This window comes from Tenacibaculum sp. 190130A14a, from assembly GCF_964048965.1.
In the GTDB taxonomy this organism is placed as follows: Bacteria; Bacteroidota; Bacteroidia; order Flavobacteriales; family Flavobacteriaceae; genus Polaribacter; species Polaribacter polynesiense.
Window position 1 is genome coordinate 2076173 of sequence record NZ_OZ040189.1, and the last position, 57671, is coordinate 2133843.

Annotated in this window: 45 protein-coding genes (2 of these 45 running past the window's edge); 32 read left to right on the forward strand and 13 right to left on the reverse strand. The window is 30.9% G+C overall.

Annotated features, from left to right (window positions below):
• Positions 1 to 319, reverse strand: partial view of a M28 family peptidase gene (locus ABNT22_RS09930; protein WP_348717073.1) — the beginning only. It extends 1163 nt beyond the left edge of the window; only the first 319 of its 1482 coding nucleotides appear in the window; its start codon is at positions 317 to 319; the stop codon falls past the left edge of the window.
• 253 nt (positions 320 to 572) lie between these two features.
• The gene (locus tag ABNT22_RS09935; RefSeq protein ID WP_348717072.1) at positions 573 to 1643 is read right to left on the reverse strand and encodes an arabinogalactan endo-beta-1,4-galactanase; all 1071 of its coding nucleotides are present in this window, start codon (positions 1641 to 1643) and stop codon (positions 573 to 575) included.
• A gap of 119 nt (positions 1644 to 1762) precedes the next feature.
• Between ABNT22_RS09935 and ABNT22_RS09940 the strand changes: the two genes are divergently transcribed.
• From ABNT22_RS09940 to ABNT22_RS10060, 25 genes are all read left to right on the forward strand, one after another.
• Entirely contained in the window at positions 1763 to 2839 is a 1077-nt protein-coding gene (locus ABNT22_RS09940) for a sensor histidine kinase (protein ID WP_348717070.1), read from the forward strand.
• The gene (locus ABNT22_RS09945; protein ID WP_348717068.1) at positions 2836 to 3591 is read left to right on the forward strand and encodes a LytTR family DNA-binding domain-containing protein; all 756 of its coding nucleotides are present in this window, start codon (positions 2836 to 2838) and stop codon (positions 3589 to 3591) included. Before ABNT22_RS09940 ends, ABNT22_RS09945 begins: the two co-directional genes overlap by 4 nt.
• Positions 3592 to 3700: 109 nt before the next feature.
• Positions 3701 to 5293, forward strand: a complete 1593-nt coding sequence (locus ABNT22_RS09950; RefSeq protein WP_348717066.1) for a tetratricopeptide repeat protein — start codon at positions 3701 to 3703, stop codon at positions 5291 to 5293.
• 235 nt (positions 5294 to 5528) lie between these two features.
• The gene (locus ABNT22_RS09955; RefSeq protein WP_348717065.1) at positions 5529 to 5915 is read left to right on the forward strand and encodes a MerC domain-containing protein; all 387 of its coding nucleotides are present in this window, start codon (positions 5529 to 5531) and stop codon (positions 5913 to 5915) included.
• Positions 5916 to 6043: 128 nt separating this feature from the next.
• Complete coding sequence (locus ABNT22_RS09960) at positions 6044 to 8251, forward strand: TonB-dependent receptor (RefSeq protein ID WP_348717063.1); 2208 nt, start codon at positions 6044 to 6046, stop codon at positions 8249 to 8251.
• A gap of 394 nt (positions 8252 to 8645) precedes the next feature.
• The gene (locus ABNT22_RS09965) at positions 8646 to 10373 is read left to right on the forward strand and encodes an alpha-keto acid decarboxylase family protein (protein WP_348717062.1); all 1728 of its coding nucleotides are present in this window, start codon (positions 8646 to 8648) and stop codon (positions 10371 to 10373) included.
• 19 nt (positions 10374 to 10392) lie between these two features.
• Positions 10393 to 12492 carry a hypothetical protein gene (locus ABNT22_RS09970; protein WP_348717060.1) on the forward strand — a complete coding sequence of 700 codons (2100 nt, stop codon included), beginning with the start codon at positions 10393 to 10395 and terminating at the stop codon, positions 12490 to 12492.
• A gap of 26 nt (positions 12493 to 12518) precedes the next feature.
• Positions 12519 to 13772, forward strand: coding sequence for a peroxidase, FMP-type (locus tag ABNT22_RS09975; protein WP_348717058.1), 1254 nt, complete (start codon positions 12519 to 12521; stop codon positions 13770 to 13772).
• 213 nt (positions 13773 to 13985) lie between these two features.
• The gene (locus ABNT22_RS09980) at positions 13986 to 15305 is read left to right on the forward strand and encodes a S41 family peptidase (protein WP_348727087.1); all 1320 of its coding nucleotides are present in this window, start codon (positions 13986 to 13988) and stop codon (positions 15303 to 15305) included.
• 127 nt (positions 15306 to 15432) lie between these two features.
• Positions 15433 to 16503, forward strand: a complete 1071-nt coding sequence (locus ABNT22_RS09985) for a sensor histidine kinase (protein ID WP_348717054.1) — start codon at positions 15433 to 15435, stop codon at positions 16501 to 16503.
• Positions 16500 to 17174: a LytTR family DNA-binding domain-containing protein gene (locus ABNT22_RS09990; RefSeq protein ID WP_348717052.1), complete on the forward strand. Its 675-nt coding sequence runs from the start codon at positions 16500 to 16502 to the stop codon at positions 17172 to 17174. The genes ABNT22_RS09985 and ABNT22_RS09990 overlap by 4 nt, the downstream gene beginning before the upstream one ends.
• Positions 17175 to 17362: 188 nt before the next feature.
• On the forward strand, positions 17363 to 17782 hold the full coding sequence (locus ABNT22_RS09995; RefSeq protein ID WP_348717050.1) for an HYC_CC_PP family protein: 420 nt from the start codon (positions 17363 to 17365) through the stop codon (positions 17780 to 17782).
• Positions 17783 to 17882: 100 nt separating this feature from the next.
• On the forward strand, positions 17883 to 21599 hold the full coding sequence (locus ABNT22_RS10000) for an efflux RND transporter permease subunit (protein ID WP_348717048.1): 3717 nt from the start codon (positions 17883 to 17885) through the stop codon (positions 21597 to 21599).
• Between the two features lie 5 nt (positions 21600 to 21604).
• On the forward strand, positions 21605 to 22840 hold the full coding sequence (locus ABNT22_RS10005; protein WP_348717046.1) for a TolC family protein: 1236 nt from the start codon (positions 21605 to 21607) through the stop codon (positions 22838 to 22840).
• Between the two features lie 4 nt (positions 22841 to 22844).
• Positions 22845 to 23570, forward strand: coding sequence for a heavy-metal-associated domain-containing protein (locus tag ABNT22_RS10010; protein ID WP_348717044.1), 726 nt, complete (start codon positions 22845 to 22847; stop codon positions 23568 to 23570).
• Positions 23571 to 23573: 3 nt separating this feature from the next.
• Positions 23574 to 25277 (forward strand): efflux RND transporter periplasmic adaptor subunit, encoded by a 1704-nt coding sequence (locus tag ABNT22_RS10015; RefSeq protein ID WP_348717042.1) that lies wholly within the window; start codon positions 23574 to 23576, stop codon positions 25275 to 25277.
• A gap of 14 nt (positions 25278 to 25291) precedes the next feature.
• Positions 25292 to 25726: a heavy-metal-associated domain-containing protein gene (locus ABNT22_RS10020; RefSeq protein ID WP_348717040.1), complete on the forward strand. Its 435-nt coding sequence runs from the start codon at positions 25292 to 25294 to the stop codon at positions 25724 to 25726.
• A gap of 103 nt (positions 25727 to 25829) precedes the next feature.
• Positions 25830 to 26429, forward strand: a complete 600-nt coding sequence (locus ABNT22_RS10025) for a DUF6642 family protein (RefSeq protein ID WP_348717038.1) — start codon at positions 25830 to 25832, stop codon at positions 26427 to 26429.
• A 214-nt stretch (positions 26430 to 26643) separates the two neighbouring features.
• Positions 26644 to 27498 carry an AraC family transcriptional regulator gene (locus ABNT22_RS10030; RefSeq protein ID WP_348717037.1) on the forward strand — a complete coding sequence of 285 codons (855 nt, stop codon included), beginning with the start codon at positions 26644 to 26646 and terminating at the stop codon, positions 27496 to 27498.
• 134 nt (positions 27499 to 27632) lie between these two features.
• Positions 27633 to 27935 carry a nuclear transport factor 2 family protein gene (locus ABNT22_RS10035; RefSeq protein ID WP_348717035.1) on the forward strand — a complete coding sequence of 101 codons (303 nt, stop codon included), beginning with the start codon at positions 27633 to 27635 and terminating at the stop codon, positions 27933 to 27935.
• 24 nt (positions 27936 to 27959) lie between these two features.
• Positions 27960 to 28811 carry an enoyl-CoA hydratase/isomerase family protein gene (locus ABNT22_RS10040; RefSeq protein WP_348717033.1) on the forward strand — a complete coding sequence of 284 codons (852 nt, stop codon included), beginning with the start codon at positions 27960 to 27962 and terminating at the stop codon, positions 28809 to 28811.
• Positions 28812 to 28895: 84 nt separating this feature from the next.
• Complete coding sequence (locus ABNT22_RS10045) at positions 28896 to 29846, forward strand: 2OG-Fe(II) oxygenase (protein WP_348717031.1); 951 nt, start codon at positions 28896 to 28898, stop codon at positions 29844 to 29846.
• 232 nt (positions 29847 to 30078) lie between these two features.
• Positions 30079 to 30552 carry a hypothetical protein gene (locus ABNT22_RS10050; protein ID WP_348717029.1) on the forward strand — a complete coding sequence of 158 codons (474 nt, stop codon included), beginning with the start codon at positions 30079 to 30081 and terminating at the stop codon, positions 30550 to 30552.
• Between the two features lie 2 nt (positions 30553 to 30554).
• Positions 30555 to 32138, forward strand: a complete 1584-nt coding sequence (locus ABNT22_RS10055; RefSeq protein WP_348717028.1) for a hypothetical protein — start codon at positions 30555 to 30557, stop codon at positions 32136 to 32138.
• A gap of 152 nt (positions 32139 to 32290) precedes the next feature.
• Entirely contained in the window at positions 32291 to 32803 is a 513-nt protein-coding gene (locus ABNT22_RS10060) for a hypothetical protein (RefSeq protein ID WP_348717026.1), read from the forward strand.
• A 39-nt stretch (positions 32804 to 32842) separates the two neighbouring features.
• Here the strand turns inward: ABNT22_RS10060 and ABNT22_RS10065 are convergent, their stop codons facing one another.
• On the reverse strand, positions 32843 to 33541 hold the full coding sequence (locus tag ABNT22_RS10065; protein ID WP_348717024.1) for a LytTR family DNA-binding domain-containing protein: 699 nt from the start codon (positions 33539 to 33541) through the stop codon (positions 32843 to 32845).
• Positions 33542 to 33551: 10 nt separating this feature from the next.
• On the reverse strand, positions 33552 to 34538 hold the full coding sequence (locus ABNT22_RS10070; protein ID WP_348717022.1) for a sensor histidine kinase: 987 nt from the start codon (positions 34536 to 34538) through the stop codon (positions 33552 to 33554).
• A 203-nt stretch (positions 34539 to 34741) separates the two neighbouring features.
• Between ABNT22_RS10070 and ABNT22_RS10075 the strand changes: the two genes are divergently transcribed.
• From ABNT22_RS10075 to ABNT22_RS10085, 3 genes are all read left to right on the forward strand, one after another.
• On the forward strand, positions 34742 to 36583 hold the full coding sequence (locus ABNT22_RS10075) for a serine hydrolase domain-containing protein (protein ID WP_348717020.1): 1842 nt from the start codon (positions 34742 to 34744) through the stop codon (positions 36581 to 36583).
• Positions 36584 to 36631: 48 nt separating this feature from the next.
• Positions 36632 to 37507: a hypothetical protein gene (locus ABNT22_RS10080; RefSeq protein WP_348717018.1), complete on the forward strand. Its 876-nt coding sequence runs from the start codon at positions 36632 to 36634 to the stop codon at positions 37505 to 37507.
• A gap of 74 nt (positions 37508 to 37581) precedes the next feature.
• Complete coding sequence (locus ABNT22_RS10085; RefSeq protein ID WP_348717016.1) at positions 37582 to 39564, forward strand: serine hydrolase; 1983 nt, start codon at positions 37582 to 37584, stop codon at positions 39562 to 39564.
• Between the two features lie 286 nt (positions 39565 to 39850).
• On the opposite strand, the gene ABNT22_RS10090 is transcribed toward ABNT22_RS10085, so the two are convergent.
• From ABNT22_RS10090 to ABNT22_RS10130, 9 genes are all read right to left on the reverse strand, one after another.
• Entirely contained in the window at positions 39851 to 40255 is a 405-nt protein-coding gene (locus ABNT22_RS10090) for a group III truncated hemoglobin (protein WP_348721666.1), read from the reverse strand.
• A gap of 7 nt (positions 40256 to 40262) precedes the next feature.
• Entirely contained in the window at positions 40263 to 42482 is a 2220-nt protein-coding gene (locus ABNT22_RS10095) for a nitric-oxide reductase large subunit (protein WP_348717012.1), read from the reverse strand.
• A gap of 2 nt (positions 42483 to 42484) precedes the next feature.
• On the reverse strand, positions 42485 to 43207 hold the full coding sequence (gene ric, locus ABNT22_RS10100; protein WP_348717011.1) for an iron-sulfur cluster repair di-iron protein: 723 nt from the start codon (positions 43205 to 43207) through the stop codon (positions 42485 to 42487).
• A complete protein-coding gene (locus tag ABNT22_RS10105) occupies positions 43194 to 43646 on the reverse strand; it encodes a hypothetical protein (protein ID WP_348717009.1) in 453 nt (150 codons plus the stop codon). The genes ric and ABNT22_RS10105 overlap by 14 nt, the downstream gene beginning before the upstream one ends.
• A gap of 104 nt (positions 43647 to 43750) precedes the next feature.
• Entirely contained in the window at positions 43751 to 44191 is a 441-nt protein-coding gene (locus ABNT22_RS10110) for an Rrf2 family transcriptional regulator (protein ID WP_348717007.1), read from the reverse strand.
• A 168-nt stretch (positions 44192 to 44359) separates the two neighbouring features.
• Positions 44360 to 45541 carry a hypothetical protein gene (locus ABNT22_RS10115; RefSeq protein WP_348717004.1) on the reverse strand — a complete coding sequence of 394 codons (1182 nt, stop codon included), beginning with the start codon at positions 45539 to 45541 and terminating at the stop codon, positions 44360 to 44362.
• Positions 45542 to 45561: 20 nt separating this feature from the next.
• Positions 45562 to 46350, reverse strand: coding sequence for an isocitrate lyase/phosphoenolpyruvate mutase family protein (locus tag ABNT22_RS10120; RefSeq protein WP_348717002.1), 789 nt, complete (start codon positions 46348 to 46350; stop codon positions 45562 to 45564).
• An 11-nt stretch (positions 46351 to 46361) separates the two neighbouring features.
• Complete coding sequence (locus tag ABNT22_RS10125) at positions 46362 to 48026, reverse strand: YceI family protein (RefSeq protein ID WP_348717000.1); 1665 nt, start codon at positions 48024 to 48026, stop codon at positions 46362 to 46364.
• A gap of 81 nt (positions 48027 to 48107) precedes the next feature.
• Positions 48108 to 48950 (reverse strand): AraC family transcriptional regulator, encoded by an 843-nt coding sequence (locus ABNT22_RS10130; RefSeq protein WP_348716999.1) that lies wholly within the window; start codon positions 48948 to 48950, stop codon positions 48108 to 48110.
• Positions 48951 to 49474: 524 nt separating this feature from the next.
• On the opposite strand from ABNT22_RS10130, the gene ABNT22_RS10135 reads away from it, so the two are divergent.
• The 4 genes from ABNT22_RS10135 to ABNT22_RS10150 all read left to right on the forward strand — a co-directional run.
• Positions 49475 to 52693 carry an AsmA-like C-terminal region-containing protein gene (locus tag ABNT22_RS10135; protein WP_348716997.1) on the forward strand — a complete coding sequence of 1073 codons (3219 nt, stop codon included), beginning with the start codon at positions 49475 to 49477 and terminating at the stop codon, positions 52691 to 52693.
• 518 nt (positions 52694 to 53211) lie between these two features.
• Entirely contained in the window at positions 53212 to 55929 is a 2718-nt protein-coding gene (locus ABNT22_RS10140; protein ID WP_348716995.1) for a TrlF family AAA-like ATPase, read from the forward strand.
• A gap of 518 nt (positions 55930 to 56447) precedes the next feature.
• The gene (locus tag ABNT22_RS10145) at positions 56448 to 57542 is read left to right on the forward strand and encodes a site-specific integrase (RefSeq protein WP_348716993.1); all 1095 of its coding nucleotides are present in this window, start codon (positions 56448 to 56450) and stop codon (positions 57540 to 57542) included.
• Positions 57535 to 57671: the 5' end (the start) of a tyrosine-type recombinase/integrase gene (locus ABNT22_RS10150; protein WP_348727090.1), read on the forward strand. The gene runs 1285 nt beyond the window's last position; the window shows 137 of its 1422 coding nt (coding positions 1–137); it begins with the start codon at positions 57535 to 57537; its stop codon lies beyond the right edge, outside the window. The genes ABNT22_RS10145 and ABNT22_RS10150 overlap by 8 nt, the downstream gene beginning before the upstream one ends.

The following is a 57671-nucleotide window of genomic DNA, read 5'->3' on the forward strand; positions in this document are numbered from 1 at the left end:
ATCTAATTTCTCGAGAAACTTTTAAGTTTACTTCGTCATCAATAGAGCCAGGAACTTCTTCCATAACCAAGGTTGTAATAGAAGGATGTTCATTAAGTTTTTGGGTTAAATCAGTGTAGGTTCCACTGTAAATAACTCCTTTCATATATAAGGAGTCTTTTTGATTATTTTTAAAATAGAAAAGAGCGGATTGCTCTCCTTCCATTTTTAAAGCCCATTTTTGAGTAAACGAAAACAGATACAGTAGTTGCGGGAAAATTGTAAGTCCAACAACAGTAATTAATAGGATACTACCTAAACCAATGAATAATTTTTTCATTTGAAATAATTTTAAATATTAAACTTGAAATTATCTGGTATAGGTGTAAAAAAACTCCGTACACCTAAAACCAAATGGTATTAAGGTATACGGAGTTCTTCCGTAAGAGTTTCATCTATTTTCCCAATCTTCTTCCTTAATGACAGAAAATAAATGTTGCAGTTTTAAGACTACACAACTTAATTGTTTTACAAATATATAATTTTTTAGTTAAATACTTTGTTACTAGTTAATTTGTATGAAAAAGTATTTTTTAAAATTCATTCAAAACAGGGAGAGTCTTATTATTAAAATCAAATAAAGCCTGATTTTCCCATGGAGAAGCATCTATTCCTTCAGTACCTTTCCAAGCTACTAATTCACCTCCCCAATAACAAAACCCTATTCCGTTTTGTACCTTGTTACAAATTGTTTTCATCTTTTTTACAAAAAGTCTTTGTCCTTCTTTGGAGGCAGGATATTCTGGCAAAATTAAATGTTCTTGTAATCCAACTATATTATTTGTCCAATCATTCCAATCTAGTGTGAAAGGGTAAGCTGTTTCCGCAATTAAGATTTGTTTATTATGAGTTGTTGCCAAACTATTCATTTTCGTTTCCAATTCTGCAATAGATTTACCATGCCAAATAGGGTAGTAGGATAGTCCAATAATATCATAATCAAATGTTTTAACTTGATTAAAAAACCAATCGGCACCGTCAATACCCGCAAAGTGTAAGATTATTTTTGAGGTTTGAGAGTGTTCTCTAACCGCCTTAATCCCAGATTGAATTAGTTCACTAAACTGAATGTAATTATTAGTAATATGTCCTTCGGGGTGTAGAATTCCATTGTTAATTTCATTTCCAATTTGAACAAATTCTGGATTGATCTGCTCCATAACATTTTTTGTATAGGAATAAATCTTTTCATTTAAACCAGAAAAACTCAACCCCATCCATTCAGATGGTATTTTTTGCTGACCAGGATCTGCCCAAGTATCAGAATAATGTAGCGTTAACCATATGTTAAAGCCAAGTTCTTTTAGCCTTTTAGAAAATTCTTTAACCTCATTAAAACCTGAATGTTCAGTATTAGGATTTACCCAAAGCCTTAACCTAATTGTATTGATATTACTATTTTTAAGAATATTTAAGAAGCTATTTAATTCTCCATTAGTATTATAGAATTTTGTTCCTGCGCTAGAAATTTCAGGAAATCTTGAAATATCTACCGCTGAAATAAATGTTTCAGATGGAGTACCCATTTCAATATCTATTGTGTCATCATTTTTACAAGCAGAAAAGAGTAAAATGATTAATAGTATACGAAACAGTTTATTCATTCATATGGGGGTTTTAGAATACGTTGGTTTAAAAGTACTAAAATTTACTTTTTTACTGTTTTATAAATTGCAGAGAATAATTATTAAAATGATTAATTTTAAGGACAAAATGCTATTCAATGCTATTGAACAAAAAAAAACGTATACAATATTTAGGGTTTAATGATATATGGTTCACTCTAATTGGGATATTTATTGTGAGCCTTATAGGTAATTATTTGTTTAACAATCCTTTTGAAAGAGAAAGTTTAGAACTTGTTATGATAGGCTGGTTTGCTGCTTTATTTTCAACAGTTTGCGATTGGATAATTATTAGGACTATTTTAATTTTTTTGCGTAAGAAATATCCCGATTTTAAAGATGATGCTAAACGAATTACTTTCCTTTTTTTTGCTATCACAAGTGTAATCTTCATAGTGGATTATACGGTAGGGCCGTTGTTGGCAAAATTTTTCACATTTTTAGGCTATTATTCAACACATAGAGTCATTTTTAAAGTTCTTTTACCGATAATTTTAATTGTAATTATGGTGATGGCTATTTATGAAGCTATTTATTATTATGTACGCTTAAAAAAATCAATTAGAGAAGAGGAGCAAGCAAAACAAGTAATGATTCAAGCTCAATTGGATACATTAAAAAATCAAGCACAACCACATTTTTTATTCAATAGTTTAAATACGCTAAGAGATATTATTGACCAAGATACTAAACAAGAAGCCAAGGGATTTGTAGATAATTTATCTAATGTTTATCGTTTTATTTTAGAATCTGAAAACACACATTTAATTTCTATAGAAAAGGAACTAAAATTTGCCAAGGCATATGTTTATATACAATCTGAAAGATTTGGAAAAAATCTTAGGATTCATTGGAACATTCCTGAAGAGAAAAAGAAGTACATGGTTGTTCCTATGAGTTTACAACTTTTAATTGAAAATGCTATCAAACATAATGTTGTTTCTAAAACTAAGCCTTTAATAATAGATATTGGAACTACCGTAAACTATTTGGTTGTAAAGAATAAAATTCAACCAAAATCAACTAAAATTCCATCAACAAAAATTGGATTGAAGAATATTGAAAAACGTTATAAACTGATCTCAAATATAGCTCCGATTATTAAGAATAATGGTCATGAATTCACTGTGTTTTTGCCTTTATTGAAGCACCAAAATCAAAACAAAAAACTATGAAAATATTAATTATTGAAGACGAACCTCGTGCAGTAAATCAATTACAACAATTATTGAATAACGGTAAATACGATTATGAATTATTAGAGGTTATAGATGCTGTCGAAGATGCAGTTTTATGGTTTGAAAACAATGTAAAACCCGACTTGATCTTTATGGACATTCAATTGGCAGATGGTTTAAGTTTTGAAATTTTTCAACAAGTAGAGATTATAACTCCCATAATTTTTACAACAGCTTTTGATCAATATGCAATTCAAGCATTTAAAGTAAATAGTATAGATTATTTATTAAAACCAATTCAACAAGAAGAACTAGATAAGGCGGTAAATAAGTATATAAAATCAAACAAACAAGCTATTTTAGAGCCTTTCATTTTAAAAGAGCTTCTTAGTAATATGCAAACTCCTCAAAAACGTTCAGGAATCTTAGTAAAAGAGGGGAGCGGGTTTGTTCAAGTAAGAATCTCTGAACTACTTTATATCTATTCTCAAGAAAGCATTACGTTTGGAGTAACCCATCAAAATAAACGATACATTATTGATGAAACAATAGATCAAGTATTTCAGTCGTTAGATAACTCCAAATTTTATCGAATAAATAGAGGACAAATTGTTTCCAAAATTTCCATTCAACGTCTAGAGCCTTATTTTAATCATAGGATAATTTTATCAGTGTTAAATGCTAGAGATCATGAGTTTATAGTAAGTAGACAAAAAACAAGTGATTTTAAAGTTTGGATGAATACTTAATTGCTAAATTACAATTCAACAATCAAATACGACAGTTCAAAAAAAACTTGTAGTATAGAGGGATGAAAATCAAAACATTTGTAATGTCTAACTTAAAAAAATATTCATTATGAAATTTAGATTGTTTATTTCTCTGTTGCTTTTATTGGTTTCATTCAGTTTTGCACAAGAAACGCTAAGCAAAAAGCAATGGCAACAAGATGTACGTTTTTTGCAAAAGACGGTACACAAAGAATATCCTTTTCTGTTTAAAAAGGTGAGTGCAGAAGAATTTGATAAAGTTGCAGAAGAATTATATAATGCAATTCCAAATCTACAAGAACACCAGATAATTGTTGGGATTTCTCGATTGGTGGCTTTGTTTAAATATGGTCATACTTATGTTCCGTTTCATCAAAAACCATTCGAGTTTTCACAATTTCCTTTTCGTATATATGAATTTAATAATGGTATCTTTATACAAGGTACACACAAGAACTATCCGAAAGCCGTTGGCGCAAAAGTAATTGCGGTTGAAGGAAAGCCTATTTTAGAAGTTTTAAAAGCAATTGAGCCTACTGTTGAAGCAGAAAACTCCCAATATTTTAAAGCTTATGGAATAAATAATTTACAATATCCCGAAATATTACATTCGCAGGGAATTACAAGTACTTTACAATCGTCAATAACGCTTACGTTAGAAAAAGAAGGATATCAATTTCAACAAAAGTTTAATGTTTTACCAAATAAGAAACACGTTCCAACCACTTATGGATTTGTCCAGAATGAAAATGATTGGTTAAGTGCTAGGATACAAAGTAAAACACCGTTATATCTAAAGAATTTAGACAAGATATACTTTTATGAATATTTACCTGAGTATAAAACTGTATATATAAGACATAGTAAAGTTAGAAATGATTCATCTGAATCAATTGAAATATTTTATAAACGAGTTTTTAAATTCATTGAAAATAATGATGTAGAAAAATTAATATTAGATGTTCGATTAAACGGAGGAGGTAATAATTATTTAGTTAAGCCAATTATTACTGGAATTATAGAAACAAAAAAAATCAATCAAGAGGGTAAACTATTTGTAATAACAGGAAGACGTACTTTTTCAGCTTGTCAAAACTTGGTAAACCGTTTAGATAATTATACCAATGCTATATTTGTAGGAGAGCCAACAAGTGAAAACATTAATTTTTATGGAGATGCTACACCAGTACCCTTACCAAATAGTAAACTAAAAATACGTTTGTCTTTTGCTTGGTGGCAGGATAAAGCACCTTGGGCTAACGATCAATGGTTAGCACCGCATTTATCTGTAGACATGAGTTTTGATGAATATAAACTCAATAAAGATCCTTTGTTAAAGGCGATTTTTAATTATAATCCAGATGGATTTATATTACGACCTATGGATTATATAAGAGGATTGTTTATGAAAGGAGATATGGAAATGTTACAAAAGGAGATTGCTAGAATGATGCAAGATTCAAGGTATAAGTTTTTTAATTTTGAACACAAATTTCTGAATGCAGGAAAGTTATTAATAAATCAAGGACAATATCAAGCAGCTATTAGTATTTTAACACCAGTAAGTCAAATGTTTCCTAATTCGAAAAAAGTATGGAACTACTTAGGGGATTGTTATAGTAAACTTGGTGATACAATTAAAGCAAAACAGTTTTACGAAAGATCAAATATTATTAAATAATACCAATAAACCCCAATATTACGTACCTCATATAGAATTAAATACTCTATATGAGGTATGTTCTTTTACAATTGAGAATTTCTTCAAGTAAATACTAAATGAGATCTTAGATGAATTCATCAACCGAATCATTTTGTTAAATCTTGTTGTACAATTCAAGACATAGGGTATATTTGCACCATATTAACGCAACTAAGTTGCATTAAAATTAAAAATAATATTTATACAGTCACAAATGAAAATAAAAAACAATACTATAGACATTATAGCATTTACAAGTTCTATCATTTGCGCAATACATTGTGCGGTAATACCAATTGTGTTATCATTCTCTTCATTAGGTAGCTTACATTTTTTAGAGAATCCATATATAGAATGGACTTTTATAGCACTAGGAATACTCTTTGTTTTTATGTCGTTATGGCCAAGCTATAAAACGAATCACCATCAAGTAAAACCTTTATTATTTGCTCTGGCAGGATTTTTTTTAATAGGAATTGGAAGGTTCGAATTTACAGAACTATGGGAAGTTATTAACACTGTTATTGGTGCTTCCTTAGTATCAGTAGCACATTATTTTAATTGGAAAATGGCTAAATCTATAGAGAAGCACAAACATTAATTATTTGTTAAAACCAAGAGAGTTTTAACGATATATTAAATATAAAAAAGGGAAAGTCATTATACCTTAGCTCCCAAATTTCACATTCAATAATTTACATTAACCAAATTCATAAAACAATAGCTAAAATGAAAAATCTATTAATGATTTGTTCTATTCTTTTATCACAACAATTCATTGCGCAAACGCTAAAAGGAAAAGTAGTTTCTACTGATAATATTCCTATTATAGAGGCACATTTATTAAATACAAACGATAAGCATCATACACATAGTAATCAAAGAGGAGCATTTGTACTTCATCATGTTTCTTTAGGAGATACTTTAGTAGTGAGTCATATTAATTATAAAAAAATTAAAGTTGTCGTAGAGAGTTTTGATCCTATGACCATAACATTAGAAGAAAATTTAGTATCACTAGAAGAAATTACTATTGGTAAAAAATTAAACGCTTTAAATGTAATTACTGCTATTGATATTCAAACTAATCCTGTGAACTCTTCACAAGAAATTTTACAAAAAGTTCCAGGATTATTTATAGGGCAACATGCTGGTGGTGGAAAGGCGGAACAAATTTTTCTAAGAGGTTTTGATATTGATCATGGTACAGATATATCTATTACGGCTGATGGCTTACCGGTAAACATGGTATCACATGCTCACGGACAAGGATATGCAGATTTACATTTTGTAATTCCTGAAACAGTAGAGAAAATTGACTTTGGAAAAGGAGCTTATTATGCAGATAAAGGAAATTTCAATACTGCTGGATATGTTAATTTTAAAACTAAAAATAGATTAAAAAACAACCTTTTAAAACTAGAGATAGGTCAATTTGACACCAAACGTTTACTAGGAATGTTTAGTTTAATCAACAACAATAAACAAAGTGCTTATATTGCTTCAGAATATATTTTAACCGATGGCTATTTTGATAGTCCGCAAAATTTTAATCGCCTTAATATCTTTGGAAAATATACAGTTAATGTCTCAGATTCTGATAAAATAGGAGTAATGCTATCTCATTTTACAAGTAAATGGGATGCATCAGGTCAAATACCACAACGTGCAGTAGATAGTGGATTAATTAACCGTTTTGGGGCAATTGATGATACAGAAGGAGGTAATACAAGTCGTTCTAACTTTTTACTAACTTATGATAAGATACTTTCTGAAAATGCTTCTATTAAAAACAAAGTATTTTATAGTAAGTATAGCTTTGAACTCTTTTCTAATTTTACCTTCTTTTTAGATGATCCTATAAATGGTGATCAAATCAAACAAAAGGAAACTCGTAATATTTTCGGTTTTAATAGTGAATACAAGCAAGATTTTTCTTCCATAGATGGAAGTTTTACAGCTGGAATAAGCTTACGTAATGATCAAAGTTTCAGCAATGAGTTATCTCATACACTAAATCGCAGACAAACATTGAATAGAATACAATTTGGAGATATTAATGAAACTAACTTTGGTACCTATGCCAGTGCTAATTTTAACTATGGTAAGTTCACTATAAATCCAGCGTTACGTTTAGATTATTTCAATTTCGAATATAACAACACATTGCAAACGAACTACGAAACACAATCACAAACAGCAAGTATTGTTAGTCCAAAGTTGAACATTTTTTATAATTACAATGAAGACCTACAATTGTATGTAAAAACAGGAAAGGGGTTTCACTCTAACGATACTAGAGTAGTAGTAGCACAAAATGGAAATGATATTTTACCAGCCTCTTATGGTTTCGATGCGGGTTTCATTTGGAAACCTTCTCCTAAATTATTAATAAATACGGCTTATTGGTATTTATTTTTAGAGCAGGAGTTTGTGTATGTGGGAGATGCAGGAATTGTTGAGCCTAGCGGAAAAACGAATCGTCAAGGAATTGATTTTAGTCTAAGATATGAACCAATACATCAATTGTATTTTAATTTAGATGCTAACTATGCACATGCACGAGCTAAAGATGAACCAATTGGTCAAAACTATATTCCTTTAGCACCAGACTTTACCTTAACAAGTGGGTTAGCTTATAAAGGTGAATCAGGTTTTTATGGAGGAATACAATTAAGACATATTGGTGATAGGCCTGCGAATGAAGACAATTCAATTGTTGCAGAAGGGTATACCGTGGCAGACCTTAATGTAGGGTATACATTAAAAAATGTTTCTTTCGGATTACAAGTTCAAAATCTTTTTGATGTAGACTGGAATGAAACTCAATTTGCTACAGAATCTCGTTTACAAGGGGAGGCAACTAGCACAGAAGAAATTCATTTTACACCCGGTACACCATTTTTCTTAAAGGGTAGCGTAACCGTTAATTTTTAAATTATATGTATAGTGCGCTATCAAGCACTTTTATTACTTAAAACACTAGCAAAGAGAAGTATACATTTTCTCTGTGCTTTTTTTATCTTTAAAAAAGCCGTAACTTCACTAAGATTTAGAGGGATATCTTACTAAATCTTTTTTCTTATAATACCCTAAATATCCGAGCACTACATGTATTGTAGTGCTCTTTTAGTAGCTTTAAAGGAATTTGGATTTCCTTTCAATACATCCAATCTCACTTTCATACTCAAATTCTCTACATTCAATCCTTTTTAGTTAAAACAACACTATTATTTTTTGAATTTTATAAAACCAATCGATGAAGTAACAGCTTTGAAATTGTTAAGTATCGAATGGGTATCACTATACTAACCAATTAAATATATTAACAATGAAAGAGGATACGTTCACAGTAGCGGATTACCTATTAACTCGTTTACAGCAATTAGACGTTACCGAGTTATTTCAAATCCCCGGAGATTACGTTAAAAACTTTACCCAGGCTTTAGAAAAGTTCGATGGTATTGAAACTATTGGAACTTCCAATGAGTTAGATGCTTCTTATGCTGCAGACGCCTATGGTCGAACGAGAGGATTAGCGGCCGTTTCTTTACAATATGGTGTAAGTACATTTAGTGCCTTAAATGCCGTGGCTGGTGCTTATGTAGAGTCAAGTCCCATAGTAGTTATTAGTGCTACTCCAGGATCTAATGATCGTCAAATTGGCGATATGTATGATGTTTTATATCATCATTCAACAGGTAATCTTAAAGCCGATCAAGAAATATACAATCATGTTACTGTTGCTTCAGAAACTTTGAGTACATCAGTTGGAGCAGCAAAAAAAATAGACAAACTTTTAGTCGCTGCTATCACACACAAAAAACCCGTATACATCGCTGCTTATAGTGAAGTTTGGGGTGAACCTTGTAAACGACCTTCAAAGAAGAAATTACAACCAAAAATTAAAAAAAGTAAACCTGATGCACTTTTAAATGCAGTAGATCAAGCATGGACACAAATAACTGCCGCCAAACAGCCAATGATATTTGCAGGTGTTGAGGTTTTAAGACATGGATTATCAGATTTACTTCAAAAAATTATAGATGCAAGCGGATTTGTATATACAACCACATCACTAGGTAAAACAGTATTAGATGAACAAGGAGACAAATTTATAGGAACCTATTCTGATGCAGCTTCTATAGAAAACGTAACAAATTATGTAAAAGAATCTGATTGCTTTTTATGCCTAGGTACATTAATTACAGATGATTACTTATGGTTTGTAGAAAATAAGTTTTCAGATATGGTATTGGCTACTACTACAACCATTAGAGCTGGATACTATAATTACGAACAGGTTACTATGGAAGATTTTATGGAAGCTTTGCTAGAACGTTTTGAAAAGGATAAAGCATATCCATTAAACAATAAAGCTCCAAAGCAACCAAAATATCCAGAACCTTGGACTTCTTCGTCGGATCCTAAATACAATGGAAAACCAGAGGTTATTACCTATAACCGTTTCTTTCAACATGCAGTGAAGCATATAGAAAAGAACAATCTATGGGACGATATTAATTTAACTTTTGGAGTGAGTTCAGCCATGTATGTAGCCACCAATATTTACGGAATGAAACAAAATAGCTTTATAAGCTCTGCTGCTTGGCAATGTATAGGTTATGAAACTGGTGCTGCTTTAGGAGCTCAATTAGGAAGTAAAAAACAATCATGGACAATAGCTGGAGATGGCGGATTTATGATGATTTGCCAATCACTTTCAACCTTGGCAAAATACGATGTAAATAGTGTCATTTTCGTGATGAGCAATCAGGTTTACGCTATCGAACAAGTGTTTGTTGATGTAGATGCCTTTTGTCCGAATGGAAAATTTGATGAATTTGATTACTTACCAAAATGGGACTATATGGCCTTAGCAAAGGCGTATGGTGCTAATGGGTATCAAGCTAGTACCATCAAAGAGCTCAATCATGTATTAGACACTATTACTACTACAAAAACCAACAAACCTACTTTAGTTGAGATCGTTATTCCTGAAAAAGATTTGGCAGGACAAATGAAAAACTTAACGCCACAAAAAATGAACTGTAACTAACCAATTAAATACAAAAACAATGAAAAACAAAACCTATTCTATTTTCGGAGCAGGAGCCGCTGGTTTATATACCGCATGGAGATTACTTCAAGGAAAGCCAGCAAATTCAAAAGACACCTCTAAAAACTTACAAAAGGGAGATGTCTTAGAATTATACGATTGGGGAAAATATGAATTCTCAAATAAAGAAAAAGGAACTAGAGCCGCTGGAGCAAGAGTTTGTACTTGGCACTATAAAGATGATCCGGATGCTTCTTATTTAGAATTAGGAGGAATGCGCTATTCTGCTTGGGATTATAAGAAAACGAAAAACAATCCTAATCCAAATGATGCTAATAACCCAGGACATCGATTGGTAACCAAAACCATTAGCGAAATAGGTTTAGAGAAATATTCAGTTCCTTTTAATGAAGCTAGTGATCCGCTTTTATCATTGAGAGCAAAGAGCATGTACACATCAGAAATTGATGCTAATAATCCTGCACCATATAATGTAAACAATTACGGAGCATACTCAGCACCAGACGATGGTTTTACTAAAATAGAAAGTGTTGGTATTGATGTTTCGCAAGATGCCTTACCACCAACAAGAAAAGAATGGTGTGAATTTTATGAAAATGGTAAAATCACCAAAGATTTAGGCGATGATTCTGTCTTTAAAAAAGGACAAAAATTAAAGGATATTGGCTACTGGAATTTAGCGTATGATGTATTAGGACAAGAAGGCTTTAGTTATTTAGCAGACGGTAACGGATATTCTTCTAATGTAGTAAACAGTAATTCTGCGCAATCATTTGAAGTAAATAATGAATTTACACCTGGAACCCTTTATAAAACCTTAACTATCGGATATTCTGGTATTTTCTCTACTTTATTTCAAGAAGTGGTAAAGCTTGCAAAAGAAAAAGGAATCGACTTTCAGTACTACCCAAATACCAGACTTCGTTCTATTTTAGAAAATAAAAAAGTAATACATTTTACTACTGCAAGTAGAAAAGAACCGACCAAAGAACTAGATGCGAAAACTTGTGATGCTGCTTTCTTAGCTATGGGAAGATATGCAATAGATTTAGTTGCACAGGCTACACGTTATATGAACAAAAAAGCAGGTGATTTTGATGTCTTAAATGAAGACAAAGTACAATTGTATTTAGAATCTGTATTAATGCAACCTTCTTATAAAATAGGAATGTTTTTTGATTCTCCTTGGTGGAGAGACGATATACCTTCACCACCAAAATATCCTGCTAAGTTAAATAGCTATTTTTTAACGCAAGAAGGGGTTAAAAAACTTAAAAAAGATAAGTTTCCTGCTAAATACCTTAAGGCTATTGAAAAAGCAGCTTCAGAAGCAGCTAAAGCAAAACAAAAGGCAGAGAAAAACAACAAAGCATATGATAATTCGGTAACTTCACTTATAGAGGTAACCTACGATACACAAGCTTCCTTTTTAGAAGCTACAGAAACTATAATTGAAGCAAGTCTAAGCTATGAAGAGAAGCAACAAATTACGGAAGTAGCACACTTAGATACTATTGGACCAAGTGCAACGGACATGCCGATTAGACAAGTAGTGTATTTTGGTGACAATGCACGAGATAAAAAAGGTAAAAAAATCTACGGAATTCTAGCCAGTTATGATGATATCCGTTATACAACCTTCTGGAAAGCCTTGGAAATAGGACCTAATAGAGAACGTAAAGTAGCAGAATCTCAAGATACACAGCCATTGGAAGGTCCCAAAAAAGCACCTGCAATTATGGTAAAGATGTTACGTCAGCAACTAGCAAACTTACACTTTGGTTCAGAAGCGAATTATACGGCAGTTCCAGAACCTTTAGAAACTAAATATATGGATTGGTCTTTACCACCATTTAATGCAGGATACCATGCGTATTTCTCTCATTACAATATTGGTGATGTACAACAAAAAATACGTAAGCCATCTTCATTAGTAAAAGGTAAGGATAGCAACTTATATATTATTGGATCTACCTATTCTAACGATCAAGCTTGGGTAGAAGGAGCTTTTTGTACGGCAGAATCGGTGTTAAACGATTTCTTTAACATAGAAAAATTAATAGACGATAAAGAATATCCTTTTATCTGTCCAGCATAAATAACTAACCTTAAACTAACAAAATTATGAGCAAGCCTCAAAAATCATCAGTAAAACCCTATATAGAATGGGAGGAAGGCCAACCTACAGGACCACAGTTTGGTATATTATCTAAATTACATGGTACTTGGGTAAATTGGAAAGGAGGTCCAACAGGATTGCATACCACACCAATGCCATCACCAGGAACTTCTTCAGAAACTATTTTTGGAGTTTTTCACTTTAAATCTCAAGAATATAGAGAACAATTAAAATTTACTCCTGTAGATGCACCTGTTCGTAACCGTGCAGGCTCTAACGAGCAATTCAATGCTGCGGTTAAGTATGAAACAGCGATTATAGATAATGAAGATTTATTGCAGCATTTTGAAAATGGAATGTACTTATGGCTAGGAGATCATGAAATGCCTTGGAGTGCTAAGAGCCCGTTTCAAAATCCGCCAAATATGTTTAAACATACATCAGATGAAGAATCGGTAAAAACAGATGGGGGAGAACCTGTAATTGGTCCAGGTGAATTAGGACCTCAGTTTGTACCACCATATCAAATATCACGTTCGGGAGTTATTCCGCATGGAACAACCATTCATATCACTGGTAATATTGCAGAATCAGGAGAAGGTAAAGCTCCGCATATTGCTAATCTTTGGGAACAACAATATTTAGCGGTATCACCAACGATGGGAATTAATCCGGAAAAAGATTTGATAGCAGGATCTCGTGAAAAACCTAAATGGACAGAGCTTCCTCGTGAAGAGCAAGAGCCAGGAGGAGTAAACAGTGGCCGTGCATACTTTGAGAAAATCTTTAATTACGATCAATTTGGAGCAAAGTTTCCATATACCGTTCAGCCTAATTTGAAGTTATCAGATGCTAATGAAGGACTAAAATTCAAAAGGTATGATATGATTTCGTTAGATTCGTTTCATAACACAGGAATTCAAGGAGGGGTTATCAATAATCCAATGATTGAGCGTTATTGTCGTGTGGTACGTATGCGCTATCGTATGTGGATAGAAGAGATCTACGATGAAGAGTTTGGAGGGTATTTTGATCAATTACAATACGAACAAATTGTAGATTTTGAATTCCAATTTGGATCTGATGGAGGAACTACGTTATGGCCACACATTCAAGTAAATACTTTACGACGTGAAAAAGATATTCCACCATCTAAACGTTTCCCGTCAATTACTTTAGAAGCTGATCAGAAAAAGAACGAGGCTAAACAACAATCAAATGCAACAATTTGCCCAATGATGAGGCATACTCGTGACTAGAACTTATTCATTCGGTTATTATAAATTTAAAGCTCAATACGATCATAAACAGTATTGAGTTTTTTTGTTATAAGTAGTTCAAGTGTAAGTTTTAAAATTATGAAAACTGAAACATGCACTTTCTGTTTGCGAGTAATCCATGTTCGTCTATATTTAAAAAAACTCATTTCATTTAATAATACTTTCACAATTCAACATGTAAAACAACTAATTATGAAATGTTTGAAAAACTTACTTGTGTTATTTTTTATTTTTTTACCATTATCTCATTTTGCTCAATCAAAAAATGACATTATAAAAAGTATTAAAAAGCTGATGATGGAGAATTATATTTTTCTTGAGAAGGCTAAAGAAACGAATAAGCATTTAGATCAATTGATGTTAACCAATTACTTTGATAAATATACCACTCCAAGAGACTTTGCAAGGGCACTATCTAAGGAAATGCAAAAAATAACAAAAGATAAACATCTTAATATTGCACCTCCAAGAACTCGAAGAAGAAGACAAAATAATATGGATTTTATGTCACGTCATCTAAGTAATTTAGTGAGATTTCGTTCACGAGGGTTTGGAAGAATAGATGTATTGGAAGGGAATGTAGGCTATGTTGAATTGAAAGGTTTTAGGAGAGAAGATATTCCGAAAGTTGATGATATTATGAACTATTTATCAACTACAGATGCCATTATTATTGACTTAAGACAAAATGGTGGAGGAAACGGACTTGGGAGATATTGGAGTAGTTATTTCTTAAAAGAGCATACACATTTATCGGGAACTTATGAACGAAGAACCGATTCAAGAACAGAAATAAAAACGATTGCAGTTAAGGGTAGACAACGTTTAGACATGCCAATATATATCTTAACGAGTAATCGTACTTTTTCTGCAGCAGAAGCTTTTTCCTACGATTTACAAAGTAGAAATAGAGCTATAATTGTTGGAGAAACAACTGGAGGAGGAGCACACCCTGTAAATTACATGAGACTTCCTAAAGGATATGGTATTATTATGCCTTATGCCAGATCTATAAGTCCTGTAACTAAATCTAACTGGGAAGGAGTAGGAGTAATACCTGATGTTAAAACAACAAAGGAGGAAGCATTAAATAGAGCGTTACTATTAGCAAAAGAAGCAGCAAAGAAATATAGAGAACATCCTTTTAAAACACTCAAATCGATTTTAGAAAAAGAGCAAATTTCTGAGAATGATGAACTTGAAGTTTATAAGTTGTTTCAATTGTTACTGAATAGAAAACATTTAGAAGATTTTGTTATCAATGATTTAGGATATTCCTATCTAGATCGAAAGAAAATAGCAACAGCCGATATAATTTTTAAATTGAATTTAAAACTCTTTCCTAAATCTCCAAATTCACATGATAGTTATGCTTCAGTATTAGCGTTACAAGGAAATAAAAAAGAGGCTTTAAAACACTACCAAAAGGCCGTTTTACTTGCTAAAGAACAAAACGATAGAAGACTGAATATGTACAAAGCCAATTTATTGAAACTTAAAGGAGAGAAATAAAATATGTAGTAGATTTCAAAACGATAATTTTACTCTAGTTATTTACCTAATTAGGAGATAAGAGTAGTTATATTTGGATGGTAATGAATTCTACATTGACTAGATATAATCAATTCTATTAACCTAAATGAAGAAAATCAGGAACATACTATTTTTCAAACAAGATAAAAAGGTTGTTTTCAAAATTGTTTTTTGGGGGATAATGCTGTTGTATTATATAAGTTCTAGATGGCCATTAGAAAAGGACAAAGTTTTCTTATTTGAAAAAATGTTTCTTTTGGTAGTAGTTCAAATTCTACTTACTTATGGTGTGGTGCGTTGGGTAATTCCGAAAGTAGTATCAAAAAAACATAAATTGTCATCTATTCTTGGTTTTGTATTTCTTGTGTATCTCTGTTATATACTGTATACCGCGATGAGATGCTATTACTTATTACCAAAATACCCTGAGGTATTTCGTTTTAGACCACCTTTAATTTTTCAAGAAAGAATTACAAACGGATTTTCTTTTTTAAATAATATACCATCACTTGTTTTTCCAACAGTTATTTTAATTATTATTAATTATTATCGTCAGCAAAAAGAAATCATAAGTTTAAAGGAACAGAAAAGATCCTCACAATTAGAAGCGTTAAAAAACCAATTAAATCCACATTTTCTATTTAATACACTGAATAGTTTATATGCCTTGTCTTTAAAAAAATCAGATAAATCTCCTGAGGTAATAGAAAGACTTTCTGATATTTTAGATTATATTTTATACAAGTGTAAAGATAACTATGTGAGTATACAGGGCGAAATAACGCTATTAGAAAATTATATAGCTTTAGAACAAATAAGATATGGAAAAAGGTTGCATATTACATTTAATCATGCTGTTGAAAAGGATGTAAAAATAGCACCGCTATTGTTGTTAACCCTTACCGAAAATGCTTTTAAACATGGAGTAGAAGAAGAGATTAATAAAGCCATTATAAAAATAAACTTGACAACTATAGAAAAAGAAATTTGTTTTACTATTGAAAATAGTATTCCGACGATTGTTTCTGATGTTGGCCAAAATGATGCACGAGAATCTATAGGATTAGAAAACATAAAAAAACAATTAAACCTTTTGTATCCTTCTCAGGATTACACGTTTAATTTTATTGAAAGCAATAATGTTTTTAAAGTAACATTAAAACTCCAATCAAAATGACATATAAATGCTTAATTGTTGATGATGAAGAATTAGGAAGAGAACTGATAGAAAGTCATTTATCTCAATTAAATGACTTTGAGCTAGTTGCCTCTTGCGATTCTGCCCTTGAAGCTCATCAAGTGCTAAAGAATAATGAAGTAGATTTGATTTTTTTAGATATAAAAATGCCTGTATTAAAAGGAACTGACTTTTTTAAAAGTCTCTCTAAAAAACCAAAAGTAATATTTACAACCGCTTATCGAGAGTATGCGATAGAGGGATTTGAACTTAATGCAACAGACTATTTATTAAAGCCCATTAGTTTTTCTCGTTTTTTTAAAGCAGTAGAACGTTTTATAGAAAATGCCAAACCTCTAAAGAAAGAGCGTTTTATGTATGTTCAATCAAATAAGAAAAACATTAAGGTACAATTTGATGAAATTCTTTATATAGAGAGTATAAAAGATTATATACGCATACATTTAGAGAAAGAAAAGCTTATTATAAAGCATGGATTGAGTGCTTTCTTAAAGAAGCTAGACAATCGTTTTATAAGAGTACATAGATCTTATGTTGTGAATAATGAAAAAGTAACTGCATTTACAAAAAAAGACATTGAAATTGGGGCTATTGAAATAGTTATTGGTGAATATTACAAAGAAGAAGTTCTGAAAAAACTAAAAGAATAGTAAAGTCATAAAATTTACACTTTAAAATATCTTATATAAATGGAAACCCTTATTTATTTTACAAGAAGGAACACAATTTGTACATAGTTAATTTCATCATTAAATAATTAAGAAAAAGTATTTTAACTGAGGCTTTATAGTTTCTTTAATATTTTGGTTTTGAATTTTTTGTAACTTTGCATTGTAAGATGAAAAAAGTTTTCAATAAAATAGTGGCAATTACAATGGCTTTTGTAGTATTATTTTCTACAATGTCATTTACTATTAGTAGTCATTTTTGTGGTGACAATCTAGTAGAGGTAAGCTATTTTGGTAAAGCAAAATCTTGCGGAATGGAAATGGAAAATATGGCCACTTTGGATGGGTGTTCTATTTCAAAGAAAAATTGTTGTAATGATACCATTGATTTTATCGAAGGGCAAGACACTTTAAAGAAATCATCTTTTGATTCACTGTCTTTTGAACAACAATTATTCGTAACTTCATTTTACTACTCATACCTTAATCTTTTCAATACCTTACATGATAAGGTAGTACCTTTTAAAGATTATGCACCTCCGCTTATCGTTAAAGACATACAAGTTCTTGACGAGGTATATTTAATATGATTTTTGAACAATAAAAACAGGTAAGGCTTATAAATTCTATTTATAGGCTTTCATAGCTGGTGTTTATACACCTAAGTTTAATTGTTTAAAACGTATTTATATGCTAAATAAAAGCATTAAGTTTTTAATAGAAAATAAGTTAGTAGCTATTTTATTACTACTGCTTTTTATTGGTTGGGGAATTGTAACAGCTCCATTTAACTGGAATACAGGTTTATTACCCAATAATCCAGTTGCTGTAGATGCTATTCCTGATATTGGAGAAAATCAACAAATCGTTTTTACAAAATGGGATGGTCGCTCTCCACAAGACATAGAAGACCAAATTACTTATCCATTAACTACTTCTTTATTGGGTATTTCTGGAGTAAAAACCATTAGAAGTTCTTCGATGTTCGGATTCTCTAGTATATACATCATATTTGAAGAAAATGTTGATTTTTATTGGAGTAGGTCGCGTATACTTGAAAAATTAAATTCATTACCAAATAACTTATTACCAGAAGGGGTAAGTCCATCTTTAGGTCCAGATGCTACTGGATTGGGACAAATTTTTTGGTATACTCTAGAAGGGCGTGATGAAGAAGGAAATGTCACTGGAGGTTGGGATTTACATGAATTAAGAAGTATTCAAGATTATTATGTGAAATATGCACTTTCTTCTGCAAGTGGAGTATCAGAAGTAGCCTCAATAGGAGGATATGTTCAAGAATATCAAATTGATGTAAAACCCGAATTATTACGTCAGTATAATATTAGCTTGCAAGAGGTAGTAAAAGCGGTTAAGTTAAGTAACCAAGATATTGGAGCTCAAACTATAGAAATTAATCAAGCCGAGTATTTGGTAAGAGGTTTGGGGTATATCAAAGGAATAGCTGATATAGAAAATGCTGTAATATCATCTAAAGATTACACTTCTCTCAGAGTAAAAGATATAGCCAATGTTTCTTTAGGAGCAAAAGCTCGCAGAGGAATATTAGATAAAGAAGGAGCAGAAGTAGTAGGTGGTGTAGTGGTATCTCGTTATGGAGCAAATCCTTTAGAAGTAATCAACAATGTAAAAGATAAAATCAATGAGTTAAGTACTGGATTACCAAGTAAAGTACTTAAAGATGGAAGAACTTCACAATTAACCATTGTTCCTTTTTATGATAGAACTGAGTTGATTCAAGAAACATTACATACCCTTAATGAAGCATTAACCTTAGAGATTTTGATTACCATTTTGGTAATTATTGTAATGGTTTTTAATCTACGAGCTTCTGTGCTTATTTCTGGATTATTACCGGTAGCTGTTTTAATGGTATTTGTAGCCATGAAAGCTTTTGGTGTAGATGCGAATATTGTAGCCTTATCAGGAATTGCCATTGCTATTGGTACCATGGTGGATGTTGGCGTCATTTTAGCAGAAAATATCATTCGACATCTTGAAGTAAATAAAGAAAAACTGAATATTAATACCATTGTATATAATGCTACTTCAGAGGTATCTGGAGCCATTATTACAGCAGTATTAACAACAGTTATAAGTTTTATACCTGTGTTTACTATGATTGGTGCAGAAGGGAAGTTATTTCGTCCCTTAGCCTTTACTAAAACTTTTGCGTTAATCGCTGCAATTATAGTAGCATTGTTTATTATTCCACCATTTGCGGCACTTATTTTCAAAAGGAAAAGAAGTACAACAAAACTAAAATATGCGATAAATACACTACTTATTTTAGCAGGAGTAATAGGGATTGTCTATGGAAACCCTTTAGGATTTATTTTAATAGGTTTCGGTATAGTTGGGTTCTTAGTTCAGTTTGAAAAAGTAACATTTGAAAGTGGAAACCTTGTAAATATTGTTATTTCTACATTGGCAATTGTAGGTTTATTGGCAACCTATTGGAGGCCTTTAGGAGTAGATAAAAGTATTTTATTAAACATCATATTTGTAGCCATTATTTGCTTCGGATTATTAGGTTTCTTTACTGTTTTCCAAAGATATTATAGTCAAATATTACAATGGGCTTTGCAAAACAAGTTGTTGTTTTTTACCATTCCGGTAATGGTATTGGTATTCGGATTTTTAATATTTAAGAATACAGGCAAAGAATTTATGCCTTCTTTAAATGAAGGTTCTTTTTTATTAATGCCTACTTCGATGCCACATTCTGGTGTGGCTGAGAACAAACGTGTATTACAGCAACTGGATATGGCTGTGGCCAATATTCCGGAGATAAAAACAGTTGTAGGAAAAGCAGGTAGAGTAGAGTCGGCTTTAGATCCAGCTCCAATGTCTATGTATGAAAACGTAATTTTATACAAGCCAGAATACTTGTTAAATAACAATGGAGAACGTCAACGATTTAGAGTTAATGAAGAAGGATTATATCTGTTGAAAAATGGTAAGACGGTTGCAAACCCAAATATTACCGATAAAACTACCAATACGCTTTTTTATGAAGTAACTTCCAAAGAACTTATTGAAGATGAAGAAGGTGAGTTTTATAGAAATTGGAGACCTAATGTACAGTCTCCTGATGATATCTGGAATGAAATTGTAAGAGTAACCAAATTACCTGGAGTTACCTCGGCTCCTAAGTTACAACCTATTGAAACCCGTTTAGTGATGTTGCAAACAGGAATGAGGGCACCTATGGGAATTAAAGTAAAAGGACAAAATCTACAACAAATTGAAGCTTTTGGAATTCAATTAGAAAGTATTTTAAAAGAAGTAGAAGGTGTTAAAAAGGAAGCTGTTTTTGCCGATAGGATTGTAGGAAAACCCTATTTGTTAATTGATATCAATAGAGAACAATTAGCACGTTATGGAATTTCAATTCAAACAGTTCAAAACGAGCTAAAAGTAGCTGTTGGAGGAATGCAAATAACACAAACTGTAGAAGGAAGAGAACGTTATGGAATACGTGTACGTTACCCAAGAGAATTACGTTCCAATCCTACAGATTTACAAAACATTTACATCCCAGTTTCAAAAGGTAATTATGTTCCTTTAAGTGAATTGGCTTCTATTCGATATGAGCAAGGAGCGCAAGTAATTAAAAGTGAAGATACATTCTTAATTGGATATGTATTGTTTGATAAGATATCTGATTTCGCGGAAGTAGCGGTGGTAGAAAAAGCCCAAGAAGCGATTCAACAAAAAATTAGTTCTGGAGAATTGGTGGTTCCAAAGGGAATCTCGTATCAGTTTACAGGAACCTATGAAAACCAAATAAGAGCAGAGAAAACCTTAGCAGTTGTAGTTCCGTTGGCATTACTAATTATATTTTTAATACTTTATTTTCAATTCCGATCTATTTCAACCTCACTAATGGTATTTACAGGAATCGCGGTAGCTTTTGCAGGAGGTTTTATTATGATGTGGTTATACGGACAGGATTGGTTCTTGAACTTTAGCGTATTTGGCAAAAATCTAAGAGAATTATTCCAAATGCACCCCATTAATTTAAGTGTAGCAGTATGGGTTGGTTTTATAGCCTTGTTTGGTATCGCTACGGATGATGGGGTAGTGATGGCTACTTATTTAAAACAAACCTTTGACAAAGAAAAACCTACTACGGTTAAAGCAATTAGAGCTGCTGCGCTACATGGAGGAAATAAACGAATTAGAGCTTGTTTAATGACTACGGCTACCACCATTTTAGCGTTGTTACCGGTGTTAACCTCTTCAGGAAGAGGAAGTGATATTATGATTCCGATGGCAATTCCTGCTTTTGGAGGAATGATTATAGACATTACTTCGTATTTTATAGTACCTGTATTGTATAGTTTACGAGAAGAATTTTTATTAAAACGTAGTAAAAACTAAATCAGATGTATAAATCTTATATAACATATGCCATAGCATGGAGTATTGCTTTTTTATCCTTTGATTTAAAAGCTCAAGAGTTACAGGTCTATATAAATGAAGCCTTGACACATAATCCTGAAATACAACAATTTGAAATAAAGCATCAACGTATTTCAGAAAAACAACAAGAAGTCAATAGCTTACCAAATACAGAAATAGGAGTAGGAGTATTTGCTAGTTCTCCTGAAACACGAACAGGAGCACAGAAATTTAAAGTTTCAGTAAAACAGATGCTGCCTTTTTTCGGAACCATTACAGCAAGAGAAAATTATGCCGCTTCATTGGCAGATATCGCGTACCAAGATATTGTTGTAAAGAAGCGAAAATTGATAGCTGAAGTATCTCAATCATATTATAAGCTATATGAAATTAAAGCTAAGCAAGCTGTTTTAGAAGAAAATATTCAATTACTTGCTACCTACGAAAAATTGGCATTAACCTCTGTAGAAGTAGGAAAAGCATCTGCTGTAGATGTTTTAAAACTTCAAATTCGACAAAACGAATTGACTCAAAAAAAAGAGGTTTTAAAAGAACAGTTTTTAGGAGAACAAGCATCTTTCAATAAATTATTAAACAAAGATGTATTAGAACCTGTGTTGCTTATAGACAGTTTACAAATGCCTGATAATATGGAAAGTTTTAATTCAGAAGATTTAAAGCTACATCCAGAATTAATCAAATTTGATCGATTGTACACTTCCGTAGAAAAATCAGAAATAGTGAATCAAAAACAAAGCAAACCAATGCTTGGCTTTGGAATAGACTATATAAATGTTGAAAAAAGACCCAATATGTCGTTTAACGATAACGGAAAGGATATTGTAATGCCAATGGTGTCTGTATCCATTCCTATATTCAATAAAAGGTACAAGTCTATAAGCAAACAACATAGTTTGCAGCAAGAGGAAGTATTAACACAAAAACAACAGCGATTAAATAGCTTAGAAGCAATGCTTCATAATGTGGTTTCTCTACGAAATGCTACGTTTATCAAGTATAAAACACAACAAAAAAACTTAAAGCAAGCGAAGAATGCGCAAAATATTTTGGTGAAAAGTTATGAAACGGGAACTATTGATTTTAATGATGTATTAGATATACAGGAATTACAATTAAAGTTTCAAATGAATATGATTAGTTCAAAGCTATCTTATTACAATCAAAGTGTAGCACTACGTTATTTAACCGCCCAAAACTAAAAAGATGAAACATATATATAAAGTTACAGGAATGACCTGCGGAAGTTGTAAAGCCTCTGTAGAAGAAAGCTTAACATCACTTCAAAACGTTCAAAATGCCATTGTAGATTTAACAACTAAAGAAGTAGCCATAGAGATGGAAGAACACATTCCTTTGGCAGATTTACAGAAAGCATTGGCTGAAAAATATCAAATTTCAGAAATAGCGCAAGAAAAGAAGTCTTCCTATGTATCAACTGATCTATTTGATGAAGAACAAAGCAAACTGGTACAGTTAAAACCTTTGTTTTTAATTCTTGGCTATATCACAATTGCAAGTGTTTTAATGCATAGAAATGATTGGAGTTGGGACGAGTTTATGTTAGACTTTATGGGCTTATTCTATATCGTATTTAGCTTTTTTAAAATGCTCGATTTAAAAGGGTTTCCAGACTCTTTTAGAATGTATGATCCTTTGGCCAAAAAAGTTCCAGTATATGCCAAAATATATCCATTTATTGAAACCGCTTTAGGACTCATGTTCTTACTGCGTTTTGAAGTAAACATAGCCTTAATTATAACCTTAGTGGTTTTAGGAATAACCACTATTGGAGTTACCAAGACATTGTTAGATAAAAAAGCAATTCGTTGTGCTTGTTTAGGTACCGCTTTAAAACTACCAATGACAGAAGCAACTTTTATAGAAAATGCTATTATGATAGTGATGGCAATAACAATGTTAATCTTTTAAGATATGAAGAAGTATCTAATTTATACAGGAATATTAGTAGTCGGTTTAGTATTAGGTTGGTTACTTTTTGGAGGTTCATCTAATGAAAATGCATTACATGATCATAAAGAAATGAGTGACGCTAAGCAAATGTGGACTTGTTCTATGCATCCTCAAATTATGCAATCGGAACCAGGAGATTGTCCAATTTGTGGAATGGATCTAATTCCTGCGAAATCAGGTTCAGAGGGATTAGCTGCCAATCAGTTCAAGCTAACTAAAAACGCCATGGCATTGGCCGATGTACAAACTACTATGATTGGTACTGCTGTTGAAGAAGAAAACGGTCTTACAATATCAGGGAAAATAGTAGAAAACGAAGAAACCAATCTTGTACAAGCGAGCTATTTTGAGGGAAGAATAGAACATTTATATATTAATTCAACGGGAGAAACAATTAGAAAAGGACAATTGTTAGCAACCATTTATTCACCAGAATTAATTAAAGCACAACAAGAATTACTAACAGCGGCTAGCTTAAAAGAAAACCAATCTGCTTTGTATAAGGCAGTTCGAAACAAATTAAAACTTTGGAAGTTATCTGATAAGCAAATAGCTCAAATAGAAAGTGCTAAAAAAATAAGAGAGAATTTTCCTATTTATGCAACTGTTTCAGGTATTGTTATTCATAAAATAGTAGCACAGGGTGACTATGTAAAACAGGGAGAAGCCCTGTTAAAAGTGTCTAATTTAAATACCGTATGGGCAAATTTTGACATCTATGAAAATCAGATTCAAAGTTTTCATAAAGGACAAGAAATAGCAATTACAACTAATGCTTATCCAAATGAAGTGTTTACATCAAAAATATCCTTTATTGATCCTGTGTTGAATCCTTCCACAAGAACTGTCAATCTACGCGCGGTATTAGTTAATAAAGAAGGAAAGTTTAAAACAGGAATGTTTGTAAAAGGGAAAGTAGCTGTTCAAGCAATGCAAAAGGACAACCCTTTAATTGTTCCTGCATCTGCTGTATTATGGACAGGTAAGCGCTCTATTGTATATGTAAAAGTAAAACCAGATGCTCCTATTTTCGAAATGAAAGAAGTAGTTTTAGGAAATAGAGTAGGAGATAACTACATGGTGGCAAATGGACTCAAATCTGGAGAAGAAGTGGTTACTCACGGAACATTTACCATAGATGCATCGGCACAGTTGGCTGGCAAAAAGTCGATGATGAATCATACTAAAACCATCAATGAAACATTTGAAGTATCCAATAACTTCAAATCACAACTACAAAGTGTCTATGATGAATATATTTCTTTAAAAGATGCATTGATACAATCAGATACAACAACAGCAAAATTAGCAGCTGATAAGCTACATAAAAGCTTAGCAAAAGTTGATATGAAATTATTAGGCGATCCAAAAGCACATGAACAATGGATGTTACTATCTAAAACCTTACGCACTAAGAGTGGTATAATGGCGCAATCGGATGATATAAAAATTCAACGAAAAGAATTTAAACCCTTATCAAACCATTTAATAATGGCAGTAGAATCTTTTGGAATCACGGAAACTACCTATAAACAATACTGTCCGATGGCTGACAGTGATGAAGGAGGCTTTTGGTTAAGCAAAGAAAATAAAGTGTTAAACCCATATTTTGGAGATGCAATGCTAAAATGTGGTACCGTAAAAGAAACAATCAATACTAAATAATTAATATAACAATCATGAAAAAAGTAATTTTAAGTATCGCTTTGATAGCGGCTATCGGTTTGGTAAGCTGTAAAAACGAAGCAAAAAAGGAAACTCCAACACAAACAGAACAAACGAGTACTACAGCAGCGGCTGTAGCAGAAAGCACTTTTGGAGTTAGAGGAAACTGTGGAATGTGTAAAAATACAATTGAAAAAGCTGCAAATGGAGTAGCAGGAGTAACAAAAGCAGAGTGGGATAAGTCGAGAAAACAAATCAATGTTTCTTATGATGAAACTAAAACAAAAATAGACGCTATTCATAAGGCTATTGCTGCTTCTGGATACGATACTGATAAAGTAATGGGAAGTGAAGCTGCCTATGAAAACTTACCAGGATGTTGCCAGTATGATCATGAAATGGAAATGAATATTAAAGGGGAAGTAAAAGAAGACCCTAATACGCATTAAAATAATTCTTTAAAAAAACTTCAAAGCATAGATATGTTTTGGAGTTTTTTTTGATTAATACAGTTATCTTATTTTTGTCTTTTATTCATATAAATACTTAAACTTGTTAAAAAAGATAGATCATTTACCCCAAAAAATATATAGTAATACAGACTATTTTATATTCTGTTTAGAAGCTGTTGAAGATGTTGATTTGAATGAGGTTACTCAAACTCAAAAGAAAATGGAAGAGCTAACCATGCAATATGGAATAGCTAGTATTTATAAAACGTGTGACTCTATTGAAGGATTAGAAGAAAGTTTAAATACGTTGATTTTAGATGATCATCACTTTAAAAATTATGAAATTATCTATTTTGTAATGACAGGTGAAGCCAATAGCATCTGTTTGAATGATTATTATTATAGTTTACAAGAAATTGCAGAGCTTTTTGAAGGTAGATTGCATGATAAGATACTGCATTTTTCAAATGCCAAAGTACTCGATCTAGACGAAGAAGAAGCTCAATATTTTCTAGATATTACTGGTGCTAAAGCTATTTCTGGTTATGGTAATGAATTTAACGGAATAGCAAGTGCCGATTTAGATAAAGCTTTTTTCAACCTATTTAAAAAGGACGATGATATGTTCAATGCAGTAGAAGAACTACACAAGAAACATTATAAACTCTGTAAACTACTTGATTTTAGATTGTATTATTAATCCTTCGGTAAGCAGCATCGGTTTTCTAAATAAGTGGTTCTAAAATAGCTTTATAAGATATAATAAGAGGGAAGTCTTCAATTTTACAAAGCTTTTGTTCAAGATGGTACGTTAAAACCTTGTTTTTTACTATTATTACATGTGTTCTTACTAATTGATCTATTGATACTTAATTATATTTACCTATTTAAACAATAGCTATAGTTAAAATAATATGCCTAGAACCATATTCAAAAATATTGTAATTCAAAAGTTTGAAAAAGTCACTGCATTGGCTTTTTGTAAGTATATGCCCATTAGATTTTTTGAAATTTTATTTATAGAAAAAGGATCAGGAACACTTATCATTAACAATCATAGGATAAACTATAATGACAATCAAATTTTTATTTTGATACCAGATGATCAATATAATTTTGAAATTGAAACTCCAACAACAGTTTCAGCAGTAAAATTTCTTAATAGTTTTTTTGGTAATATGTTATCGGATGAAAATGAGTTACAGCGAAAACAATGGTTTAAAAAAATAGAAACCATATTGCATGGGGCTAACAGAACAACTCATTTAAACTTCCAATTTAAAACTGATGAAAGCAGTATGCTCTCACTATTTACAGTACTTTGCAATGAATATCATGACGAAAGTTTAAAGAGTGAAACTGTTTTAAAATCTACCTTGCATGCTATCCTGCATATTGTTTCTAGGAATGTAAGTTTTGTTTCAAAAGATATTGAAGATTCTAAAATTCAAGGCATTATAAATTACATTCATTATTACATTCATGATTCTGAAAAACTCTCTAAAAAAGAGATGTCTAATCAATTCCACATTTCTGAAAATTATATCAGCGAGTACTTTAAAAACAAAATGGGAATTGGATTAAAAAAATACATATTAAACTATAAACTAAAATTAGCAGAAACACGTCTTCAATATACCAATTCAACCGTTTCTGAAATTGCTCAAGAATTAGGATTTACCGACAGCAGTCATTTAGATAAAACATTTATAAGTTATAAAGGAATGAGCGCAAAAAACTACCAAGCCACGCTAAAAAAGTCTAAATAAACACCCTTTCCTCGTTTTTTACTAAAACCTCTTTTTTTCTTACCAAAATCATACACATACCTGAGGGTAACTTTGCATTATAATTTTAAAACAACATTATAATTAAAAAATCACAGGATGTTTTTGAAAGCCATATGAAGGCCGTAGCTACATTAAGTCCTTTTAAAGTCGCTGACGATTACACAAACGATGCGTTGTTTATTACACCAAACAAAACTTATCAGGGTAAAGAAGAAATATTCGAATTTTATAAAGAGTTCTTACCAAACTTTGAAAATTTTCAATTCAACACTATTAAGCAAGAAACTAATGATAATGTAGTTTACTTCGTTTGGAACGGAAAAAACAAACACATTAATATACAACTAGCTACAGACACTTACATCATAGAAAACGGAAAAATTAAACAGCACACATTTGCTGCGGTAAACAACTAAAAAACAATCATAAAAATTAAAAAAATGGATTATAAAAATTTTCAAACATTCACAGCTGAGCAAAAAGGAGGTATTTTAACAGTAGATATCAATTTTGGACCTGTAAATGTACAAGGACAAGAAATGTTAGCAGACTTAAGTAGCCTTTGCTTACGATTGGAAAGAGACAGAAGTGTAAAAGTAGTTGTTTTTCAATCGTCTAACTCTGGGTATTGGGTATGTCATTATGATACAAACTTACTAAAAGACATGTCTGAGGAAGTAGTACCAAGAAACGAGGTTAAGCTTTTAGATTTACAAGCTGTTTTAGAGCGATTAAGTAATGTACCTCAAGCAACTATTGCAAAAATTGAAGGTTTTGCTCGTGGAGGTGGGCACGAAATGGCCTTAGCACTAGATATGCGTTTTGCAGCTAGAGGAAAAGCCAAGTTTATGCAAATGGAAGTAGGCATGGGAATTTTACCTTGTGGAGGTGGAGCTTCTCGTATGGCGCGTCAAGCTGGACTAGGTAAGGCATTAGAAATTATACTAGGTGCCAGAGATTGGGATGCAGATGAAGCAGAAAAATTTGGGACAATTAATAAAGCTTTAAATGCAGATGAAATAGGACCTTATGTAGATGCATTGGCAGAACGTATTTCAAAATTCCCTTCAGAGTCAATTGAAGCTTGTAAACGTGCAGTTTATGCATCTATAGATTTACCAATAGCAGATGCCTTAAAAGAAGAAGCGTATCAACTATATCAGGCAACAAGTAAAACACCAGCAATTAAGCGATTTACCATTGCAGATGAAAATGGAGCACAATTTGACCATAACAATCAAAAGAATTGGGAAAATATGTTAATTGATTTACAAGAAATTCAAAGAGATTAACCCTCACTTATACTCAATAATCACCATGAATACTTATGAAAACCAAGTATTCATGGTACATATTTAGTTTTAAACACAAAAAAAATGAAAAATAATGCACTTGAACAAGTCCGTGCCTTAGCGCAACCTTCTCGTGAAGCCTCTCTTAAACGTGAAGCTTCGGTGTCTCATTTTTGGAACAATCACCAAAAATTATTGGAGGAAGCATGGCAAGTATGGGAAATAGAGCATAAAGATACTTTAGGAATCCTAGATGAGACTTTACTCGATTCGAAATTGCGAAAAGACATCAATGAGGCATGGGAAAACCCAGAAAAAGAAAATGCAGTCGCTGATTTATGGGAAGAAATTATTCCAGGAGTTTACAGCGCTCAATTTTTTGATCTTGAACGTTTGGCAGAATTTCGTAGCTATTTAGAGGCTGTTGCAAATTCACAAATACCTAAACGTGCACCTTATGGTATCCAGTTAAATCGGTATGGTGTAATGTTAGATGAACGATCAGAGGGATATCTTGCAGCTCCTAATTTCCAAGCATTTTATAACGATATCATGAATCGTTATATGCGTCCGGTAGCTCGTTTATTATTGGGAACTTATGGGTATGATAGTCAAACATTTGGTTTTTCTATTCAATATAATCCAGATAAGGATAAAGATTTGCACGCACATACAGATGCTTCGGCAGCAACTTTAAACATTAATATAAACTTGCCAAACGAAGCCTTTACAGGATCACAGGTTGATTTTTATGATAAAACCACAGGGAAAACCGTGCAAACTGTGTTTGAGCCAGGAAAAGCCATAATACATCGCGGTAATGTACCGCATGCTACACATCCAATAACCAGCGGACAACGTAATAACTTAGTTATGTGGCTCTATGGAAATCAAATGCAAATTCCACGCGGAAGTACTAGTAGTTATGGTAATTTTAGTAATTCAAAAACAAATGTACATACAGCAGAAGCTATTACTGCACGAGAACGATGGAGTATACCGCAAGAACCAAAAGATAGGTTTGCTCCATTTTAAAGAACAACTTTCTTCTTTCTTTTATAATACATCCAATTAAACAAGGATAACTGGAATCAAAAAAACACTTAAGATAATTAGGTGTTTTTTTTGATTTTGAGATAGTTACGGGTTTCCGTAAATGAATCCCTATTAGAATTACTAAGTTTAAAAAAGATATTGAATACCTATCCGTAGGTATTTATGTCTATCTGTTTTTCTCCTAATATTGAACTTGTTAAAACTTAAAAAAATGATTAAAAAACAACACAAAAACTCAGAAGTAAGTTGGGACGAAAATAAGGAACAAGGACTATTTTTAATAACATCAAATAGAGAGAAAAAGGCCAAAGGGATAATAAAAAAGTCAATAGAAGGTAACTTAATAGCATTCATAGAAAATACGAATTATTCTAATTCATATGTTAATCAAAAAGTAGCCTCTACATTAAAATCTATATTCGATGACTCTTGGCCAAAAATTATCATTCAAGATGCAATTGATTGTTTGCAAGGATTCATTTATACAAATATTACTGAAGCGAATGGATTATCAATTGGTGATTCGCATACTATTTCTGGAAGTTATAGACATTACTGTATAGATGGAGCTCCTGATTGTGGGGGTAAAACATATCAAGGACCTGTTTCATTAGTATATAAAGGCTCTGTAATACGAGTATGTGCTGGAATAGCTACAGAATATGCCAAATTTAAAATCAAATAATCATGAACGCTTTAAGAACAACATATTTTTTGTTTCTCCTGACATTAATTTTTTCGTGTAATATAGCTAAACCACAGTTGACCAACGCACATGCTGGAAAATTTAAAGTTGGAGAAAAGCTGAATAAACATTTTTTAGATGTTCAGGTGGCTGTAATACCAGTTACATCACCAAAAAGTATACCTGAAAAGGCTAAAACTTTTTTTGACTTAAGAGATTCAATTCCTCATAAATTTCTAGAAATATTGGGAGACAAAGTGCAAAAACCTGATAGCCTAATAAAATATATAAAGCAACCACTAAGTTTGGTATCTAAATCAAAATCTAATAAGCCAAAAACTGATTATGCAACACAAAAAGTAAGGTTTGTAATTGGAAATATTAAAAACTATCAATTATTAGCTACTGCTGAAACCCCTGAGTTTTTGCATCCAAATACTCGTTTACAAACTTTGAACACAACCTTAGATTTTAGTTCCTCAGATTTTGAAATTGTATCCATTGATAAATTAGAAAGTGAATTTGAAGAAATAGATTTAGGTAGTTTATCTAGAACGCAAGAAACAAATTTTACAAGTAAGCTCACAGGTCAAGTTGGAATAACAAATGTTAATCAAAATACAATTGCAAGTAATAATAAAACTTCAAGGATAAATGAGAACGGTAATGTTCAAAATGTATATGATCAAAATGGAAATTTAATAGGTACAATTACTGGAGGGATAAATGACACACTAACTTCTTCAAATGGAAATGAAAATATAAAAACTGGTACAGGTAATTTTGGGGCAAACGGAGAATTAGGGTTTAATAATACGGAATCTATTGCTGAAGCCTTACAGGTAAAATTGAAACGTTTAAAAACAGGTTTTGTGTTTAATAAAAGTAGCATCACCATTTCACAACATGGTAGTAATTTATTAGATATTAGTGATAACGTTATTATAACTGCAACAATATTTCCAAAATCTAAAGCAGGTTTAAATACTGATTCAGTGATGTTATTCTCTAGTTTATTTAAAGATCAGACTCCACAAGATGCAAGCAAAATTGGATTGAATCGTAGAGAGATTAAATATATGAAATGTCAAAGTAGAAAAGTAGACATTAAAGTGACTTCTAAAGGACTATTGCGTGCAGTACAAAATAAAATGAGAGGTGATAGTAACTTAGAGTTTGATGATAAAGTGATTTATTATCCATTTGACTTACCTGCTAAAAAACCAAATCCAAATGCAGGTGCTATAAGTAATTGGGAAAATTGTGTGCAAGTTTATTCAGTAGAATACACAGATGATAAAACTAAAAAAGTATATGATTTAATGGCTGGATATGGTAATCATAAGGAAGTTCACTTTGTAGATGGTGAAAAAGACGCATTTATTAGTTGGTTACGATTGCAGTTAAGAAATCCTGTAGCAACAAAACTTTCACATCCAACTTTAGAAGTTTTTTTCCAAGAACGAGCAGCAGCACCTGGTGGAAGACGCCCAATCAATAAGGTTAAAATTATTGGAACAACTTTTACAAATGCTGAGTTAGCAAAAATTAAAAATTTGAAGTTCAAGTTTAAAATTTTAAACTAAAAAAAGGAGTCATTGAAACATTGTTATTTAAAGGAGGACGCTGTTTAAATAGAATACTAATAAAAGCACTATTAACTTTTCATTTTTAACAATTACGAAATTCCGTAAACTTCAATTTACAATACTTATTATTTTAATCAAAAAAAACAATCATGGAATTTATAACAGTAGAAGACTTAATCAATTGGCTAAATAATAATGCAGGTCAAAGAGCAGGAGTAATGGCAAGAGACGGTGTTATTGGCGTTTTTGACGATGAATCTCAAGAGGTAATAGGCGACATTAATGTTGAGACCTATTTGAGTAATACCATTCTTAATAAGGTATTAAATACAGATGTTTCTAATGTAACTATTAATTCAGAGGAATTTAGTATTGAAGAGTTTCCTAATAGAGAATTAATACAAGAAACTACAGAGAAAAGATTAATGCAAATTATACTTGCTAGAAAAACATTAGTAGAAAAATCAGGATACTTAGGTGATCAAATAAGAGATGGAGCCTATATGGAAGAAAACGATGGACATAGTAAGTGGCAAATATATAAACTCAATAATGGCACTGATCAAATAGCAGTTCATTGGTCACATATAGATGATGATAGTTGGACAGTTTATTTTACAGGTGATAACTTAGAAATTGATTATATGTATTACGAAAATTAACCGTGAGGTTGATGTATCGTTTAAAATTATCTTATAGCTCTATAGCTTAGATAAACCCTCTAGTTTATCAAACACAACAACCTTATACATAGCACTTACGGGCACCTCTTTGTTATCAATTAACAAATGTGCTCGAGATGCTTTTGTAACCCTCTCTAAATTGGCTATATAGGATTTATGTGTGCGTTGAAAATTATCAGATAATACCGTCGTTATATTAACCAGTGTTTCGGTAATAAGATACATTCTTTCATCTGTAAACACCTTTAAGTAATTCCCAAAGCTCTGAATGTATAGAATAGAGGTAAACGGAATGTTTACAGGAACACCATCGTGTTTTATTTGAAGTTCTTTAGTATCGCTATGCTCTTGTTTAGGTGCTATTATTGTTGAAGTCGCTACTTTGTTAATTGCTTTTAAAAAACGCTCAATTTTTATGGGCTTCAACAAATAATCTACCACACCGTAATTATAACTTTCTAAGGCATATTCAGAATAGGCTGTGGTTAAAATAACCTTCGGAGGTTTTATAAGAGATCGTAAAACTTCCATACCATTCAGTTCTGGCATTTCTATGTCTAAAAAAATAAGGTCAACTTCATTTTGCTGAATGAAATTCACAAACTCCAACGGATTACCGGTGCTTATGACCAATTCAAAGTTGTTAATCTTAGAACAATATTCTTCTAACACTTTACGTGCTAGTATTTCATCATCTATAATACCAATTTTAATCATTTGCTGTTTGTTATTGCGTATTTAAATCAATAGATAAATTTACATAATATGCTTCTTCCGTATCGTTAATTTCTAAGGTATGAGAGTTAGGATATAATAATTTCAAACGTCTTCTTACATTTTCAAGACCAAAGCCTTCTCTTTTTGATACCGTATGACTATTAGGCTTAGAATTACATATTTTAAAATGCAGCATCGAATCTTTTACGGTAGCACAGGCACTAATAGTACTTTGTTCGTTGGTACTCTGAGCACCATGTTTAATAGCATTTTCTACAAATGGAATCAGTAACATAGGTGAAATTCTTAACTTCGATACATCTCCTTCAATAGAAAATTCAATGGTACTACGATTGCTTAATCTTTTTTCTTCCAATAATAAGTAGTTTTCTATAAACTCGAGTTCTTCCTTTAATAAAACAGTGTCTTTTTTAGAACTTTCTAATTGATATCTCATTAACTCTGAAAGTTGCATAACAACATCAGGAGTTTCTGGAGATTGTTGTCTGGAAAGGGCATAAATACTATTTAATGAGTTAAATAAAAAATGAGGATTTACCTGTTCCTTTAAGTAATTCAATTCCATTTCTCTTTGTAACTTTTCTTTCTCACTGTTTCTTTTTTGGATCATAAGGTTTCTTCTAAACAAAAACGCCGCCATACCAGCTCCGGTAGTATAAAGTAGAAAGAAAAATACTTTAGAAACACCAGACCAAGAATTTGCTCTTATATAAGAAAAAGCCAAAAGGCCACCAATTAATAATATTACATATAGGAAATATCTTTTCTTATCTAAGAAATAGGGGATTAAAAGAAAATGATTCACCCAGATAATTCCCATGATCATAATAACATACTCTATTGTATGTGAGAAAAAGGCATAACTAGTTTCAAACTTATCTCTAAAGTATAGATTACTCAATAATTCAAGTGTAAATACCAAAACGAAGGCGCCTATGTTAATGAGTATTGTTTTTTTTAAAGATTTTTTTAGCATACTTATTTCTTTAGAAAAAATAAAGATACTATCTATAAATACAAATCTCTATAATTTCTTACCAAAGCTTTATATCCATGATGAAATTACTTCATCATTTAAATAGAGTAGTTGTCCTAATTAAAATATTTGGCAAGGATTATCCTATACTTTTATACAACCATAATCTTTATATCAATTATTTTAATTAAAAAATTTAACGAATGAAAAAAAGTATTTCAGTCCTCCTTATTCTCTTTTTTTTTCAATCATGTATAAAAAAATCAACTCAAAAAAAAGAGAGTACTATTGCTAATAATGAACTAATTAAAAAGGTAGAAACAGGGCTTACCACTAGGGTACATATTAATGGAGACGCTACTTGGGCTATAGAAGAACGTATGAAACACTATGGAATTCCTGGAGTTAGTATTGCAGTAATACACGATGGTAAAATTGCATGGGCAAAAGGTTATGGTATTATCAATAAGGAAAGTAAAACTCCTGTAACAAAGAACACTCTTTTTCAAGCAGCAGCTACAAGTATGCCTGTATCCGCTTATGGAGCATTGCATCTTGTAGAACAAGATAAAGTAGACTTAGATGAAAACATTAACAATTATCTAAAATCTTGGAAAGTGCCAGAAAATGAGTTCACCAAAAAGAAGAAAGTTACACTAAGAAACCTATTGAATCACTCTGCTGGAATCTATCCACGAGGAACGGGAAGGTACAACAGAGATGAAACAATTCCATCGTTGGTAGAGATACTCAATGGAGCTTATCCAGCGAAAAATGAACCTATCACCACAAATAAAGTTCCTGAAGAAAGTGTACGTTTCGCTTATGCTAGTTATGTACCTGTACAACAATTGATGCTAGAAATTGAGAAAAAACCTTTCCCCGAAATTATGAATGAATTTGTACTACAACCTTTAGAAATGAATAGTAGTACCTATAATCAAACTTTAACCACAGCCCAGCAATCCATTGCTGCAACAGGTTATTTAAAAGATGGATCTATGGTAGAGGGAAGGAGTAAAATATACCCTGCAATGGCTTCACATGGCCTATGGACAACTGCAGAAGATTATGCAAAATTTATTGCCAATGTACAACAAACGCTCAAAGGAAATCCTACCAAAGCACTATCAAAAAAACTAACAAAATTAATGGGAACTCCTTATGGAGTAAGTGATTCTGATTGGTCATTTACACTTGGATTAGGATTTCAACTTTTAAATAGAAGTAATGATATTTACTTAAGACATCATGGTTGGAATGAAGGCTTTTATGCTGAAATAATGGCGCATAGAGATAAAGGCTATGGGGTAGTAGTGCTAACCAATTCTACTTTTCCAGAGTTCAATGCAGAAGTAATTCGATCTGTTGCACTTGCATATAACTGGGATAATTTTGTTCCGAAGTATCAAAAAAAAGCAATTACTCCATCAGGAGTTACTCAACTTACAGGAAGATATCAGTTTAATAATACCATTTTAGAAGTCTTTCAAAAAGACAATCAATTGTATCTTAAAAACATTCTTAAAACAACTCCCAATGAATTAATCAAAATTTCTGATAGTCTATTTGTTAAAAGAAATTCTCCTTTGCACATCCAGTTTAAAACAGATGCTAAAAGTGGAAAAATGCAGATGCTTCAACTGTGGAATAACGGAACTATATATTCAACCTACGTCAAGGTAGACCACCAGAAAAAAGAGCCTGTAGAATACATTCTTGAAGGCAATTATAAAAAAGCACTTTCTGTATACATGAATCTAAAGAAGCAAGATGCCAATCATCCTGCTGTTACTGAAGCCTACATAGATGACTTGGGATATGATTTTTACCATGAGGGCAGAATGGAACTATCATTAAACACCTTTAAAATAAATATAAACCTTTATCCAGATAGTTTTAAAGTGTACGAAAGTTATGCAGAAGCTTGTTTAAAAGCTCGTAAAAATGACTTGGCAATGATAAACTATGCCAAATCATTGGAGTTAAATCCGCAAAATAACAAAGCAAAAGCGCGACTTAAAGAATTACAAAAGAATAAATAGTACAAGATTCTATAGAGATAAGAATTCTAATAAAAACTATTCATACATATGAAAAATTTGAAAATAATTAGTGTGCTATTAATTTACTTCGCATTCGTAGTATTTTGCATAGCACGTCAAAACAAAAAGCAGGAATCACAACGCAATAATTTTCCACTTACCCAAAATATATATCTAGGACAAAAACCACCGGGTTTACTTCCAGAACTATTTGCTCCAGATGTTATTAAAACTGAACATAGGGAAGCTGAAGCGGCCTTTACACCAGATTTAAAAGAGTTTTATTTCCGTAGAAGAGGAGGGAAGTATAAAAGAAATACACTTGTGGTTGTTCAATACAAAAACAATAAATGGGTTGAATCTGTTATTGCTCCCTTGGCAGGAGAACCATTTATTTCTCTTGACGGTAAGACGCTACATTTAGGAAATAAATATAGAAAACGAATCAAGACTGGTTGGTCAGAAGTAAAGCGTCTTGACGCTCCTTTTAAAGATATTCGTATTATGCGCCTTACAGTTTCATCTAAAGGAACTTATTATTTTGATGAAGCCAGTGAAACAGGTTCAATTCGCTATTCGCGATTGATAGATGGAAAACACGAAAAACCACAAAATTTAGGTATTCCACTTGGAGAATGGAATGCACATCCTTTTATTGCTCCAGACGAATCTTATATAATCTGGGATGATCAAAGAGAAAAAGGCTATGGTAAGGCAGATCTTTATATTAGTTTCAAGAAGAAAAATGGTTCATGGGGACCTGCTATTAATTTAGGAGATAAAATAAATACTGAATTCGGAGAAGCTTATGGAAGTGTGTCACCAGATGGAAAATATTTTTTCTTTCATAGAGGTTATGGTGGTGATACCGGAGATATTTTTTGGATGGATGCACAATTTATTGAAGACCTCAGACCTGAATAAGAAAAGATTTAGTATGCCTTTTTATAGTAATGTCCTGTTAAGTAGCTCGAATTATACAAACACAATATCAAAAGATGAAAACTAATAAATTATTACTATTAGCCAGCTTTATTTCTTTGAGCACCATATATGCTCAGGAAAATGTTGCGGCTACAATCGATTTAAAAACAAAAAGTAGCTCCTTGGTATCGCCACAAATTCAGGTGATTCCTATAAAAAATACAAGCACAGCTCAGGAATATGAACTTTATATTGAGTTGCCTGAAAACTATACTAAAAATAGTACTAAAAAGTATCCTGTATTGTATTATACAGATGCTGAATGGCATCGTGAAATGTTATCTGGGGCTTCAGAATATATGCTAGAAGATGTAATTCTAGTAGGAATTTCTTGGCAAAAAAACATCTCAGAAAAGCTAATGAAAAAGTTTGGAGCCCATGCCAGCCGCTTTTTCGATTATTCATTCTGGAAGAGTACAAAATCCAATCATTTCTCAATAAAATTTGGTCAAGCCGAAAACCATTTAAAATTTATTCGTGACGACGTAATGACCTATGTAGAACAAAACTATCGTACAGACCCTAATAGCAAAAGTTATTTCGGTTACTCGCTCAGTGGTGCTTTTGGAGCATATACTTTGATCACACAACCTGATACCTTTAATAATTACATTCTTGGTAGTCCTTTAAGTAAAAGATTAGTATCCTATTTAGCAGAGATTAACACGAAACATACAACGAACAAATTAGCTGAAAATAAAAAGTTACATGCCAATGTATATATGGCATATGGTAGTTTAGAAAAAGATACGGAAGAACCTGCTAGAGAGTTTTTCGATTTGTTTAAAAATCGAACAGATATACGACTGTCTAAACAGCATGAAACTATTGAAGGTAATCATCAAACTGCATTTCCAAGAATTACTATAGAAAGTGTGGCTTGGTTGTCATCTATAATGACACACATTTCAAAGGATAGTAAGGAGGTTTCATTCTGGAATACTCCACATTTAAACAATCCATTCATTAGTACCACTCCTGAAGATAGAAAAGACGGAATAAGAGTTGATACTTTACAAGTAAGTAACAAGGATAAAAAGGCTATTTTAAACCTTTCTCAAGAAATATTTGAAAATAAACATGGAAACTATGATGCCTTACTTATTTCTCATAAAAACAAGCTTATTTTTGAATCTTACTATAAAAAAGGACGTATCAATGTGCCTCACGGACAAGCATCAGCCACCAAAGGATATACCAGTTTAATAATAGGTAGAGCTATTCAAATGGGGTATTTATCTATGGAAGATTTAGACACACCTTTAATCAGTTTTTTAAAAGATACTGATCCAAGTAAATTTACCAAAGGAGCAGAAAAAATTACGCTTCATAAGGCCTTGACCATGCAGGGAGGATTGAATATTGACAGAGAAAAATGGAAAGAATTTGAAAAAGATTCAGTGAGATTGAAAGGGCAGGGGCTTGTTCAAACACTTCTTGAGCAAAGCGCACCTATAACTTCAGCTTCTCAGAAGTATTTATATGGTAATTTTAATCCGATGTTGGTTATGACCGTGATTGATGCGGTAGTTCCCGGTACAGCGGAAGACTTTATCAAAAAAGAGTTACTAGACAAACTTGGTATTCATAAATATGACTGGTCAAATCATATCAGTGGTTTGCCTCAAGCAGGGTGGCGTGTAAAATTCTTATCACGTGATATGATCAAATTAGGAAATCTGGTACTCAATAAAGGAAAGTTACACGGAGAGCAACTCATTTCAGAAATGTATTTAGCAAAAGCTACAAGTGGAATTGTAAAACCTACGCAAGATTGGATGCCTAAAGACTATCGTTATGGATATTTTTGGTACCAAACACTTGTAAAGCTGGGGAGTAAAAATTATGATGTAAGATTTGCCTGGGGAGGTGGTGGACAACGTGTTATTGTAGTAGCAGAATTGGATTTAACCATTGTTATTTCTGGTCATGATAGAGATGATACGCTAATGACTCAAATTACAGAAGTTGTAATACCTGCTTTTGTTAAGAAATAAATTTAGAGTATCTTAAATTTATAATTTTATCTGAGCTAGGTATCGTATTTTAGTTTGAAAAAACACTTGAATTTCAGTGTGTTAACTATAGATATTCATTAGAATGAAAACATTAGAATTTTATATTCTTATGTTGTTATACTTCTAAACACTTTTAAATCTTAAAACAAAAAGGTGAGCATCTGTTCACCTTTGTTTTAATTACTTTTTCATTAGTAAAGTGGCATGTAAAAACTTAAATACTAATAAATATTTCACTAATATAATATCTTATTATTTAATATTTTCAATTAAAAATAATGTTCTTCTTTCTATTCTCAACAATTATCATTTGTTGAGAAGTAGCTATATTTTTAGCCATGTATTTAGCTCTTTGCGCAACGGAGCAATTAAACAATGAATCTATAGTTGAATACCACAAAAAAAGCCATCTTCCAAAATGTTTTTGATCTAGTTCATTGTTAAACTTATTATCAATAATTAGATGTTTTTTGGTTGGATTACCTATAAATTGCGGTATTCCAAATAAGCATGTAACCCAAAAATCAGTTAATTTATTTATATGTATACTCCAATCTTTGTAAGAAATATTATCTGCAAAAATTGGAGATAATAAAGGATCTTTTTTTATTTTTTGATAGAAGATGCTTACCAATAGGTAAACATCTTCTCTTGTTTTAATCATTTTCATTAATTATTTAATTTTTTGATTTTATTAAGAAAACAGTCTCTTTAATAACAAACCAACAGAAATAGCCTATACCTACCGAGAAAACAATATCTCCTACAATACGCATCCATTTTATAATTTGTACGGTAGGTGTGTACAATAACTCAGCATCTCGTGCATAAGAATATCCTTTGGTAATTGAAGTATACGCTTGTATAATACCTAAAGGTAACAAGCTTAAAACAACCATTAACACAAGTCCAATATTAAGTAACCAAAAGGCATTTTTGATAAGCTTTTCGTTCCAAGTCCTCTTAGAATATAATCTTAAACAGATAATAATGAATCCCATTCCAAGCATACCATATACTCCAAATAAAGCGGTATGGGCATGCACTGATGTAGTGTTAAGACCTTGAATATAATACAACGCAATAGGAGGGTTTATTAAGAAACCAAATACACCAGCTCCTACCATATTCCAAAAGGCTACTGCCATAAAAAAGAAAATAGGCCATTTATAACGTTTAATCCAATCATTTTCTTTTAATAAATTCCAATTCTCTCTTATTTCAAAGCCCATCAAAGTAAGTGGAACCACTTCTAAAGCACTAAAAGTAGCACCTAAAGCTATTGCTTGCACGGGTGTTCCAGAATAATACAAATGATGCAAAGTACCAATAATTCCACCCGCAAGAAATATTGTAGCTGAAGCAATAGAGGTTTTTCCAGCAGTTTTAACTGAAACTATTTTCATTCTTGAAAACAAATAAGCGATGGTAACTGTTGCAAATACTTCAAAAAATCCTTCTACCCATAAATGTACTAACCACCATCTCCAATAATTGATTACTGGTAAACTGCTATTTTCACCATACATTAATCCAGAGAAAAAGAACATTCCTATAGCAATTACAGCAATTAATAAAATGGTTAATAAATGCTTCGAATCATCTTTTTTCTTAATTCCATATAAAATATGTCTTCCAACCATGAACATCCATAGAATAAGTCCAATAGCTAAAAATATTTGCCAAAACCTACCTAAATCCATGTATTCATATCCTTGATGACCAAAGAAGAAATTAGTTGATAGTTCTAGGAATTGATGAACTCCTAACCATTCTCCTAACATTGAACCTAATACTATAATTAAAGCAGCTACAAACAAGAAGTTAATTCCGAATATTTGATACTTCATTTCTTTACCGCTAATCATTGGAGCCAAGAATAATCCAGTAGCTAACCAAGTTACAGCAATCCAAAAAACGGCCAATTGTGTATGCCATGTCCTTGTAATAGAATAAGGGAAGTATTTAGATAACTCGAACCCAAAAAAGGCTTGTCCTTCAACGGTATAGTGCACCGTAATAATTCCCAATACAACCTGTAAAGCGATTAATAAAGAGACTACAAAAAAGTACTTTAAGACGGCTTTTTGTGATTTAAATAATGGCATTTTTAATAAGGGATCTTTACTTGGACTTGTAATTGCTTCTCCTTTTTCATGATTTCTAATGTAGTAGTATGTAAGAATTCCAATAAATAAGAGTAAAAGAATAATTGAAAACCCTGACCAAATTTGAGAATCAGGAGTAATGGTATTATTAATTAATGGCTCATGTGGCCAATTAGAAGTATAAGTGTAGTCTTGATTAGGCCTGTTGGTACTTGCCGCCCAAGAAGTCCAAAATAAAAAAGCATTTAGTTGAGAAAGTTTTATCGTATCTGTCAAAGCTCCTTTTTGAATGGCATACTTCTCATGTCCATTTGCAAAAATATCACTGTAATGTTTGCTATTTCTTTTTATAGCTTCTAATCTATCTTTTGAAATTATAATAGTTTTATTAGAAGGATTAAAGGTATTTGTTCTTATTTCTTTGACCAATCTAGCTTTAAGAGCTCCCTGTTTCTCAACATCTAATGATTTAAATGTGGTTTTAAATTCTCTTTTAGCCCAAAAATCTAATAAATATTCTGCTTCCCTATGAATCCAATCAGCCGACCAATCTGGAGCAACATAACTTCCATGTCCCCAGATAGATCCAACTTCCATACCTCCAATAGATTCCCATACGTTCTGTCCTATTTGTATATCAGATTTATTATATAATATTTCATTCGTTTCTTTAACTATTACTTTATCTGGTATAGGAGGTTGTGTTTGATATATTTCTGTTCCTACCCAAATTAGCGCAATAAAAGATGATACGACTACTAGGATAAATATTGTCCAAATTTTTTTCATTATTACTTGTTTAGTTGGTTTTCTAACGTGATTGCTTTTTTAAATAAAATGTTGTTTTCTATGTGAATATGCTTATGTAAATCATCTTCAAACTCTTTTAGAAGTATAAAGGCTATTTTGTATGTATTACAGGCATCTTTTGGAGCTTCATAATTATTGGTTAATTCAGAAATTCTTCGAAAACGTTCTCCTTCATTATCATGCTCAGAGTGCATCATCCTAATAGGGTTTTCAATAGAACCAAAAGGAGGTATCTCAAATGTTTGCTCTTGCCTAGATGCTTTTGCTATTTTTTTTATATGAGGAAATAGAATAAGCTCTTCTTTTTTCATGTGCATTGCTAAATCGCCTACAGCTTCTTTAAAGAGTTCTATAACTTCAAAGAGTTCTGGATGATTTTTTCCATGAACTTTGCATAGCTTTTCTAAGTAGGCAATTATTTCGGGTCCTCTTTTTTCGATGTACAAATGGTGATTTTGATAAATGTAATCGCTTAAAAAGTCTAGATCCCAATTTTGGTAACTTTGAGAAGCAATGGTGTTAATTTCTATTAGAGAGATTTCTTGAATTAGCTTTGCAACAGAAACATTCTTTGTATTTGCCACTTCGTTAATTGTTCGTTCTCCATTACAGCAAAAATCAATGCCATATTTTTTGAAAACAGTTGCTGTATCATAATTCTCTGCAACTATTTCTGAGATTAAAGTGTTGTTATTTATGTTCATATCTATTTAAAATTTGAATTCCGATAAGTATTAATGTTGTGATTTTAATTACTTCCAATATCACATACCATAGGTGATCATAGCTTTTGTCAATAGGAAACCCCTGTTGTATTAATAAAATCCTTTTATCTAAGACAGGTAACAAATAGAAACTCTGAAATAGGAGTATAGCATAGGGAAGTAGCATTATTTTTAATAGACCAATCTTAATGTTGTTTTTAGTTAATACAAACGTTATAAGAATACCAATTGCTAGGATTAGCTCTACTTTATTTAACGCATTAAAAACAAGGCTTCCAATTGATAACCCAATTTTTAGGGTAACACCTTCAGCTTGAAATTTTAACCAAGCTTCCATAAAGCTTATGGCTCCAATGAACCCTACCCAAGTAAAAATTGTAGAAGTTAATATGATGAATGTGGTTTTAGATTTGATCATTTTTTCAAAAAGGATATTTTTATCTTTTATTATAACGGATGTTTTTGTCTTTTTTAATTTTAAAATTATAGAGGACATAATTCCTCTACTCAAAAATGGTTATTCTATCTTTTTAATTGTAGTATTTTATCTTCACCTGTTTCAGACTTTAATAAATCATATACAGTTGTAGTTTCTAACATAGATTTGAGACTACTTCTAATATCAACAAATTTATCATGAATAGGGCAGGGGTTTTTAGCATTACACTCTTTCAGCCCAAGTCCACAACCAGTATATATTTTGTCTCCATCGATGACTTCGACAATTTGACTTAGTTTTACATTTTTTGTTTTCTCTTCATAAATCAAGAAGCCACCATATGGCCCCTTAATTGAGCTAATTATATTATTCTTAGTCAATATTTGTAATATTTTTCCTGTAAACGCTTCTGGAGAATTAGTAGCACTAGCAATTTCCTTTACACTGGTTTTATTGCCTAATGAGGTTTGCTTTGCCACATATATGACAGCTCTCATTCCATATTCACAAGATTTAGAAAACATATTAAAAATTTATCTCTGCAAAGATATACCTAATTTTATAAAAGACAAAAACATCTTTTATGTTTTTGCTCTCATATTGAATATTATTTTAGTGGAAAGATTGAAAAAAACTATCGCTAAAAGTATAAAATATACTTTTAGCGATAGCGTAGGAGTTATAAAAACTGCTTAATCAATTATAGTTATTGTATTTGTCATGCTAGCATGAAACTCACAATTATAAAATAGTTTATCTGGGGCATTATTAGGAACAGTAAATGTTATAGTTCCTGAAGTAAGCCCATTGTTAGACATACCCTCATTATAAATATTTACTGTTCCAATACCTTGAATAGTTTTTATAATAAATGGGTGCCCTGGAGAATTTACTGTAAATGTGTAAGTATTCCCTCTTTTTAATGTTAATGCAGGATTACTTTCATTTGTAAAACCACCATCATTAAAAATAAACGCAGAAGCACCATTGTTAGTGACATCATAATTTATAATGGTACTACTGGCTTCTGCTTGAGCAGTATTTGTATTTACAATAGGCCATACACCTGGAGAAGGAACACTTACGCCTTTAGTATCTCCACGTTCTGTATCTTGTCCAAAATAATACAAAGGCCAACCTTTATAGGTTAACTGAGTTCTCCCAAAAACATCGATAGTTCCAAAATCATTACTGTTTAAAATACTTGGAATTATATCCGCAGAAAATTCGACTATTGGCCATACATTATTATTAGAAAAATCTGACGCCGTATAATTGTTAGTATTTAACTTATCATTTGCAAATAAATACATTGTTCTTCCTGCAAAACTTACAATATAGCTTGTAGCTCCTATACCTACAGTATAATCTTGAAGGTAATTCTTACCATCATTCCCAACTAACTGTGCATTTGCATACATGATAGAATAATCTGGTTTAGCAATAAACCAAACATCGCCAATACCATCTCCATTAGTATCTCCTGGATTAGAATCGCTAGCATAATAGTAAAGTGGCCATCCCTTATATGTAGTTTGCATGGTACCATCTGTTCTTTTTATAACAGAAAAATCACCAATGTCTAACCCCGTTCCAACAGTTAAGTTTTCTGCATAAAAAACTGGCCAAGTATTTAAACAATTTCCTAAACATTCAGAAGTAGCCTTTGTATCTTTAGAAAAGAAATACAAAGAATTTCCGTTACCATCTATTAAAATTTTTCCAAAACTTGTGTTAGTAGACAAGTTTATTGCTGATGAGTTTGGTTCTGGAGTATTAAGATAATCATTGTCATCGCTGCTACAACTTGTAGTGAATAATCCCACTAATATTAAACATAATAGAATTAGATTTTTGTTTGTTATTGTTTTCATAATTAAAAATTTATTTGATATTAATTTATATGCACTTTTTCTTCAACACAGTTTTTTGTTAAATTGTCACTGAATACTTTCATCAAATTGATATAAGCAAAAGGACCATAACTTATGCGTTGTACACCAGCATTTATTAGTGCTTCATTAATAGGTGCTGTAGGGAGTTTAACTATATTTAGAGGTATATTGAGTGTGCTCGTTAACTTTTTAATCAGATCTAAATCAACAAGACCAGGGGTAAAAAATCCATCAGCTCCAGCATTCGTATATGCTTTGGCTCTTGCTATAGCCTCGGGCATGAGTTTATAGTATTTAGAGGTATCTTTTTCTTCAAAAAAAATATCTGTCCTAGCATTTATAAAAAGTGGTACTCCTAAATCATCTGCTACTTCTCGTATGATTTTAATTCGTTTAGATTGTTTTTCAATACTATAAAGCCCATTTGCTCCGATAATTTTGTCCTCAAAATTTAATCCTATGATACCTGTTTGCAGAAGTTTTTCCGTATTGATAGCGAGTAACTCATCATCATTACCTGCATAACCACTTTCAAAATCAACACTAACAGGTACATTTACATGAGATACAATTTGTTCTATTGTTTGTAAAAATGTATCGAACGGAATCACTTCTCCGTCAGGATATCCTTGTGATAGTGCTAATGGTTTACTTCCCGTAGCCACTATACTTGCGCCAGCATTAACAGCGGCCTTGGCAGATCCAGCACTCCAAATGTTATAAAGCATTATTGGGTTGCCTTTTTGATGTAAGTTTTTGAAATGGTCAAATTTCTCTTGTCTTGTCATGATTATAGCTTTTATTTTTGTTGTTTTTGTTCTTGTTTTCTCCTTACAAATGCGGTAGCATATGCTGGTGATCTAAATTTTAAAATAGGATCTTCAGAAGGTAAAATTCCGCTTTGTAATTGTAAAGGATCAAAATTGATATTTTGGCAAGTACCATCTTCATTTACAGCATTAATGGTAAGTGTAGCTGCAGTAATTGTTTTATGATGTCCTGTCCATTGTTTTGCAGCATTATTAATTTCATCTTCAGGGTTTGCAATTGTTATTACCATATCCCAAAGAAGCTTTCCTTTTTTGTTCAATAATTCGGCTAAATCTTTATAGTAGCTTACATTTTCAGAGGTGTTAATAGAAATTGTTTCATTTCTAGGTATAAAAGACCAACGCACAGCTGTTTTCTTACCATTTTCATTTTTTAGATAAAAAGTATTTACACTATTAAATTGATGATTGGCATAGTTTTTTAAAACTTTTGGCTTTTTACCATAGTGAGCCTTGAAATTTTTGAATTCAGGATGCTCTTTTTTTAATTTGACAAAATCTTCTTCTTTACCACTTATTTTAGCAGTCATAAGCTGTAAAAATCCTTGTGGAGTACTTACAGGAAAAAAATCTAGTGTATTCATGCTAAAATTATGTGTCATACCATTTTCAAGAATTACTTGAAATGCCATACCATATTCTCCATGTACTGCTTCATCCTTTTTAACACCACCTTTATGTGAGAATCTTCCAATAACTTTCAAGGGTGTTGTACTAAAAATTTTACTAGAACTCAGTCCTCGAATTCGTTCATTGTTAATTATAAAACTTCCAGTAAAGCAAATACCACTTATATGGTTTCTACGTTTCCCTTTATGAATACCAAACTTCTTTTCAAAAGCGTCTATTGTTCTTGGTGCAAGTGTATGAGCTGATAGTTTCTTATTTGATTTTAGAGCTTCTACATAAAAACCTAGGTTAACCGTGTTATAGATAAACTTATCCTTTAATTTATCTGTTATTGATGCTTCCTCTCCATAAGTAATACTCCAGTCTGTCCTATCTATATTTAATTTTCCTTCAATAATTATTTTAGAATTGGAAGAAGTTATTCTTATTGGAAATGATATAGACCTTTTAAATCCTCGTAATTCAAGACTTCCAGACATAATATGAGTCGGATTTCTTATGCTATTTTCTGTATTTGAAAGCGGTTGATTGATAGATTCAAACTCTGTTTTATCATCAATAGAATATTTGGTAGTTAGTTGTGTTACAGAAGTTATTTCGAACTTTCCTTTTGGGTAATTTTTAACATCAAAAAAATCATTAGATTTCAAGTGATTTATAAGAACTCTTTTACCTTGAGCATCTTCTTTGTCGTTTAAATCATCAACAGTAATACTATTTAAATCTATTACAATATCTCCATTGACAATTGTTTGGTTATTAACATAAATATTACCTTTAGATAAGTAAAATTTGCCATTATGTTTTCCTGTTGGTTTGCTACCTATATAAGTAATATAACTAGTCTTAGTATCTATGGTATATTGAGTATAACCATCAACACTTTCTTTTAAATCAATAGTCTTTACTGCCTCTTTTTTAACGGCTTCATTTTTTTCTTTACATCCTGTCATAGACAATACTGCAATGAAAAATAGAAGGAATATGAATTGTATTTGTTTCATAACTTATTAATTAAAGTTTGAAACAAAAGTAGCTTTGAGAAAAGCCTAGATTTTAGGATTAATTATCCAAAACATGGACAATTAAATCAATCGATTATCTTTTAGTTGTTTTCTAAATTCTTTAGGAGAAATACCACTATATTTTTTAAACACTCTAGTAAAGTATAAAGGATCATTAAAACCAATACCATAGGCAATGTTTTTAATAGACTCATTGGTCAAAAACAATTGGTTTTTTGCAGATGCAATTTTTTTTAAATTTATAATGGTTACGAAACTATTCTTAAAATATTTTTTGCATAAACGATTAAACGTTGTCATTGAAATATTTAACTCGTTACAATAAAATTCTGGAGAGGTTTCGTTGATATAATTTTTCTCTATCAATTTTTCTAATTGTATATGTATATTTTCTTTGTTTAGAATAGCATCATTTTGTTCCTTTCTTTTTATTCTAACTGCACAAATAAGCAACATTTTTAACTGACTTGAAACCATATCTAATTGTCCAACATCTTTATTCAACAATTCTTTTTTTAAGTTTAAAAAGGAATTAGACATGATTACAAAATCTTTATTAGAGCAACGTAAAACAGTGTCGTTTAAAAAATTATTAAATAACACACCTTGGCACCCAACATCTTTTGCATGAATATCAATACAAAAAAAATCAGGATGAAACTGTATATAAGACCCTTTGAAAGTCCCTTCAAATTCTAACTTCTGATAGGGATAATAAAATAAGATATTGTTGTCTTTTACCTGCATTTCGCTAGACTCCATGTTAATCACTCCATGAGCTTCTTCAAAGAAAAAAATTGCATAAAAGTTAGGTTTCTCAAAAAGAGTTGTAATGTTTTTTTCTGAAAAAGACTTGACTATAAGTACCTTTTCATTCTTATTGTTAAAAAGGTTATAAAGCATTTCTATGATTTTTTGTTAAGATTTTCATGATATAACATATAACGATAAGTAATAGATTTTTAAAAACTTCCCCAAAAGTAAAGTCATAAACTCTTGATTTTTTGAAAAAATATTTGACTTAACTATTTTTTTATGAAGCACTTAAACATATATATGTCACAAATATATGATTATAAATCAGTTGACTTTATGGATTATATGTTTAATATATAGACTATTTAGTCGTTTGTGAGCTACCATAAAATTGAAGCAAAGTAATAGGGGAGTGGTTTAGTTTTTTAATTAATCTTTTTGGGCTTTAACTTGCATCATACTATTGCCATAAAATTCTTTTAATGAAACCATAGTTGAGGAGGTATAGTTCATATAAAATGGTAAACTAAATCAATTTTCCCATTTAACTAATAAATCAATTATAAGATTATTAGAAAGAGTTCAAAAAATGACTGTATAAAATTTAGTTGTTTTTTTTTAGTTTAAACATTTATAAATAAGTTTATACTGTTATAATAATCACAAGTATTATGAAATTTAAAGCCTTTAAAAAAAGAAAAATCTGGTTGCGGTTTATTGCTTGCGTACTGCTTTTACCATTATTATTTCTCCTTGTTACGGTGTTATATATCAATACAAAACAAAATAGTATTATTAAAGATCATATAGCTCAGCTTAACAAAACGCACAAAGGTTTTATTGATATAGGTGACACTCATCTATCACTCTTTAGTAATTTTCCAAATATTTCTTTTAAGGTAGACGATCTAAAAATAAATGAAACTAAAAACGATAATTCACCAGTTATTCTTGACGTAAAAGATATCTACGTAGGTTTTAATTTTTGGGATATTTTAGATGGTGATTACACCATTAAATCATTAATTGTAGAAGACGGTTTTTTTGATATTGTAATTCATGAAGATAAAAGTCTAAATCTTTTAAACGCATTAAAATCCATTGATGAAACAGAAAGTTCAGCCCCAATAGATTTTAAACTTCAAAAAATAAAATTACACAATTTAGATATCCACAAAAAAGATGAAGGTCAAAATACAGACTTAGAAACATTTATTTATGAGGCTGATGGTGGTTTCAATATTGATAATGAAGTTATTTCAGGGCATATTGATACTAAATTTGAAATGAATTTAATTAGTAACGGCGATACTACATATATAAAACACAAACACTTTGATCTTCATACAGATATTAATCTTGATAAAGATACTGGATTGCTTACCATTGAACCTTCTGGAGTTACTATGGAACATGGTGATTTTGAATTAGAAGGATTAATAGACACAAAAAATGATTTTGATCTTGATCTTAAAATAAAAGGAGCAAAGCCAAATTTTGACATGCTTATAGCCTTTGCTCCAGAGGATCTTATACCTGTTTTAGAACGTTATAAAAATGCAGGGAAAATTTATTTTAACGCGGTAGTTCAAGGACCTACATTGAATCAACAAGTACCTTTTTTTGATGTAAACTTCGGTGTAAGTGAAGCTTTTTTAGAAAACACCAACAAAGGTAAGCGAGTCAAAAACATTGGATTTAAAGGTCATTTTACGAACGGAAAAGAACGAAGTTCTCGTACAACAACATTCTCACTAGAAGATATGACTGCCAAACTGGGAAAAGGAAAAATTCTAGGAAATGTCGTAATCAATAATTTTGATGAACCAGAAATAGATATGCGATTAAATGCAGATTTCAATCTCGAATTTGTGACTGATTTTTTAAACTTAAGTGAAGTAGATATTGCATCAGGAAATGTTTCATTAAAAATGAATTTTCATGATATTATAGATATTGATAACCCAGAACAAGCACTCAGTAAATTGAATCAGGCGTATTATAGTGAGTTAAAAATTGATAGTCTAAGTTTATCTTCCAAAGATCTGCCTGCGCCATTAAAAAAACTGAATGCACATATAGTAATGAATGGAAAAAAAGCGACAATCAATCAATTTGATATACTATTAGGAACATCTGATATTTCAATAACTGGATATGTATCAGATTTACCTGCTATTGTACATCATACAGATACACTAGTCGTTACTCATTTAGATATTAAGTCCAAGCTATTAGATATTTCTGAACTCACGAAATTTTCTGCTACTGATAGTTTAAGGACAGGTATAGATGAGCAAATCAAAGATTTAACTGCTGGATTTTCATTTAAATCCTCTGCAAAAGCTTTTACTGAAAGTAAATATTTACCTAAAGGAGCGTTTTTTGTAGATAGTCTTAACGCGAAACTAAAGCATTATCCACATAAATTCCACGATTTTCATGTAGATGTATTAATCGATGATAAAGATCTTAAAATCAAAGATTTTACTGGTTTTATTGATGATTCTGATTTTCATTTTAACGGATTGGTACATAATTATGGTTTTTGGATGCAAAAAGAATTGAATGGCGATGTAGATTTAGACATTACCTTAACTTCAGATTTATTGCGTTTAGAAGATATTTTCACGTATCAAGGTGAAAATTATGTTCCTGAAGAATATAGACATGAAGAATTTGAAAAACTGACATTGCATGTGAATTCTAGTATGCATTATAAAGCATCCGCGTTACATTCTATAGATTTAGAGTTAGACAAGCTAAATACCAAAATGCATTTGCATCCCTTACGATTTGAACACTTTACAGGTGATTTTCATTATGAAGATGACCATCTTACAGTAAAAGATTTTATAGGTAAAATAGGGAGAACTTCTTTTAACATTGACTTCAACTATTATTTGGGAGATAATTCAGCAATTAAAAAAAGAGATAATAATCTGAGTTTTAAAGCAAATTATATTGATTATGACCAACTATTTCCTCCTGATAAAACAACAGAGAAGGCAACAATAACCGTAAAATCAAAAACTGCAGATGTTGCAGCACATGCAGATGCTTTTAATTTGTATGAGCTACCATTTACTGATATGAAAATTGATGTAGATGTAGATTATTTTATGTATCAACGAATTCATTTACAAGATATAAAAGCAAATTTACGTACAACTCAGAATCATTACATTTATGTAGATACACTACATATGAATGCAGCTGGAGGTAATTTTAATATGTCTGGTTACTTTAATGGTAGTAATCCGAAGAAAATTTACCTGAAACCTACTATAAAAACCACTAAAATTGATTTGGATAAGTTCTTATTTAAGTTTGAAAATTTTGGACAAGATCATTTGGTTTCAGATAATTTAAAAGGACATGTTTCTACTACAATAGATGGAAAAATTAGAGTATATCCTGATTTAGTGCCAGATTTAGATCAATCTGAAATTCACATGGATGTCAAAGTTTTTAATGGGAAATTACAGAATTATGAACCCATGAAAATGTTATCTAGTTATATGGGTAATAAAAACTTGAACAATATCAAATTTGATACAATTCAAAATCATATAGATATCATTAACGGACGCATTAACATTCCTAATATGACGATTGAATCAACATTAGGACATATGGAATTATCTGGAACACAAGATTTGAATAATAATATTGAATATTACTTAAGAATTCCTTGGAAAACCGTTAGAAAAGCTGTTTGGCATAAATTATTTAAGAATAAGAAAAATAGTGGAAATAAAGACGAAGAGGATGAAATTATAGAAGTTGATCCTAACAAGAAAGTAAAATACCTAAATTTAAAATTACATGGAACAGTTGATGATTTTAAAGTTTCCCTAAAGAAAGCTAAAAAGAAGAAAGAGAAATAAATAATAATATTCGAAGATGATAAAATGAGATACGATAATCTACAATCTAAACTGTCAGATGCTATGTATTATGTAAAATAGAATCTTGAAATATAAACTAAACCTCAGATAACTTTAGCTAAAATCAATATCCCTGAAAATCGCGTATTTGAAATATTATTGACCCAAGTACGGAATATTAAAAAGAATTGCTACAATTTCTGGGATATTTTACATAGTATAGAATTATAGCTTACAAATACTTTTGTACTATAATGTTCTGCGTTATGTAACTTTGCTTTGGTAAAAGCGAAGTTCTTTACCCCAATTTTCTTGGATTTTTTTCTTTCCAAAAGTTTCTTTAAAAATGTAATGGAATACTCTTTTTGCAGAAAGGGTAGAGGAGTGGAGGCAAAATATGTATGGAATGGGATTATTCTATATTAAATTTCAAATAGTTGCGGGATTCCGTAAACAAATCCTCTTCCTAATATATTAAATTTATGAACTTTTTAATTAACCAAATGAAATAATCATTAATGACGAACAAAACTAGAGGTTCAGAATGGAAACAGTGGGATTTACATTTTCATACACCATCATCATATGACTACAAAGATAAAAGTGTTACTAACCAGGATATAGTAGATGGTTTAATAAACAATAACATTAGTGTTGTAGCTATTACAGACCATAATCTAATTGATGTAAAAAGAATTAAAGAATTACAAAGTTTATGTAAAGATAAAGAATTAACTATTCTGCCAGGCATCGAGTTTTTATCAGATGCAAGAGGTAGTGAACCAATTCATTTTATAGCAATATTTAGTGAGAATTGTAACTTAGAATATATATGGGGGCAATTAAAGAATAATACCGAGCTAAAAAAAATTGAAGGAGAAAATAAAAAGTATAATGAAGTTTACTGTGATTTAGCAGATACTATTAAGTTAATAAAAGAATTAGATGGAATTGTCAGTATTCATGCAGGTTCTAAAAGTAATGGTTTAGAAAAATTAACTCATTCACTTCCTCACTCTTTAGCACAAAAAGAGGATATTGCCAAAATTGTTGATGTTTTTGAACTAGGTAAAGTATCAGATATTGAAGGATACAATTCAAAGGTAAATCCATATTTAAAAAGCAAAATAAATAAATGGTTACCAACTGTAATTTGTTCTGATAATCATAATATAAAAGATTACAAGAGAAAGGAGAAACTTTGGATAAAAGCAGAACCAACATTTGAAGGATTAAGACAGATTATATTTGAGCCTATTCAACGCATAAGAATACAACCAAATGAGCCTGATTTTAAGGAAGAAAAGTTAATTATTGATGAAGTACAATATTTTTCATCTGATAATTTGTTTACACCAGAAAAGATTAGATTTAATAAGAACCTAAATGTTATAATCGGAGGAAAGTCATCTGGTAAATCAATATTACTTTATAATATCGCATCAACTCTAGAAACGAACAAAGAAGTAACATCTATTATGGATAGAAAGTACGATTTTAGAAAAGATGATGAGAATTTTAATTTTGAAGTAAAATCTTTATCTGGTGTTTCTCAAAAATTGTATGATGAAAAAGAAAGTTCTATCATACCTAAAATTAAATATATCCCCCAGAATTATCTTACCAAATTAGCTGAACCAGAAGCTAATAAAAAAGGAGAAGAACTTTTAAAATATGTAAGAGGTTTACTTTTAGAAGATGAAGCGTACAAAACTAATTATCAAGATTTCTTAAGTGTTGTTAAATCAAATGATAAAAAAAGGAATGATTTAATAGACAGTTATTTTGAAACGGAAGAAAGTATTAAGTCTAAAAATAAACAACTAAAAGAAAAAGGTAATGAAGAAGTTTTAAAAAAGAGTATTGAAACCAATTTATTAAAAATTGCTGAGTTAAAAAAAGGAATTGGATTAAACGAAAAACAAATAGCTGAATATAATACGGAGAAGTTAAAATTAGAAAAGGTTGAATCTGATAGAATAAAAATAAACAGTGATTATAGAAAGGTATCGGCTTTTAATAGAGATATTTTAAACACTTTAAAGGAGTTGAAAAATAAGAAAGATTCAATACAGAACTCTTTAGAAATGGAATCTATCAAAGAATTGTTCACCCAAAATTTCAATTTCTTGGAGGTAGCAATTAGTGATCTAGAAGCATTTTCAGAGTCAATAAAAATCAAAGATAGCGTACTAGTCAATGATAACTTGTTTAGAACTCTTATCATTGCAAGTGAGGAAGAAAAAAGAAGGCTTGAGAAAATACTTGAACCATTAATAAAAAATGAAAAAGTTAAAAAGCACATTACGGATATTGATAAAATCATAACGGCAGATAAACTAAAATTAGAAGCAATAAATCAACTAAAAGTTGAAATAAAAAATAGCAAAGAAGAATTAAACAAAAAGAGAGATAATTTATTTAAATTATATGTTGAGAATTCTAACGAATATCCCAAAATAATTTCAACTCTAAATGAAAGAACAAAATTACTTGAAGAGCAGAATCTAGATATCATAGGAACTCAAAAATTTAATGTAAGAAAGTTTATAAAAACTCTATATGACATATGCGATGGAAGAAAATTTCCTGAAAAGGAATATGATATATTACAAAAGGAAGATGATTTAATAAGCTTTCAAAATAACACTGAATTTGAAGAAATAAAGAGAATATTTGATACTATCGTAAATGGAAGCTTTCCTTTAAATACTAAAACTAATAGAAAGTCTGCCATTAAAGTTATACTTGATGACTATTTCGTAGATTTTTGGGAAACGGTTTATGATGGTGATAAGATGGAGGAAATGTCGACTGGTAAAGCAAGCTTTGTAATACTAATGCTTATTGTTGGGTTGAGTAGTTCTAAAGCACCAATATTAATTGACCAGCCAGAAGATAATTTAGATAATAGATCCATAACAAAAGATTTAGTTAAATATTTAAGAGATAAAAAATCCGAAAGGCAAATAATTCTTGTAACTCATAATCCAAATGTAGTTGTAAATGCAGATGCAGAGAATATAATTGTGGCAAATCAAAAAGGGCAAAACGATAAAGAAACTTCTAGCCCATATAGATTTGATTACATAAATGGACCATTAGAAAATACTAAAGAATTAGATCCAAAAGAAAAAGATTTACTAAAAAGTATGGGAATTAGGGAACACATTGCAGATATAGTTGAAGGCGGCAAAGAAGCGTTTAAAAAAAGAGAAGTTAAATATAGATTTTAATATGATTGTCTTTGTAAAAATGATATTCAAGGTCTTTAGTAACAATAATAGACATGATTTAACATTTCCTGGGAATCGCGTATTTGAAAATTTCTTGGACTTAGTCATGAATATGGTGAAGAAATTAAGTGTGGTTTAATTAAAATTATATCAAACTATTTCGTTATTATGAACTATTGTACAGAATATGAATTTCTCACGAAAGTCCAAAACAAATGCTAAAGGGCTCGAGTAATATACTTTATCTTTTACATAATACAGAGATAGAGATTACGAATATAAATTGGCAACAGGTCGCAAAAAGGCTGTAACATAATTGTTAGCTATATAAAACACTAGCGTGTGTTATATCTACAACTATGTTAAATACACACTATTGGGCTTTTTACTCATATATGACATTTGTACTATAATTAATATTATGTTAAATAACATTGAATGTAATATATGTTCATAGTTGATTTACAGTTTGTTATATTAAGAAAAGATTTTATAAATTTATTATATAAAATAAATTTATGATTACTATAACACCAATATACTTTATAAAATCAAAATCTAGATATCCAATTGTTTTCAGAAATGGCTCTGTAGAATATCAATTTATTAAATACTTGGTAATTAATATTAGAAATAAATCCTACAGAACTTTATATAATCATGCTTTGGCTTATAAATATCTGGTACAGTATTTATATGAAATTAAGAAAGAAGATTTTGTTATGTTATTAAAAAATAATCCCGAATCAGTTTTAGAATGCCTAAAGTCTTTTGATCTTTGGCTCAATGATAAACTAAAATCTAAAACTAATTTTAATATTATTATTGATAATGTTTGCTCATATCTCCAATGGTACTTCTATTATAACCGTTTTAACTTCAATCAAAATAGATTAAATAATGTCATTCAAAATTTGAAATTTTCAAAATACAAGATTAAATATATACCAAGTTATAATAGTCTTAATACCAATGATATAACAAGAATCTTAAACTTATGTAATCCAGATAATATAGAAAACCCTTTTAAACATAAAAATAGAGTTAGAAATTATTTAGTTTTTTTAATTTTAATAGAAACAGGCATACGATTAAGTGAGTTATTACTATTGAGAGCAATTGATTTTATAAGGAATGACAACCTTTTTTTTATTAAAATAGATAACAATATAAATGAAAAAGATATTAGAAGAAATACTCCTAGTTATAAGAATTCTTATAGTAAAAGAATAATTTCAATATCAGATAAAACCTACCTCCTATTTGAAGAATACTTGTTTTACTATAGAAAAAATAATGGAACAATACATTATTTATTTACTAGTGATCAAAATAAGCCATTATCCAAATCAAGTGTTCAGGGAATAATAAAAGAAATTTCAAAGAGGACAAGTATTAAATTTTCTGCTCATACATTGAGACATTATTTTGCTGAGTCCATGTTAGAATTTTTAATAGACAAAAAAGACTTAGATATGGAGAGAGCAAAGGATGAATTAAGAGTAATTTGTGGATGGTCGTTTAATTCTAATATGCCAAGTTATTATGCAAGAAGAATGATATCGAAAATGGCAAATAAAACCAATATGCAAAGAATACTTAATTATGAATAACTTACCTAAATATGTGATATTCAAAGGGGATTTACCAAGTGAGATTTATAAAATAAAATTTGCAAGTAATAATTGGAAATGGAAATCAGGCGGAAACAATCATAGTATTTCTTGGGATAGTTTTGATAA

Coding starts and splice junctions, on each gene's coding strand:
- ABNT22_RS10090 (WP_348721666.1), bottom strand. CDS start 40,255: ATGAAAATGATTAAAACAAGAGAAGATGTTTACCTATTGGTAAGCATC.
- ABNT22_RS09995 (WP_348717050.1), top strand. CDS start 17,363: ATGAAAAAAGTTTTCAATAAAATAGTGGCAATTACAATGGCTTTTGTA.
- ABNT22_RS10020 (WP_348717040.1), top strand. CDS start 25,292: ATGAAAAAAGTAATTTTAAGTATCGCTTTGATAGCGGCTATCGGTTTG.
- ABNT22_RS10115 (WP_348717004.1), bottom strand. CDS start 45,541: ATGAAAACAATAACAAACAAAAATCTAATTCTATTATGTTTAATATTA.
- ABNT22_RS10135 (WP_348716997.1), top strand. CDS start 49,475: ATGAAATTTAAAGCCTTTAAAAAAAGAAAAATCTGGTTGCGGTTTATT.
- ABNT22_RS10030 (WP_348717037.1), top strand. CDS start 26,644: ATGCCTAGAACCATATTCAAAAATATTGTAATTCAAAAGTTTGAAAAA.
- ABNT22_RS10145 (WP_348716993.1), top strand. CDS start 56,448: ATGATTACTATAACACCAATATACTTTATAAAATCAAAATCTAGATAT.
- ABNT22_RS10125 (WP_348717000.1), bottom strand. CDS start 48,026: ATGAAACAAATACAATTCATATTCCTTCTATTTTTCATTGCAGTATTG.
- ABNT22_RS09985 (WP_348717054.1), top strand. CDS start 15,433: ATGAAGAAAATCAGGAACATACTATTTTTCAAACAAGATAAAAAGGTT.
- ABNT22_RS10035 (WP_348717035.1), top strand. CDS start 27,633: ATGAAGGCCGTAGCTACATTAAGTCCTTTTAAAGTCGCTGACGATTAC.
- ABNT22_RS10010 (WP_348717044.1), top strand. CDS start 22,845: ATGAAACATATATATAAAGTTACAGGAATGACCTGCGGAAGTTGTAAA.
- ABNT22_RS10005 (WP_348717046.1), top strand. CDS start 21,605: ATGTATAAATCTTATATAACATATGCCATAGCATGGAGTATTGCTTTT.
- ABNT22_RS09945 (WP_348717068.1), top strand. CDS start 2,836: ATGAAAATATTAATTATTGAAGACGAACCTCGTGCAGTAAATCAATTA.
- ABNT22_RS10095 (WP_348717012.1), bottom strand. CDS start 42,482: ATGAAAAAAATTTGGACAATATTTATCCTAGTAGTCGTATCATCTTTT.
- ABNT22_RS09970 (WP_348717060.1), top strand. CDS start 10,393: ATGAAAAACAAAACCTATTCTATTTTCGGAGCAGGAGCCGCTGGTTTA.
- ABNT22_RS10140 (WP_348716995.1), top strand. CDS start 53,212: ATGACGAACAAAACTAGAGGTTCAGAATGGAAACAGTGGGATTTACAT.
- ABNT22_RS10050 (WP_348717029.1), top strand. CDS start 30,079: ATGATTAAAAAACAACACAAAAACTCAGAAGTAAGTTGGGACGAAAAT.
- ABNT22_RS10040 (WP_348717033.1), top strand. CDS start 27,960: ATGGATTATAAAAATTTTCAAACATTCACAGCTGAGCAAAAAGGAGGT.
- ric (WP_348717011.1), bottom strand. CDS start 43,207: ATGAACATAAATAACAACACTTTAATCTCAGAAATAGTTGCAGAGAAT.
- ABNT22_RS09935 (WP_348717072.1), bottom strand. CDS start 1,643: ATGAATAAACTGTTTCGTATACTATTAATCATTTTACTCTTTTCTGCT.
- ABNT22_RS09940 (WP_348717070.1), top strand. CDS start 1,763: ATGCTATTGAACAAAAAAAAACGTATACAATATTTAGGGTTTAATGAT.
- ABNT22_RS10110 (WP_348717007.1), bottom strand. CDS start 44,191: ATGTTTTCTAAATCTTGTGAATATGGAATGAGAGCTGTCATATATGTG.
- ABNT22_RS10130 (WP_348716999.1), bottom strand. CDS start 48,950: ATGCTTTATAACCTTTTTAACAATAAGAATGAAAAGGTACTTATAGTC.
- ABNT22_RS10085 (WP_348717016.1), top strand. CDS start 37,582: ATGAAAACTAATAAATTATTACTATTAGCCAGCTTTATTTCTTTGAGC.
- ABNT22_RS10080 (WP_348717018.1), top strand. CDS start 36,632: ATGAAAAATTTGAAAATAATTAGTGTGCTATTAATTTACTTCGCATTC.
- ABNT22_RS09990 (WP_348717052.1), top strand. CDS start 16,500: ATGACATATAAATGCTTAATTGTTGATGATGAAGAATTAGGAAGAGAA.
- ABNT22_RS09960 (WP_348717063.1), top strand. CDS start 6,044: ATGAAAAATCTATTAATGATTTGTTCTATTCTTTTATCACAACAATTC.
- ABNT22_RS09980 (WP_348727087.1), top strand. CDS start 13,986: ATGAAATGTTTGAAAAACTTACTTGTGTTATTTTTTATTTTTTTACCA.
- ABNT22_RS10105 (WP_348717009.1), bottom strand. CDS start 43,646: ATGATCAAATCTAAAACCACATTCATCATATTAACTTCTACAATTTTT.
- ABNT22_RS10075 (WP_348717020.1), top strand. CDS start 34,742: ATGAAAAAAAGTATTTCAGTCCTCCTTATTCTCTTTTTTTTTCAATCA.
- ABNT22_RS10070 (WP_348717022.1), bottom strand. CDS start 34,538: ATGCTAAAAAAATCTTTAAAAAAAACAATACTCATTAACATAGGCGCC.
- ABNT22_RS09955 (WP_348717065.1), top strand. CDS start 5,529: ATGAAAATAAAAAACAATACTATAGACATTATAGCATTTACAAGTTCT.
- ABNT22_RS09975 (WP_348717058.1), top strand. CDS start 12,519: ATGAGCAAGCCTCAAAAATCATCAGTAAAACCCTATATAGAATGGGAG.
- ABNT22_RS09965 (WP_348717062.1), top strand. CDS start 8,646: ATGAAAGAGGATACGTTCACAGTAGCGGATTACCTATTAACTCGTTTA.
- ABNT22_RS10065 (WP_348717024.1), bottom strand. CDS start 33,541: ATGATTAAAATTGGTATTATAGATGATGAAATACTAGCACGTAAAGTG.
- ABNT22_RS10060 (WP_348717026.1), top strand. CDS start 32,291: ATGGAATTTATAACAGTAGAAGACTTAATCAATTGGCTAAATAATAAT.
- ABNT22_RS10015 (WP_348717042.1), top strand. CDS start 23,574: ATGAAGAAGTATCTAATTTATACAGGAATATTAGTAGTCGGTTTAGTA.
- ABNT22_RS10045 (WP_348717031.1), top strand. CDS start 28,896: ATGAAAAATAATGCACTTGAACAAGTCCGTGCCTTAGCGCAACCTTCT.
- ABNT22_RS10000 (WP_348717048.1), top strand. CDS start 17,883: ATGCTAAATAAAAGCATTAAGTTTTTAATAGAAAATAAGTTAGTAGCT.
- ABNT22_RS10120 (WP_348717002.1), bottom strand. CDS start 46,350: ATGACAAGACAAGAGAAATTTGACCATTTCAAAAACTTACATCAAAAA.
- ABNT22_RS10055 (WP_348717028.1), top strand. CDS start 30,555: ATGAACGCTTTAAGAACAACATATTTTTTGTTTCTCCTGACATTAATT.
- ABNT22_RS09950 (WP_348717066.1), top strand. CDS start 3,701: ATGAAATTTAGATTGTTTATTTCTCTGTTGCTTTTATTGGTTTCATTC.